The organism is Aeromonas sp. BIGb0405 (genome assembly GCF_024807335.1).
Classification (GTDB): domain Bacteria; phylum Pseudomonadota; class Gammaproteobacteria; order Enterobacterales; family Aeromonadaceae; genus Aeromonas; species Aeromonas rivuli.
On record NZ_JANUEP010000001.1, the window covers coordinates 112191 to 169861 of the forward strand.

General features: G+C 61.3%; 49 protein-coding genes, 1 tRNA gene and 1 pseudogene (2 of these 51 cut by a window edge). 20 read left to right on the plus strand and 31 right to left on the minus strand.

Annotated features, from left to right (window positions below; translation table 11 throughout):
• A pseudogene (locus M2366_RS00595) lies at nucleotides 1-834 on the minus strand (LysR family transcriptional regulator) (it extends 69 nt beyond the left edge of the window).
• Between the two features lie 101 nt (nucleotides 835-935).
• Here M2366_RS00595 and M2366_RS00600 point away from each other — a divergent pair.
• Nucleotides 936-1574 carry an NAD(P)-dependent oxidoreductase gene (locus M2366_RS00600; RefSeq protein WP_259268702.1) on the plus strand — a complete coding sequence of 213 codons (639 nt, stop codon included), beginning with the start codon at nucleotides 936-938 and terminating at the stop codon, nucleotides 1572-1574.
• 85 nt (nucleotides 1575-1659) lie between these two features.
• Here M2366_RS00600 and M2366_RS00605 read toward each other — a convergent pair whose 3' ends face one another.
• Nucleotides 1660-3048 carry a sensor domain-containing diguanylate cyclase gene (locus tag M2366_RS00605; RefSeq protein ID WP_259236650.1) on the minus strand — a complete coding sequence of 463 codons (1389 nt, stop codon included), beginning with the start codon at nucleotides 3046-3048 and terminating at the stop codon, nucleotides 1660-1662.
• 250 nt (nucleotides 3049-3298) lie between these two features.
• Between M2366_RS00605 and M2366_RS00610 the strand changes: the two genes are divergently transcribed.
• Nucleotides 3299-4423 carry an isopenicillin N synthase family oxygenase gene (locus M2366_RS00610; RefSeq protein WP_259268703.1) on the plus strand — a complete coding sequence of 375 codons (1125 nt, stop codon included), beginning with the start codon at nucleotides 3299-3301 and terminating at the stop codon, nucleotides 4421-4423.
• Between the two features lie 116 nt (nucleotides 4424-4539).
• Entirely contained in the window at nucleotides 4540-5703 is a 1164-nt protein-coding gene (locus M2366_RS00615; protein WP_259268704.1) for a PLP-dependent aspartate aminotransferase family protein, read from the plus strand.
• Nucleotides 5704-5833: 130 nt separating this feature from the next.
• Here the strand turns inward: M2366_RS00615 and asd are convergent, their stop codons facing one another.
• Nucleotides 5834-6949, minus strand: coding sequence for an aspartate-semialdehyde dehydrogenase (gene asd / locus M2366_RS00620; RefSeq protein ID WP_259268705.1), 1116 nt, complete (start codon nucleotides 6947-6949; stop codon nucleotides 5834-5836).
• Between the two features lie 357 nt (nucleotides 6950-7306).
• On the opposite strand from asd, the gene sugE reads away from it, so the two are divergent.
• On the plus strand, nucleotides 7307-7621 hold the full coding sequence (gene sugE / locus M2366_RS00625; protein ID WP_042042865.1) for a quaternary ammonium compound efflux SMR transporter SugE: 315 nt from the start codon (nucleotides 7307-7309) through the stop codon (nucleotides 7619-7621).
• On the opposite strand, the gene M2366_RS00630 is transcribed toward sugE, so the two are convergent.
• Nucleotides 7618-8331, minus strand: a complete 714-nt coding sequence (locus M2366_RS00630) for a B3/4 domain-containing protein (protein ID WP_259268706.1) — start codon at nucleotides 8329-8331, stop codon at nucleotides 7618-7620. The genes sugE and M2366_RS00630 overlap by 4 nt on opposite strands.
• Before the next feature lie 355 nt (nucleotides 8332-8686).
• On the opposite strand from M2366_RS00630, the gene ycaO reads away from it, so the two are divergent.
• On the plus strand, nucleotides 8687-10447 hold the full coding sequence (ycaO, locus tag M2366_RS00635) for a 30S ribosomal protein S12 methylthiotransferase accessory factor YcaO (protein WP_042042867.1): 1761 nt from the start codon (nucleotides 8687-8689) through the stop codon (nucleotides 10445-10447).
• Between the two features lie 117 nt (nucleotides 10448-10564).
• On the opposite strand, the gene M2366_RS00640 is transcribed toward ycaO, so the two are convergent.
• The 3 genes from M2366_RS00640 to uvrB form a co-directional block, all read right to left on the minus strand.
• Nucleotides 10565-11206 carry a DedA family protein gene (locus M2366_RS00640; RefSeq protein ID WP_224432753.1) on the minus strand — a complete coding sequence of 214 codons (642 nt, stop codon included), beginning with the start codon at nucleotides 11204-11206 and terminating at the stop codon, nucleotides 10565-10567.
• 124 nt (nucleotides 11207-11330) lie between these two features.
• Nucleotides 11331-11627 (minus strand): YkvA family protein, encoded by a 297-nt coding sequence (locus M2366_RS00645; protein ID WP_259268707.1) that lies wholly within the window; start codon nucleotides 11625-11627, stop codon nucleotides 11331-11333.
• Nucleotides 11624-13636 carry an excinuclease ABC subunit UvrB gene (gene uvrB, locus M2366_RS00650; protein WP_041994126.1) on the minus strand — a complete coding sequence of 671 codons (2013 nt, stop codon included), beginning with the start codon at nucleotides 13634-13636 and terminating at the stop codon, nucleotides 11624-11626. The genes M2366_RS00645 and uvrB overlap by 4 nt, the downstream gene beginning before the upstream one ends.
• 445 nt (nucleotides 13637-14081) lie before the next feature.
• Between uvrB and M2366_RS00655 the strand changes: the two genes are divergently transcribed.
• From M2366_RS00655 to M2366_RS00670, 4 genes are all read left to right on the plus strand, one after another.
• A tRNA-Asn gene (locus M2366_RS00655) sits at nucleotides 14082-14157 on the plus strand.
• Between the two features lie 770 nt (nucleotides 14158-14927).
• Nucleotides 14928-16613: an aspartate:alanine antiporter gene (locus M2366_RS00660; protein ID WP_042042870.1), complete on the plus strand. Its 1686-nt coding sequence runs from the start codon at nucleotides 14928-14930 to the stop codon at nucleotides 16611-16613.
• Nucleotides 16614-16889: 276 nt separating this feature from the next.
• Complete coding sequence (locus tag M2366_RS00665) at nucleotides 16890-18032, plus strand: efflux RND transporter periplasmic adaptor subunit (protein WP_259268708.1); 1143 nt, start codon at nucleotides 16890-16892, stop codon at nucleotides 18030-18032.
• A 3-nt stretch (nucleotides 18033-18035) separates the two neighbouring features.
• The gene (locus tag M2366_RS00670) at nucleotides 18036-21137 is read left to right on the plus strand and encodes an efflux RND transporter permease subunit (protein WP_259268709.1); all 3102 of its coding nucleotides are present in this window, start codon (nucleotides 18036-18038) and stop codon (nucleotides 21135-21137) included.
• A gap of 84 nt (nucleotides 21138-21221) precedes the next feature.
• On the opposite strand, the gene M2366_RS00675 is transcribed toward M2366_RS00670, so the two are convergent.
• The 3 genes from M2366_RS00675 to M2366_RS00685 all read right to left on the minus strand — a co-directional run bounded on the left by M2366_RS00675 (nucleotide 21222) and on the right by M2366_RS00685 (nucleotide 24481).
• Entirely contained in the window at nucleotides 21222-22886 is a 1665-nt protein-coding gene (locus M2366_RS00675) for an AMP-binding protein (RefSeq protein ID WP_042042873.1), read from the minus strand.
• 98 nt (nucleotides 22887-22984) lie between these two features.
• Nucleotides 22985-23263 (minus strand): YfcL family protein, encoded by a 279-nt coding sequence (locus tag M2366_RS00680; protein ID WP_259268710.1) that lies wholly within the window; start codon nucleotides 23261-23263, stop codon nucleotides 22985-22987.
• Between the two features lie 102 nt (nucleotides 23264-23365).
• Nucleotides 23366-24481 (minus strand): ATP-NAD kinase family protein, encoded by a 1116-nt coding sequence (locus tag M2366_RS00685; protein WP_224432750.1) that lies wholly within the window; start codon nucleotides 24479-24481, stop codon nucleotides 23366-23368.
• Nucleotides 24482-24593: 112 nt separating this feature from the next.
• On the opposite strand from M2366_RS00685, the gene M2366_RS00690 reads away from it, so the two are divergent.
• Complete coding sequence (locus M2366_RS00690; protein ID WP_224432749.1) at nucleotides 24594-25316, plus strand: TerC family protein; 723 nt, start codon at nucleotides 24594-24596, stop codon at nucleotides 25314-25316.
• A 64-nt stretch (nucleotides 25317-25380) separates the two neighbouring features.
• On the opposite strand, the gene M2366_RS00695 is transcribed toward M2366_RS00690, so the two are convergent.
• The 11 genes from M2366_RS00695 to pspA all read right to left on the minus strand — a co-directional run bounded on the left by M2366_RS00695 (nucleotide 25381) and on the right by pspA (nucleotide 34971).
• On the minus strand, nucleotides 25381-25860 hold the full coding sequence (locus M2366_RS00695; RefSeq protein ID WP_224432748.1) for an OmpA family protein: 480 nt from the start codon (nucleotides 25858-25860) through the stop codon (nucleotides 25381-25383).
• Entirely contained in the window at nucleotides 25860-27128 is a 1269-nt protein-coding gene (locus M2366_RS00700) for a diguanylate cyclase domain-containing protein (protein ID WP_259268711.1), read from the minus strand. The genes M2366_RS00695 and M2366_RS00700 overlap by 1 nt, the downstream gene beginning before the upstream one ends.
• The gene (locus M2366_RS00705) at nucleotides 27125-27682 is read right to left on the minus strand and encodes a YfiR family protein (RefSeq protein ID WP_259268712.1); all 558 of its coding nucleotides are present in this window, start codon (nucleotides 27680-27682) and stop codon (nucleotides 27125-27127) included. Before M2366_RS00705 ends, M2366_RS00700 begins: the two co-directional genes overlap by 4 nt.
• A 227-nt stretch (nucleotides 27683-27909) precedes the next feature.
• Complete coding sequence (gene tyrR / locus M2366_RS00710) at nucleotides 27910-29457, minus strand: transcriptional regulator TyrR (RefSeq protein ID WP_042042879.1); 1548 nt, start codon at nucleotides 29455-29457, stop codon at nucleotides 27910-27912.
• 161 nt (nucleotides 29458-29618) lie between these two features.
• A complete protein-coding gene (locus tag M2366_RS00715; RefSeq protein WP_042042880.1) occupies nucleotides 29619-29957 on the minus strand; it encodes a 4a-hydroxytetrahydrobiopterin dehydratase in 339 nt (112 codons plus the stop codon).
• 58 nt (nucleotides 29958-30015) lie between these two features.
• Nucleotides 30016-30810, minus strand: a complete 795-nt coding sequence (gene phhA / locus M2366_RS00720; protein WP_259268713.1) for a phenylalanine 4-monooxygenase — start codon at nucleotides 30808-30810, stop codon at nucleotides 30016-30018.
• 214 nt (nucleotides 30811-31024) lie between these two features.
• Nucleotides 31025-32050 (minus strand): YcjF family protein, encoded by a 1026-nt coding sequence (locus M2366_RS00725; protein ID WP_042042882.1) that lies wholly within the window; start codon nucleotides 32048-32050, stop codon nucleotides 31025-31027.
• Between the two features lie 187 nt (nucleotides 32051-32237).
• Nucleotides 32238-33653 carry a YcjX family protein gene (locus M2366_RS00730; RefSeq protein WP_042042883.1) on the minus strand — a complete coding sequence of 472 codons (1416 nt, stop codon included), beginning with the start codon at nucleotides 33651-33653 and terminating at the stop codon, nucleotides 32238-32240.
• On the minus strand, nucleotides 33650-34057 hold the full coding sequence (pspC, locus tag M2366_RS00735; protein ID WP_224432743.1) for an envelope stress response membrane protein PspC: 408 nt from the start codon (nucleotides 34055-34057) through the stop codon (nucleotides 33650-33652). The genes M2366_RS00730 and pspC overlap by 4 nt, the downstream gene beginning before the upstream one ends.
• Nucleotides 34054-34290, minus strand: a complete 237-nt coding sequence (pspB, locus tag M2366_RS00740) for an envelope stress response membrane protein PspB (RefSeq protein WP_005907556.1) — start codon at nucleotides 34288-34290, stop codon at nucleotides 34054-34056. Before pspB ends, pspC begins: the two co-directional genes overlap by 4 nt.
• A gap of 3 nt (nucleotides 34291-34293) precedes the next feature.
• Nucleotides 34294-34971 carry a phage shock protein PspA gene (gene pspA / locus M2366_RS00745; RefSeq protein ID WP_042042885.1) on the minus strand — a complete coding sequence of 226 codons (678 nt, stop codon included), beginning with the start codon at nucleotides 34969-34971 and terminating at the stop codon, nucleotides 34294-34296.
• A 195-nt stretch (nucleotides 34972-35166) separates the two neighbouring features.
• Between pspA and pspF the strand changes: the two genes are divergently transcribed.
• The 6 genes from pspF to M2366_RS00775 all read left to right on the plus strand — a co-directional run bounded on the left by pspF (nucleotide 35167) and on the right by M2366_RS00775 (nucleotide 41828).
• Nucleotides 35167-36234 carry a phage shock protein operon transcriptional activator gene (pspF, locus tag M2366_RS00750; RefSeq protein WP_259268714.1) on the plus strand — a complete coding sequence of 356 codons (1068 nt, stop codon included), beginning with the start codon at nucleotides 35167-35169 and terminating at the stop codon, nucleotides 36232-36234.
• Nucleotides 36235-36317: 83 nt separating this feature from the next.
• Nucleotides 36318-37913, plus strand: coding sequence for an ABC transporter substrate-binding protein SapA (gene sapA, locus M2366_RS00755; RefSeq protein ID WP_259269097.1), 1596 nt, complete (start codon nucleotides 36318-36320; stop codon nucleotides 37911-37913).
• A 120-nt stretch (nucleotides 37914-38033) separates the two neighbouring features.
• The gene (locus M2366_RS00760) at nucleotides 38034-38993 is read left to right on the plus strand and encodes an ABC transporter permease subunit (protein ID WP_042042888.1); all 960 of its coding nucleotides are present in this window, start codon (nucleotides 38034-38036) and stop codon (nucleotides 38991-38993) included.
• The gene (locus tag M2366_RS00765; protein WP_042042889.1) at nucleotides 38977-39870 is read left to right on the plus strand and encodes an ABC transporter permease subunit; all 894 of its coding nucleotides are present in this window, start codon (nucleotides 38977-38979) and stop codon (nucleotides 39868-39870) included. Before M2366_RS00760 ends, M2366_RS00765 begins: the two co-directional genes overlap by 17 nt.
• A gap of 61 nt (nucleotides 39871-39931) precedes the next feature.
• A complete protein-coding gene (locus M2366_RS00770) occupies nucleotides 39932-40930 on the plus strand; it encodes an oligopeptide/dipeptide ABC transporter ATP-binding protein (RefSeq protein WP_224432740.1) in 999 nt (332 codons plus the stop codon).
• A gap of 97 nt (nucleotides 40931-41027) precedes the next feature.
• Complete coding sequence (locus tag M2366_RS00775; protein ID WP_224432739.1) at nucleotides 41028-41828, plus strand: ATP-binding cassette domain-containing protein; 801 nt, start codon at nucleotides 41028-41030, stop codon at nucleotides 41826-41828.
• Nucleotides 41829-41987: 159 nt separating this feature from the next.
• Here the strand turns inward: M2366_RS00775 and M2366_RS00780 are convergent, their stop codons facing one another.
• A complete protein-coding gene (locus M2366_RS00780) occupies nucleotides 41988-42755 on the minus strand; it encodes a tRNA isopentenyl-2-thiomethyl-A-37 hydroxylase MiaE (protein ID WP_042042892.1) in 768 nt (255 codons plus the stop codon).
• A 151-nt stretch (nucleotides 42756-42906) separates the two neighbouring features.
• Here M2366_RS00780 and M2366_RS00785 point away from each other — a divergent pair, with 151 nt between their 5' ends.
• Nucleotides 42907-43506: a Yip1 family protein gene (locus M2366_RS00785; RefSeq protein ID WP_042042893.1), complete on the plus strand. Its 600-nt coding sequence runs from the start codon at nucleotides 42907-42909 to the stop codon at nucleotides 43504-43506.
• Nucleotides 43507-43590: 84 nt separating this feature from the next.
• Here the strand turns inward: M2366_RS00785 and purF are convergent, their stop codons facing one another.
• The 8 genes from purF to lrp form a co-directional block, all read right to left on the minus strand.
• Entirely contained in the window at nucleotides 43591-45111 is a 1521-nt protein-coding gene (gene purF, locus M2366_RS00790) for an amidophosphoribosyltransferase (protein WP_042042894.1), read from the minus strand.
• Between the two features lie 18 nt (nucleotides 45112-45129).
• A complete protein-coding gene (locus M2366_RS00795; RefSeq protein WP_259268715.1) occupies nucleotides 45130-45621 on the minus strand; it encodes a CvpA family protein in 492 nt (163 codons plus the stop codon).
• Between the two features lie 123 nt (nucleotides 45622-45744).
• Nucleotides 45745-47334: an AbgT family transporter gene (locus M2366_RS00800; RefSeq protein ID WP_224432736.1), complete on the minus strand. Its 1590-nt coding sequence runs from the start codon at nucleotides 47332-47334 to the stop codon at nucleotides 45745-45747.
• Nucleotides 47335-47568: 234 nt separating this feature from the next.
• On the minus strand, nucleotides 47569-48864 hold the full coding sequence (gene serS / locus M2366_RS00805) for a serine--tRNA ligase (RefSeq protein ID WP_259236666.1): 1296 nt from the start codon (nucleotides 48862-48864) through the stop codon (nucleotides 47569-47571).
• A gap of 302 nt (nucleotides 48865-49166) precedes the next feature.
• On the minus strand, nucleotides 49167-50504 hold the full coding sequence (locus M2366_RS00810; protein ID WP_042042899.1) for a replication-associated recombination protein A: 1338 nt from the start codon (nucleotides 50502-50504) through the stop codon (nucleotides 49167-49169).
• A complete protein-coding gene (gene lolA / locus M2366_RS00815; protein WP_042042900.1) occupies nucleotides 50504-51112 on the minus strand; it encodes an outer membrane lipoprotein chaperone LolA in 609 nt (202 codons plus the stop codon). The genes M2366_RS00810 and lolA overlap by 1 nt, the downstream gene beginning before the upstream one ends.
• Before the next feature lie 57 nt (nucleotides 51113-51169).
• A complete protein-coding gene (locus M2366_RS00820) occupies nucleotides 51170-53671 on the minus strand; it encodes a DNA translocase FtsK (protein WP_259236667.1) in 2502 nt (833 codons plus the stop codon).
• Nucleotides 53672-53862: 191 nt separating this feature from the next.
• Nucleotides 53863-54354, minus strand: coding sequence for a leucine-responsive transcriptional regulator Lrp (lrp, locus tag M2366_RS00825; protein ID WP_005300047.1), 492 nt, complete (start codon nucleotides 54352-54354; stop codon nucleotides 53863-53865).
• Between the two features lie 150 nt (nucleotides 54355-54504).
• Between lrp and ald the strand changes: the two genes are divergently transcribed.
• On the plus strand, nucleotides 54505-55620 hold the full coding sequence (gene ald / locus M2366_RS00830; RefSeq protein WP_259236668.1) for an alanine dehydrogenase: 1116 nt from the start codon (nucleotides 54505-54507) through the stop codon (nucleotides 55618-55620).
• Nucleotides 55621-55788: 168 nt separating this feature from the next.
• Entirely contained in the window at nucleotides 55789-56739 is a 951-nt protein-coding gene (gene trxB / locus M2366_RS00835) for a thioredoxin-disulfide reductase (RefSeq protein WP_042042903.1), read from the plus strand.
• 191 nt (nucleotides 56740-56930) lie between these two features.
• On the opposite strand, the gene M2366_RS00840 is transcribed toward trxB, so the two are convergent.
• Entirely contained in the window at nucleotides 56931-57401 is a 471-nt protein-coding gene (locus tag M2366_RS00840; protein ID WP_042042904.1) for a glycine zipper 2TM domain-containing protein, read from the minus strand.
• Nucleotides 57402-57421: 20 nt separating this feature from the next.
• Between M2366_RS00840 and aat the strand changes: the two genes are divergently transcribed.
• On the plus strand, nucleotides 57422-57671 hold the start of the coding sequence (gene aat, locus M2366_RS00845) for a leucyl/phenylalanyl-tRNA--protein transferase (protein ID WP_042042928.1). It continues 458 nt past the right edge of the window; the window shows 250 of its 708 coding nt (coding positions 1-250); the start codon lies at nucleotides 57422-57424; the stop codon falls past the right edge of the window.

Here is a 57671-nt window from a genome sequence, read left to right on the forward strand (position 1 = left end):
CTTGTGAGACACCTCTCGTTCAGGCGTGATGGCATGCAACGCCATGGTCGCCATCCGGTGATCGGGAAGCACCTCCTGCAGGCGTCCTTGCGCCAGATCGTCAACCACCTCGGTCTCGGGCAACAAGGCAATGCCCTGCCCCGCCAGGGCGAACTGGCGCAGGGGCAGCACGTTGTTGCACAGCACCCTGGGAGCGAGCCGCAGCGGCTACGGCACCCCCTGTTCATCCGGCAGGGTCAAACCAGCCCCGGGCAGATCGGTCAATAGCCAGTCATGACTCGTCAACTCCGCGAGGCGAGTCGGCACCCCACGCCGGGCCAGGTAGGCCGGTGATGCACACAGCAGCATGCGCGTCTCGCCGAGGCGACGGGCCACCAGACTCGAATCGGCCAGGGTACCGACTCGCAGTGCCACATCGATGCGCTCTTTGAGCAGATCACGCTTCTCGTCATCGGCGATGATGATGAGGCGCAAACCGGGATGCGCCTGCAACAGGGGGGAGAGCGCCTGGGCCAGGGGCAGGCCCGCCATGCCCACGGGGGCCGTTATCCTCACCTCCCCCATCAGACTGTCGCGCACCTCCCCAAGCCGCAGTTCGGTCTGAGCCAGGGTCTGGCGCAGGGACTGACAACCTTGCCACACCACCTCTCCCGCCTCGGTCAGATCGAGACGGCGCGTGGATCTGTGCAACAGGGTGAGGCCAAGCAGGGTCTCGAGCTGGCTGATATGCTGGCTGACCGCCGAGGGCGTCATGCCCAGGGCCTTGGCTGCCCCCGTCATGGTCCCCGCCTCCACCACGGCGGCGAAGATGGCATAGCGTTTAAGCTGCTCCATTGTTAAGCCCTGCTTATGAGTGAGTGAATATTTTACCCGATTATTAAATCATACCGGGAGGCGTAGGCTAGCCCTATCTTAATAGCGCAGGAGAGTTTCCCATGAAGATTGCCCTGATAGGCGCCACTGGTTTTGTCGGCCATGCCATCCTCGAGCAAGCCATTGCCCGTGGTCACAGCGTCACCGCCATCGTCCGTGACACCAGCAAGATTGCTCCCCATTCGCAGATCCAGGTGATGGGGGTGGATGCGCAGGATCCCCAGGCATTGGGGTTGGCGATCGCAGGCCACGATCGGGTGATCAGTGCCTATAACCCGGGCTGGGCCACCCCGGACATCTATGAACAATACCTCACAGGGGCGGCCGCCATCGTGCAGGCGACCAAGGCGGTAACAGGCTGGCTGCTGGTGGTCGGCGGTGCCGGCAGTCTGGAAGTGGCCCCCGGGGTCCAGCTGGTCGATACCCCCGAGTTTCCGGCCGAATGGCGCCAGGGGGCCCTGGCGGCTCGCGATGGGCTAGTCGCACTGCGCAGCGAGTCTGAGCTCGACTGGCGCTTCGTCTCCCCGGCCGTCATGCTGGTGCCGGGGGAGCGCACTGGTCAATATCGGTTGGGGGGCGATCAGGTGTTGTTCCTGGAGGATAAACCGGCCGAGATCTCTGTCGGCGATCTGGCCGATGCCATCCTCAATGAGGCCGAGCACCCAGTCCACCTGCGCCAGCGCTTCACCCTGGGCTACTGAACCCGCCCATGGAGCGCGATATGCGCTCAATAAAAGAGTAGGGAGGCCATGGCCTCCCTACTCTTTTTGCATCAGACAAGCTGGCTCATGTCGCCCGACACCAGCGGTTGCGTCCCGTCTGTTTGGCCCGATAGAGCGCCAGATCGGCGTCGGCCAGCAGCTCACTCAGGCTCTCCCCTGGAGAGGCCTGGCGCAAGCCGCCGCTGATGGTGACCCGCATTGCCTGCACCAGGGGACGATCTGCGACCCCCTGGATCAGGCGATCGGCCTGCTCCGCCAGCTCGCTCTCCCCTCCCGGCGGGAGCAAGACGGCAAACTCCTCGCCGCCCATGCGCCCGAGCAGGGCCCGGGGTGGCAGTAATCCCTCGAGTCGTTGGCAAAGCTGCACCAACACGGTATCCCCCGTGGGATGACCGTGTTCATCATTGATCTTCTTGAAGAAATCAACATCGAGCAGCAACAGGGCTCCACCTTCACGTTCCAGACGTTGCTCGGTCGCCTCGCTGAAGGCGCCGCGATTGAGCACCCCGGTCAGATGATCATGACTCGCCACTTGCTGCAGGCGGGCGAACAGCTGATCCCGCTCGGCCACGGCGCAGGCCGTGGTGATGGCACTCAGGGCCAGTATGGAGATACCGGTACGAAAGGAGTAGACGGTGGCCGCGTCCTTGCTCCACTGATGCAGCAGCTGGTCATCGAGCACGGTGAACATATAGAGGGAGGCGGCGCAGGTGGCCAGACAGGTAAAGAAGCGGTTGCCAGAGAGGGCCAGCCAGATGAGGGCGGGCACCGGCAACACCAGCAGACCGGGGCCCCCCAGATGCTTGTCGAGCAGCAGGATCAACAGCAAGAAGAGCAATGCCGGAACAAGATAGCGGCGGTCGCGCCACATCTCCTGGCGACATTGCCGCCAGGAGCCCGGCAGCGTCAACAGGCTGGGTAATAACACCGAGAAGTTAATCAGCTCGGCCAAATACCACATGATGGTGCTCTTCCAGCCGGTCGAACTGCCCAGCCAGACCACGGCGGCGCCGCCACACAGAGCCCCGGCCAGGATGGCAGGTTGGCAATGGAGCATCAGTCTGGGGATCGCCGTGGCGCTGATCAGGCCTTCGGGACCCCACCCCTGACGACGCAGGCTGAGCCAGGCGATGGCGACGGTGAGAATATTGGCGCCGTTGAGCAGCAGACTCTTGCGCAAGGGGGTGCCATAACAGGCATCGACCAGCAGGAGGCCAAGCAGCGCCACCAGCAGATGCACCAGCCCAGCCCTGGGATAGTAACGCAGCAAGATGCCAACCAGAGCGGCATTGGCGGGCCAGAGCAGGGAGAAGCTGCTGCCACCTCGCGCGGCCACCCCGATCCAGGTGAGCAGGGCACTGATCAGCAGCAGGCACATCAGGGCAGCAAACTCGCGACCTAGTCGTGATCCAGACTGGAGTGAGGGGCTGGCCGGCCCGGGATCAATAGACAAGAGGATCTCCCTGTGTGGCAAATGAGCCTCGATACTAAGGGAGCGAGCGCCCGACGCCAAGCCAAGAGTGGTTTGGTGTTGCAATAGAACAGTATTAATACCGCCAAACCGAACTCTATTTCGATTTTTGTCTATAACTAAGAATTATTTGTTGTTTTGCCATCTCAATCCGAAGGGATAGCATCCTTCCAACCCAAATGGCGCCGCGCTCTGCGACGCTGTCATCCCAGGATCCCAGTTGGAGGTGCTCATGGTATTGCTTTCCCCCCTGTGTGACTCACGTCATGCTTCCAACGCAGTACTCTCCCCTGCGGCCCGGCCAGTCAATGACTCATCTGCGCCCATTGCGCCAACCAGCAGTCTGCCCACCTTGGATTACGGCCAGTTGTTGCCGGGATCCCCGCACCGGAACCAGGCCCTCATGGCGCTGCGCCGGGCGGCGCGCGACCCCGGCTTCTTCTATCTGGAGAACACCGGGCTGGATCTGGGCCAGCAGACCGAGCTACTGGCCCTGGCAGCCCGGCTCTTTGCCCTGAGCGATGCCCAGAAGCAAGAGGTGCAGATGGTGCACTCCCCCCACTTTCGCGGCTACAACCGGGTGGGGGTCGAGCTGACCCGGGCCCGCCCGGACTGGCGTGAGCAGTTCGACATCATGGCCGAAGAGCCCTGCCTGCCCGATGCCCTGTTGCACCACCCCTGGCAAGGATTACAGGGCCCCAACCTGTGGCCCTCCGCCCTGCCCGAACTCAGGGGGGCCCTGCTGGGCTGGCAGGCGCAGTTGACCCTGATTGGATTGACCCTGATCCGCGCCTTCGCAGAAGCCCTGGCGCAACCGGCCGATGCCTTCGATGAGAGCTTGAGCCCGCTCCCCTATCGCCATACCAAGCTCATCCACTACCCGGGACGGGACGAGGATGACGGTCAGGGGGTGGGTGCCCACAAGGATCCCGGCTACCTCACGCTCCTGCTGCAAGATAGTCACGGCGGACTCGAGGTCCTGACCGAACAGGGGTGGACACCGGCGCCCCCCCGAGCGGGAGCCTTGCTGGTCAATATCGGTGAACTGCTGGAACTCGCCTCGAACGGTTACCTCAAGGCCACCCTGCATCGAGTGGTCAGCCCACCCCCGGGGGTGTCGCGCCTCTCCTGCGCCTTCTTCATGGCGGCCCGGCTCGATGCCACTGTGCCCTTGCTGACGCTGCCCCCCTCCCTCGCGGCCGAGGCGACAGGGCTCCAGAGCGATCCGGACAACCCGCTCTTTTATCAGGTGGGGGAGAACGTGCTCAAGGGACGACTGCGTTCCCACCCGGATGTGGCGGCCCGCCACTATGCCACCCCACCGGCCCGGGAGCCCCGGCGGCGAACGCTCGCATAACCTGCCACCCTTATCCCCTTATGGCGATCGGTCGCCACAAGGACACCCCATTCACCCGGGGCGCAGCCGCGCCCAGGGCTATAAGAGGCCAGTCCACTGGCCATGACGGAGAGATGATGAAATTCAAGACCATGAGCGTACACAGCGGCCAACGGCTCGATCCCCAGACCGGCGCCCTGACGACCCCGCTCTATCAGAGCAGCACCTTCAGCTATTTCACGGCCCAGGCTGGCAAGGAGCGGTTCGCCGGGCAAGCGCCAGGCTACATCTACAGCCGCTTCGCCAACCCCACCACCGCCGAGCTGGAGGTGAAACTCGCCGCCCTTGAGGGTGCTGACGAAGCATTGGTGGTCGCGAGCGGCATGGCGGCGGTGAGCGCCATTCTCTATGCTCTGGCCGACAGCGGGGACGAAGTGGCCTATGTCGGCCCCCTCTATGGTGGCACCGAGGCCTTCCTCAAGCAGACCTTCAGCCGCGCGGGTATCCGCATCACCGGCTATGACAGCGACCGGGATCTGCTGGCCAATATCCACCCGGGCACCAAGTTGGTACTGTTTGAAACCCTGACTAATCCCACCCTCAAGCTGGTGGATCCCCGCATTGTGGTCGACGCCGCGCGCAGGGTCGGTGCCCTCACCGTCTGCGACAACACCTTCCTCACCCCCTATCTGCTGCGCCCCCTTGAGCTTGGGGTCGACATCGTCATGCACAGCGGCACCAAGTATCTCGGCGGCCACGGCGACATCATCGCCGGGGTGGTGGCCGCGCGCCACGAACTGATGGCACGCATCCGCACCGTGGCACTCAAGCACCTGGGCTCCCCCATTGGCCCCCAGGAGGCTTACTTGCTGCAACGGGGGGTCAAGACCCTGCCCCTGCGCCTGGATGCGCACCTGCACAACGCCCAGCGGGTGGCCCAGTTCCTGGCCGCGCACCCTGGCGTCAAGAAGGTGATCTATCCGGGACTCGCCGATCATCCCGGCCATGGGGTGCTGGGAGAGATCGCCACAGGTTACGGCGCCATGATCAGCATAGAGCTGGAGGGGGGCTTCCCCCGCTGTGCCCGCCTGCTCGATCAGTTGCAGCTCTTCGTGCAGGCGGTGAGTCTGGGGGATCTGGAGAGCCTGGCCTGTCACCCGGCCAGCACGACTCATGCCGCCATGGATGAGGCCAGCCGAGTGGCCGCCGGGGTCAACGATGACCTGATCCGGCTGAGCATTGGGGTCGAGGATGCCGATGACCTGATTGCCGACCTGGCCGCGGCCCTGGCCCACACGTGAGCTTGAGCTTGGCGTCATGATGGCCAGCCACAGAGAGCAGAAGGGAAGGCAGATGCCTTCCCTTCTTGTTTCGAGCACGCTAGCTCAACGGCTCTCGCGTTTCATCCAGAGAGCCGGTGGCTGCCATCCCTTAGCCACGGGCCAGCAGGATGCGCAACATGCGGCGCAGCGGCTCGGCAGCGCCCCACAGCAGCTGATCACCGACCGTGAAGGCGGCCAGGTATTCCGGGCCCATGTTGAGCTTGCGCAGGCGGCCAACCGGTATGTTGAGGGTGCCGGTCACCGCGGCCGGGGTCAGCTCGCGGGCGCTGATGTCGCGCTCGTTGGAGATGACCTTGACCCAGTCGTTGTGGCTGGCCAACAGGGCTTCAATCTCGGCCAGCGGCACATCTTTCTTGAGCTTGATGGTGAAGGCCTGGCTGTGGCAGCGCAGGGCGCCAATGCGCACGCACAGACCGTCGACAGGCACCGGGGCCGCCTCGATGCCGAGGATCTTGTTGGTCTCGGCCTGACCCTTCCACTCTTCCCGGCTCTGGCCGTTGTCGAGTCTGGTGTCTATCCAGGGGATCAGGCTGCCAGCCAGGGGCACACCGAAGTTGTCCACCGGCAAGTCGCCGGAGCGGGTCTTCTCGGTGACCTTGCGCTCGATATCCAGAATGGCGGAAGCGGGATCCGCCAGCTCGACCGCCACTTCATCACGCAACATCCCCATCTGGGTGATCAACTCACGCATGTGACGGGCGCCGCCACCAGAGGCCGCCTGGTAGGTCGCCACGCTCACCCACTCCACCAGATCGGCCTTGAACAGACCGCCCAGGGCCAGCAGCATCAGGCTGACGGTGCAGTTGCCACCGACGAAGGTCTTGGTGCCGGCATCCAGTGCCTGGGCTATCACATCGCCATTGACCGGATCCAGGATGATGACGGCCTCTTCTTCCATGCGCAAAGAGGACGCGGCATCAATCCAGTAACCCTGCCAGCCGGCGGCTTTCAGGCGCGGATAGACATCCTTGGTGTAGTCGCCGCCCTGGGCCGTGATGATGATCTCCTGCTCAGCCAGCGCCGCTATGTTGAAGGCATCCTGGAGCTGACCGGCATCGACGCCGAAGTTGGGGGCGGCCTCACCGGCCTGGGAGGTGGTGAAGAAGGTGGGTTGAATGTGCGCAAAATCCTGCTCTTCCTGCATCCGGCTCATCAGGACAGAGCCCACCATGCCACGCCAACCGACCAAACCTACTTTTTTCATAATGTCCTACCCTGGATAACGACTTGATAGTGCGGAGCCTCTATCGTTCCGACCCGGGAGGCATATGCCTCCTGACACCACAGTGGCGCCATGTAGATCCTGAACAGATAAAATTCTGCTGCGAAAAATGTGTCTATCCACATTACGGATTGTGGCGAGGGACGCAAGTCGATTTGCGCAATATTCCCTGCCGTTTGCTGCAATATCAAGCGATGAGGCCCGGGGAGGCGCCTCTCCTTGGCAAGCGCGATCCGGCTCTGGCAATATGAGTCCCAACGGCCATCGCGCCCGGCGGGGACGACCCCGCTGCCTGACCGCTGGCAGGGACGACCCTGCCCCCTGATGGATACCCCTTTTATGCCCTGGATATTGCTGCTCATCGCCGGTCTGTTCGAGGTCGCCTGGGCCATTGGTCTCAAATACACCGACGGCTTCAGCCGCCCCCTTCCTACCTTGCTGACCCTCGCCGCCATGGGGGTGAGCGTCTTGTTGCTGGCCCTGGCGGTCAGGCATCTGCCCCTTGGCACCGCCTACGCCGTCTGGACCGGCATAGGCGCAGTCGGCACAGTGCTGATGGGGATCTGGCTGTTTGGCGAGCCCGCCACGGCGGCGCGACTGTTCTGCCTGGCGCTCATCATCGGCGGCATACTGGGTCTCAAGGCCATCGGCTAACTGGCCCTCTTCTCTGTCCCGGATTGGCAACCAATCAGCGCTTTCTCTATCCGGGCCCCTGGCATCATCTCCAGCAAGCCGGCGATCAGCCGATCGCCGGCCTCCTGCAAGGCAGCCAGCGGCATCTCCGGCAGACTCTCCAGAATGAACCACATCTGCTCAGACTCCACGCTGAGTCGGGTTCTGACACCCTGCCGCCAATTCCAGCGGCGACAGGTCACCCCCATGTCATCCCGCCAGACGACCTCTCCCGGCTCGGGCGTTTCCTGCGCAGGCAACCCCCCTTTCATGGTGTCAAACCGTTCGCTGCCATCGGCAATTACCAGGCGGGGCACCCCCTCATAGGCCACCAGATTTTCCCCTCCGACCGGAATGGCATACTCGATGCTAATGGCGTTGTAGAGATCGACGATAGGATCGATGCTCGGCAGTGCCCCCTCCCGCAGCACTCTCTTTCGCAGGGCTTCGGCCGAGCAAGGGGTGCGTTGTGGTTTGGCACCGAACCGCCTGAACACCTCGGCCCACGCCGACAGATGAGCGTGCGCCCAGGGCGCGCCTCCCGCCGCGACGGACTGGCAGGCCCGCTTTAATGCCTGGGCACCCACGCTCATATCGGTGATGGCGGCCGCATCGACCTGGATGCTGAGGGCTCTGAAGCCGGGCGCCAGTGTGGTGATGTCAGACTCCACTCGCGGTGTCATGGATGGCATAGGGACTCCCAATTCGTGATCAACGGCCGAGCCGATAGAGGAATAGTGAAGGCGAACAACTTGTCGCAGCAGCAATGGGCGCTATCACGCCGTGTTCACCCGGCAAAACGTGGCAGCATGATGCGCAACGGCCAGACATAATGAAATCTACTTTTCCTTAATATCATTAAGAATTTCTAATGATGGTCAGACAGGCTCGCACTTGCCGCTCGCCACAACAGGCGCAACAGCCTTGTCCACTCCCCTTTCAGACACTGAAAAGAGCGCGGACGGCGCCATTGTCTAGGCCGCATCTCTTGCGACTCATGCTATTATCTGCGACCAAACATGAGCCAATAAAAATCAGGATATCGTGATGACAGACCACACTTTTATTCCCGGCAAGGACGCGGCGCTGGAAGACTCCATCGAGCGCTTCCAGACCAAATTGCAGGCCCTGGGGTTTGATATTGAAGAGGCCTCCTGGCTCAACCCCGTGCCCAATGTCTGGTCCGTGCACATCCGGGACAAGGAGTGCGCTCTTTGCTTTACCAACGGTAAAGGGGCCAGCAAGAAGGCGGCCCTGGCCTCGGCGCTTGGCGAGTACTTCGAGCGTCTCTCCACCAACTACTTCTTCGCCGACTTCTATCTGGGCCAGCAAATCGCCGATGGCGACTTCGTGCACTACCCCAACGAGAAGTGGTTCCCCATCGAGGGCGATCACTTCCCGGCGGGTCTGCTCGACGACTTCACCCGTCACTTCTACAACCCGGAAGGGGAAGTGACCGCCGACATGCTGGTGGACCTGCAATCCAACAACGAGGAGCGCGGCATCGTCGCCCTGCCCTTCGAGCGCCAGTCCGATCATCAGACCGTTTACATTCCGATGAACATCATCGGCAACCTCTATGTCTCCAACGGCATGAGCGCCGGCAACACCAAGACCGAGGCCCGCACCCAGGGGCTGTCCGAGGTGTTCGAGCGTCACGTGAAAAACAAAATTATCGCCGAGGCCATCAGTCTGCCGGAGATCCCGGCGGAGGTGATCGCCCGTTACCCCGGCATTGCGGCCTCCATCGCCGCCCTTGAGGCCGAAGGCTACCCCATCTACAGCTTCGATGCCTCCCTGGGCGGTCGCTATCCGGTCATCTGCGTGGTGCTGCTCAACCCGCGTAACGGCACCAGCTTCGCCTCCTTCGGTGCCCACCCGCGCTTCGAAGTCGCGTTCGAGCGTACCGTCACCGAGCTGCTGCAAGGCCGTGGCCTGAAGGATCTGGATGTCTTCGTCGCCCCCTCCTTTGATAACGAGCAGGTGGCGGATCACCACAATCTGGAGACCCACTTCATCGACTCTTCCGGTCTCATCAACTGGGATCTGTTCAAAGAGGAGTCAGACTTCGAGTTCGCCGACTGGGATTTCCGGGGCACCTCCCAGCAGGAGTTCGATCACCTGATAGGCATCTTCCACGAGCTGGAGCAGCCGGTCTACATCGCCGACTACGAGCACCTGGACGTCTACGCCTGCCGCATCCTGGTACCCGGCATGTCCGACATCTACCCGGCCGAAGACTTGCTGCTGGCCAACAACAACATGGGCGCCAACCTGCGGGAAGTGATCCTGGCCCTGCCGTCCCTGACGTGGGACGCCGAGCAGTACATGGCTTTCTACGATCAGCTGGAAGAGGAAGGTCACGACGAGCGTACCCGGGTGCGCGAGCTGCTTGGCATCGCTGCCGCCAAGGGCACCGCCCTGCACACCCTGCGCATCGGTGAACTCAAGGCCATGCTGGCCCTGGCCGCAGGCGAATTGGAGACGGCGCTGGATCTCATCAACTGGACCATGGAGTACAACCAGTCGGTGTTCAGCCCTGAACGTGCCAACTACTACCGCGCCCTCAAGAGCTGCGTCGAGCTGTTCCTGGACCAGGAACGCGAGCCCGAGCAGTACAGAGCCGTGTTCACCCGCATGTATGGCGAACAGGCATTGGCACAGGCGTGGGCCCATGCCAGCGGCGAGGCTCGTTTCCACGGGTTGGAGCCAGCCGATGAGTCCCTCAGCCAGTTCCCGCTGCACCAAAAACTGCTGGCAGCCTATGAGAAGCTGCAAAAAGCCAAGCGCAACGCCAACTGGCAGTGAGTGCTGCGCCGCAGTCATCAAAAACCGGGCCCACGTGGCCCGGTTTTTTTATGTCATGAAGGGTCAAGTCACCCAGGCCGCAGCGGCCCTATCCTCACCCCTTGCTGACTGCACCGCTCACCCCTTGCCCAGCCTGGCGCGCAGGGCGGCGATCACCATGGGCAGCAGGGAGATGCCAATGATGACGAAGATGAGCAGGGTGAAGTTCTCCTTGACCAGGGGCAGGTTGCCGAAGAAGTGGCCCACATAGACGAAAGAGAGCACCCAGCACAGGCCACCCACGGCGTTAAAGGCCATGAAACGTGGATAACTCATCTTGCCCATGCCTGCCACGAAGGGGGCGAAGGTACGCACTATGGGGGCAAAGCGGGCGATGATGATGGCCTTGCCACCATGGCGGTCGAAGAAGGCGTGGGTCTGGTGCAGATAATCCTGACGGAACAGTCGTGAGTCGGGGCGGCTGAACAGCCGCTCCCCAAACAGCCGACCCAGGGTGTAGTTGGTGAGATCGCCGAGTATGGCGGCCAGCACCAGCAGGGCACTGAGCAGATGCACATCCAGGGCACTGTCTACCGTGAGGGCGCCTGCGGCGAACAGCAGGGAGTCACCGGGCAGGAAGGGCATCACCACCAGCCCCGTCTCGCAGAAGATGATGAGAAACAAAATGGCATAGATCCAGACGCCGTAATCGGCAAACAGTGCCTTGAGGTGGATGTCTATGTGCAAGATGAAGTCGACGAGGAACAAGATAAGATCCATGGATCGGGCTCGGTATTAAGGGATGGATGATGACAGAGGGGCCGAGTCTACCCCTTCCCCTCCCTTACCACAATTTCGCCGCAAACCATGGCCAACATCTGGGGCAGCGCAGGCTGGCGCCTGGCTACTCATCCCCCTCCTGTTTCCCCTTTTTCTCCCCCGCTTTTTCGGCAATGGCCTGACGCACCTCGGCGGGCAAGCAGGACTCCCAGCCCCAGATCAGCCAGATGAAGAGCGTGAGATCATCCACCCAACCGAGCACGGGAATGACATCCGGCACCAGATCGAGAGGGCTGAGGCCATAGACGAACACCAGCAGTGCCAACCCCTTGGCCCAGAGCGGGGTGGCCGGGTGGCGAAAGCCCAGATAGAGGCGACGTAACTTGGGCCCAATCCCGAACAGGGCGCGCAGCGGCCTCAACTTTCAATCAACTCGTGGCGCAGTCGCTGGATGCTGTCGCGCAGGGCGGCGGCCTGCTCGAACTCCAGATCCCGGGCATGCTGGAACATCTGCTCTTCCATGCGTTTGATCTCCTTGGTGATCTCGCTGGTGGTGCGGGCATGGTACTCCCCTTGCGGCTCGGCGGCCTTGCGACTCCCTTTGCCAGCCTTGCCCGAGATGCGGCTGCCCCCCATGTCCATCATGTCCCCCACCGCCTTGTTGAGGCCCTTGGGGGTGATGCCGTGCTCGAGGTTATGGGCATGCTGCAGGGCGCGGCGCCGCTCCGTCTCCTCGATGGCTACTTTCATGGAGTTGGTGATGCGATCCCCATAGAGGATGACCCTGCCGTTGAGGTTGCGAGCGGCCCGGCCAATGGTCTGGATCAGTGAACGGGTGGAGCGCAGGAAGCCCTCTTTATCGGCATCCAGTATGGCCACCAGGGAGACCTCCGGCATGTCGAGCCCTTCGCGCAGCAAGTTGATGCCCACCAGCACATCGAACTTGCCGAGCCGCAGATCGCGGATGATCTCGACCCGCTCGACCGTCTCGATGTCCGAATGCAAATAGCGCACCCGCACGTCGTGATCCGCCAGGTATTCGGTGAGATCCTCCGCCATCCGCTTGGTCAGGGTGGTGACCAGCACCCGCTCGTCCACCGCCACCCGCAGCCGGATCTCGGAGAGCAGGTCGTCCACCTGGGTGCCGACCGGACGCACTTCAATCACGGGATCGAGCAGGCCGGTGGGGCGCACCACCTGTTGCACCACATCACCACCGGATTTTTCCAGCTCATAGGGGCTGGGGGTGGCCGAGACAAACACCGTCTGTGGCATCAGGGCCTCAAATTCGTCGAACTTGAGCGGCCTGTTGTCCAGGGCAGAGGGCAAGCGGAAGCCGTACTCCACCAGGGTCTCCTTGCGGGATCTGTCCCCCTTGAACATGGCGCCTATCTGCGGCACGGTCACATGGGACTCATCGATGATGAGCAGACCATCCCCCGGCAGGTAGTCGAACAGGGTGGGCGGCGGCTCCCCCGGCGCGCGCCCCGACAGGTAGCGGCTGTAGTTCTCGATGCCCGAGCAGTAGCCCAGCTCCTGCATCATCTCGATGTCGAACTGGGTGCGCTGGCTGATGCGCTGCTCCTCCACCAGTTTGTTGAGGGAGATCAGCTGTTCGCGCCGTCCCTTGAGCTCCTCCTTGATGTGATCGATGGCACCGAGGATGGTTTCGCGGGGGGTGGCGTAGTGGGTCTTGGGATAGATGGTATGACGCACCACCGTCTGCTCGATGGCGCCGGTCAGGGGGTCAAACAGGGAGAGTCGCTCTATCTCTTCGTCAAACAGCTCGACCCGCAGCGCCAGCTTGTCCGATTCCGCCGGATAGATGTCGATCACCTCCCCCCGCACCCGGAAGGTGCCGCGCTGGAAGGCCAGGTCGTTGCGGCTGTATTGCAGCTCGGCGAGGCGACGCAGTATGTCTCGCTGGTTGATGATGTCGCCGAGTTTGAGGTGCAGCATCATGCTCAGGTAAGCCTGGGGGTCCCCCAGGCCATAGATGGCTGACACCGAAGCGACGATGATCACGTCCCGCCGCTCCAGCAGTGCCTTGGTGGCCGACAGCCGCATCTGCTCGATGTGATCGTTGATGGAGGCATCCTTCTCGATGAAGGTGTCCGTGGTCGGCACATAGGCTTCCGGCTGGTAGTAGTCGTAGTAGGAGACGAAGTACTCCACCGAGTTCTCGGGGAAGAACTCCTTCATCTCCCCATAGAGCTGGGCGGCCAGGGTCTTGTTGGGCGCCAGTATCATGGTGGGTCTGTTCAGGGTCGCTATCACGTTCGCCATGGTGAAGGTCTTGCCCGAGCCGGTCACCCCAAGCAGGGTCTGGTGGGCGAGTCCGGATTCTATCCCCTCAAGCAGTTGGCTGATGGCGGCCGGCTGATCCCCCGCAGGGGAGAACTGGCTGACGAGTTGAAACGACTTGCTCATGAAGACTCCGGACAAGAAACGGCAAAGGGCAAGTGTACCTCGACTTGTACCACTGCGGGTATAGCCTCCCCCCCATGTACCCCGACCCATACCACTGGGGGATCACCCTCCTCCCCCATCATGTAGTACCTCGACTTGCACCACTGGGGGTATAACCTCCCCCCATGTCCCCCGACCCATACCACTGTGGGGATCACCCTCCTCCCCCATCATGTAGTACCTCGGCTTGTACCACTGCGGGTATAGCCTCCCCCCATGTACCTCGACCCATACCACTGGGAGGATCACCCTCCTCCCCCATCATGTAGTACCTCGACTTGTACCACTGCGGGTATAGCCCCCCCATGTACCTCGACTTGCACCACACCGGGTATCGCTCTCCTCCCTCAGTCGGCGGTTGACCCCGTCCGGCGACCTCTGTATAGTGCTCCTCCTTGCCTGATGTTCCCTCGTAGTTCAGTCGGTAGAACGGCGGACTGTTAATCCGTATGTCACTGGTTCAAGTCCAGTCGAGGGAGCCAATTCCTCACCATCTCGGTGCAAGTTATCCACTTTAGTGCCCCTCGCTACCAAATTTAATGCACAAGCTGCCACGGCTTGACAGCACTCCCCCTTATTCGCCCTAACTCCCCCTTCAGCACTTTGTGCTGTTGCAGCTAACTATTTGATTTTTATGCAAACAATTATTTGCCGGTATTTTTTGAACAGGCCTTGCAACCCAGTATTGGCAAGGCCTGGCGGCCTGTTTTCAATTTTCACACACAGGGTTATCCACAGAATCTGTGGGTAAGTCGCGCCAGCCCAGACCCAGCCTGGGTTTGGCTCATTCAGCCCCCATTTATCTTGGCCCCCCAGGGCAAACCCGATTTTATGCTGTTTTGCCTCGTCTCCTTGAACCGGATTTTTTTGGCGTCTGAAGGATCTTTTTTAATACAGGATTCCCCACCCCAGATGCAGTGGGTCAGCGGTGCATTTGACACCAGACCAGGATCCTGAGGTTGGGAAGCGCCGTGCCAAACCGGCAGCAGCTTGCTCTGTAATCACCCCCATTTTTTACGGGGCACAGGATTCTATAAATGCCGAGGGGCATCCGCTTGTCTGCTGGGACAGACAGCATGAATCACTAATTGACAGCGGTTCGCGCAGACAGAAAAACCCATCCTTTCCCCCCAGCGCGATGGGTCGCCTGGGCGTGGCCGCCCAATATGCAGCTTTGTCCCAACCGGCGCTTCTTTATTGGCGGGGGATGCGGCACAATATCGGCCCCACTTTTTTCTCGGTTTGTCCGGGCATGACCATAGATTTCGTGACACTGCTACACCAAAGCGACTCCCTGCTGCTGTTCGTGGTACTGGCCTTCGGCCTGCTACTTGGCAAGGTGCGGGTCGGCAACTTCCAGATTGGCAACACCATAGGGGTGCTGTTCACCGCCCTGCTGTTCGGTCAGATGGGGTTTCAATTCTCCGCCACCACGGAAAACGTCGGCTTCATGCTGTTCATCTTCTGTGTCGGCATAGAGGCGGGACCGCATTTTTTCAGCGTCTTCCTGCGCGATGGCATCCACTACATCACCCTCACCCTGGTGATATTGCTCACGGCGCTGCTGTTGACGGTGGGCCTGGCCAAGTTCTTCAACCTGGGGCCCGGCATGGCGGCGGGCATACTGGCAGGCTCGCTCACCTCGACCCCGGCCCTGGTCGGTGCCCAGGATGCCCTGCGCAGCGGCCTGCTCAACCTGCCCCATGGCACCGACATGCAGCCCGTGCTCGACAACATGGGTATCGGCTATGCGCTCACCTATCTGGTGGGGCTGGTCGGCTTGATGCTGGTGGTGCGTTATCTGCCCGCCCTGGCCCGCCTCGATCTCAGCACAGAGGCCCAGAAGATAGCCCGCGAACGGGGCCTGTCTGACAATGAGAACCGCAAGACCTATCTGCCCATCATCCGCGCCTACCGGGTCGGCCCGGAGCTGGCCGCCTGGATAGGGGGCCGCACCCTGCGTGAGACCGGCATCTATCCCCACACCGGCTGCTATGTGGAGCGGATCCGCCGCAACGGCATACTGGCAAGCCCCGATGGTGACGCCGTCATTCAGGAAGGGGACGAGATCGCCCTGGTCGGGTATCCCGAGAGCCACGAGAAGCTGGATGTCAACTATCGCAACGGCAAGGAGGTATTCGACAGGAACCTGCTTGACCTGCAGATCGTCACCGAAGAGATAGTGGTCAAGAATGATTCCGTGGTGGGCCGTCATCTGGTGGAGCTCAATCTCACCGAAAAAGGCTGCTTCTTGAACCGGGTGGTACGCTCCCAGATAGAGATGCCGTTCGATCGCAACATCATGCTGCAAAAGGGTGATGTGCTGCAGATCAGCGGCGAGAAGATCAGGGTCAAGCATCTTGCCAACAAGATTGGCTTCATCAGCATTCACAGTCAGACCACGGATCTGGTGGCCTTCACCACCTTCTTCGTGCTCGGCTTGCTGATAGGCTCCGTCTCCCTGGTATTCGGTCAGCTCGAATTTGGCCTGGGCAACGCCGTCGGTCTGCTGCTGGCGGGGATCCTGATGGGTTACCTGCGCGCCAACCACCCGACGGTCGGCTATGTGCCGCCGGGTGCCCTGCGTCTGGCCAAGGATCTGGGCCTGGCCGTCTTCATGGTGAGCACGGGCCTCAAGGCCGGTGGCGGCATTCTGGATCATCTCAGCGAGGTGGGGGTGGTGGTGCTCTTCTCCGGCATGCTGGTCACCACCTTGCCGGTGCTGGTGGGCTACCTGTTCGGGGTCTGGGTGCTCAAGATGAACCCGGCCCTGCTGCTCGGCGCCATCACCGGGGCCCGGACCTGCGCCCCCGCCATGGACGTGGTCAACGAGGCGGCCAACAGCTCGATCCCGGCGCTCGGCTATGCGGGCACCTACGCGGTGGCCAACGTCATGCTCACCCTGGCCGGATCCTTTATCATCGGCTTCTGGTTCTAAGCCGCGTTTGAACAGGGGGCATCATCTGCCCCCTGTTCAATCCCCTCGGCCAGGGTGCAGCCTCTGCCCCCACTTTCTGACTTGCCTTTCTTGCGCTCTTCTCCCCGCCCCTCTGTCCGGCCCCTCGGCGCTCTTTTCGGGATATTTCCCTCGTAGCTGAACCCAGGCTGTCTGATCCCGGCAACTGCCATTGACAGTCATACCCATCTCCACAAAGCTGGCCCGCGCTTTAATGTGACGCAATTCTCATTCTCTTTTTCTCAGCCGGAGGCCACCATGCTCCCTCACTCCTATTCTCGTCTCGCGATCGCCCTGACCCTCGGTATCCTGCTCGGCGGCTGTGGCCAAGCGGGGTCCGACGCCAAGACCATCGCCTCCCCCATATCAGTGCAGACCCTTACCCTGACTCCCCAGCCCCTGAGTCAGGATATCAGCCTGCCGGGTCGCACCTCGGCCTCCCGGATCGCCGAGGTCCGCCCCCAGGTGTCCGGCATCATCCTCCACCGTCTGTTTGAAGAGGGGGCCAACGTCAAGGCAGGGGATCCCCTCTACCAGATAGATCCCGCCAGCTATCAAGCCGCCTTCAACAGTGCCAGCGCCCAGCTGGCCAAGAGCAAGGCCGATGCCGAGGTGGGCTACAAGACCTATGTTCGCTACCAGGCGCTCGTCAAGCGCGGCCTCATCAGCCGTGAACAGTTCGATCAGGCCGAAGCGACCTGGCAGCAGGCCAAGGCGCAGACAGGTATCGACCAGGCCAGCCTGGAACAGGCGAAGATCCAACTCGGCTATACCCAGGTACGAGCCCCCATCTCGGGGCGGATCGGCATCTCTCAAGTCACCGAGGGGGCGCTGGTCACCACCAATCAGACCAACAGCCTGGCCACCATACAGCAGCTGGATCCCATCTATCTGGACATGACCCAGGCGGTGAACACCCTGGGAGACGTGAGCGACAGCTTGCGCCCGGGGGCGGCGCCGAAAAAAGTCAGCCTGCAGACCCAGACCGGGAAATCCTATCCCCAGAGCGGCAGCCTCGCGTTTGCCGATGTGAGCGTCAATGAGTCCACCGGCAGCCTGACCCTGCGCGCCATCATCCCCAATCCCCAGCAGACCCTGCTGCCGGGCATGTTCCTGCGTGCCACCATTGCCGATGACAAGCCCGGCACCGGACTGCTGCTGCCCCAGACCAGCGTGACCCAGTTGCCTGGTGGCAAGGGCGCCGTGCTGCTGGTCAATGCCAACAACCAGGTAGAGCCGCGTCAGGTCAGTCTGGGCGCGAGTCGGGGGGATCAGTGGGTGATTGCAGATGGCCTCAAGGCGGGGGAGAGGGTCATCGTCTCCGGCCAGGTCAAACTGCGTCCGGGCATGGCGGTCAAGGCCACGGCCGCCATCCCAGTTTCCACTCAGGCGGCGGGGTAAGTCATGTCACGTTTCTTCATCGATAGACCCGTCTTCGCCTGGGTGCTCGCCATCCTCGTCATGTTGGGCGGGGTACTTGCCATCATGGGCCTGCCCATCGCCCAATACCCGACCATAGCCCCCCCCGCCATCCAGGTGAACGCCGTCTACCCCGGGGCCTCGGCCTCGACCGTGGAAAACAGCGTGACCCAGATCCTCGAACAGAACATGAAAGGGCTCGACCACCTGCTCTATATGTCCGCCACCAGCGACTCTGCCGGCAACGTCTCCGTCACCCTCACCTTCCAGGCGGGTACGGATCCGGATATCGCCCAGGTCCAGGTGCAAAACCGCTTGCAGCAGGCCAATAGCCAGTTGCCCGCCGAGGTGCAGCAGCAGGGGATCAGCGTGCGCAAGAGCTCCTCGAGCTTTATGAGCCTCATCGCCTTCAAGTCCGATGATGGCAGCATGAACTCCCAGGACATCGCCGACTATGTCGGCTCCCACCTGCTCGATCCCATCAGCCGCCTGGAAGGGGTCGGTGACGTCACCCAGTTCGGTACCCAATACGCCATGCGCGTCTGGCTCGATCCCAGCAAGCTGACCAGCTACCAGCTCACCCCCCTGGACATCTCCAACGCCATCAAGGCCCAGAACAGCGAAGTGACCGTGGGGCAGATTGGCGGCACCCCGGCCATCCAGGGCCAGATGATCAATGCCACCATCACCGCCCGCAACCGCCTCGAAAGCCTGGCGCAGTTTCGCAACATCTTGCTCAAGGTCAACCAGGATGGCTCCCAGGTTCGCTTGAGCGATGTGGCGCGCCTCGAACTTGGCGGTGAAAGCTATGACAAGATCGCCCGCCTCGATGGGGACAACGCCTCGGCCATGGGCATCAAGCTGGCCACCGGCGCCAATGCCCTGGATACCCAGAAGGCGGTCGATGCCAAGCTGGCCACGCTCTCGCAAAGCTTCCCGCCTGGCCTCAAGATGGTGAAGGCGATGGAGACGGTGCCTTTCATCAAGATCTCCATCGAGGAGGTGATCAAGACCCTGCTCGAGGCCATAGTGCTGGTCTTCCTGGTGATGTACCTCTTCTTGCAGAACCTGCGGGCGACCCTGATCCCCACCATCGCCGTGCCCGTGGTACTGCTGGGTACCTTCGGCATCATGTCGGCCCTGGGGTTCACCATCAATACCCTGACCATGTTCGGCCTGGTGCTCGCCATCGGTCTGTTGGTCGATGACGCCATCGTGGTGGTGGAGAACGTCGAGCGCATCATGCAAGAGGAGGGGCTGAGCCCCCTGGAGGCGACGCGCAAGTCCATGACCCAGATCAGCGGCGCCCTGATTGGCGTCGCCCTGGTGCTCTCGGCGGTGTTCGTGCCCATGGCCTTCATGCAAGGGTCAACCGGCGCCATTTATCGCCAGTTCTCCCTGACCATCGTCTCGGCCATGGCGCTCTCTGTGCTGACCGCGATGATTCTGACCCCGGCCCTGTGCGCCACCCTGCTCAAGGGGGATCACCAGCCTCACCAGCACGGCTTATTCGCCTGGTTCAACCGCCGCTTCGAGTGGCTCGCCCATCGCTATGAAGGGGGCGTCAGCCGGATATTGCAGCGCTCGGGCCGCAGCCTGATCCTCTATGTGGCACTGCTGATCACCCTGGGCTGGATGTTCCATCTGCTCCCCTCCTCCTTCCTGCCGGAAGAGGATCAGGGCAACTTCATGGTGATGGTGCAGCTCCCCGCCGGCGCCAGTCAGCAGCGTACCGAGGCGGCGGTGGCCAAGGTGCAGCACTATTTCGCCACCCATGAGCAAGCGACGGTGCAAACGGTGCTCGGCATCACCGGCTTTAGCTATTCGGGCAACGCCCAGAATGCGGGCATGGCTTTTGTCTCTCTCAAACCCTGGGATCAACGCCAACAACCGGGGCAGGATGTCAACGCCATCATAGGCCGCGCCATGAAGACCTTCAGCAAGATTGACGATGCCATGGTGTTCGCCGTCAACCCGCCCTCCATCCGTGAGCTGGGCCACGCCACCGGCTTTGATTTCTATCTCGAAGACAATGGCGGTCTGGGGCATGAGCGGCTGATCGCCGCCCGCAACCAGCTGCTCAAGGCCGCGAGTCAGGATCCTGCTCTGCAGAAGGTGCGACCCAGCGGCCTCAATGACAACGCCCAGTTCTTCATCGACATCGACTACGAGAAAGCGATGGCCCTGGGGCTGAACGTCGATGAGATCAACCGCACCCTCTCCATCGCCTGGGGCTCCTCCTACGTCAACCAGTTCGTCGACCATGGTCGCACCAAGAAGGTCTATCTGCAGGCGGATGCCCCCGATCGGATGTCAGCCCAGGATCTCGACAAGTGGTTCGTGCGCAACACCAAGGGGGACATGGTGCCTTTCAACGCCTTCAGCAGCACCCATTGGGGTTATGGGGCGCCGCAGCTGGCGCGCTATAACGGCAACCCTGCCGTTGAGATAGTCGGTGAAGCGGCCCCGGGGCACAGCACGGGGGAAGCCATGGCCGCCATCGAGCGGATGGCCAGCACCCTGCCCCACGGGGTCAGCATCAGCTGGACCGGCATGTCCTACCAGGAGCGCCAGGCTGGCAACCAGGCGCCCATGCTCTATGGCATCTCCATCCTGATCGTCTTCCTCTGCCTGGCGGCGCTCTATGAGAGCTGGAGCGTGCCGCTCTCGGTGATCCTGGCCGTGCCGCTCGGGGTGCTGGGCGCCGTGCTGGCCACCAGTCTGCGGGGCCTGGAGAACGACGTCTACTTCCAGGTGGGCCTGCTCACCACCATGGGGCTCACCGCCAAGAATGCCATCCTTATCGTCGAGTTCGCCAAGGAGCTGCACGAACGAGGCATGGACTTGCTCGAGGCGACCATGACCGCCTGCCGCCAGCGGCTCAGGCCCATCATCATGACCTCCCTCGCCTTCATGCTCGGGGTCTTGCCCCTAGTGCTCAGCAGTGGCGCCGGGGCCAATGCCCGTCACGCCATCGGCACCTCGGTGCTGGGCGGCATGCTCAGCGCCACCCTGCTGGCGATCTTCTTCATTCCGCTGTTCTTCTTGCTGGTGTTCAAGCTCAGCCATCGCAAGTCAACACTCTGACGCCGGGACAGCCATCACCACAAGGGGGAGCCTCAGCTCCCCCTTGTGCTCTTCATGATGTGAACGGCCAATCACCCACTGGCCTCAACTCTCGCGCACTATGTTGCGATCCTTGGGCCATTGATCCCCGAGCTCGGCATATTTTTGCTCGAGCAGATGACGACGGATCTTCATGGTCGGGGTCAGCACGCCGTTCTCGATATTCCAGGGGGCCTTGACCACCAAGATGCCCCGCAGCCTGGCATGGGATTCGAGCTTGTCGTTGACCCGCTGACGGGCGGCCTCCAGCTCGGCATCTATCTGGGCACTGTTCCCCTTCATGGCCTGCTCCGAGAGCTGCACCAGGGCGATGGGCTGCGGCATGCCATAACCGATCACGCACAGCTGCTCGATGATGGACTCCTGACCGAGCAGCCCCTCGATGGGCACAGGGGCCACATACTTGCCCTTGGCGGTCTTGAACACATCCTTCATCCGCCCCGTGATGGTGAGATAGCCTTCGCTGTCGAGCTTGCCCATGTCTCCGGTGCGCAGCCAGCCTTCGGTATCGATGGCTTCGCTGCTGTGTTCCGGATCCTTGTAGTAGCCCAGCATCATGCCCTCGCAGCGGCAGAGGATCTCCCCCTCCGGCGAGATCTGGATGCGCACCCCGGGCCCCGCCTTGCCGACCGTGCCTATCTTGTCGGCCCGGAAGGGGTAGTTGAGGGTGGCGTAAGCATGGTTCTCCGTCATGCCCCAGGCCTCGGTGATATTGAGGCCGATGCTGTGATACCAGGCGAGCAGCGCCGGAGCCACCGGGGCTGAGCCGCAGCCCAGCACCCGTGCCTGATCCAGCCCCAGACCCTGTTGCAGCTTGCGTTTGATAAGCGTGCTGACAAAGGGGATCTTGAGCAGCAGGGCCAGCTTCTTCTGGGGCAGTTTTTCGTGGATCTTGATGCGGAACATGGCCCAGAGCCGGGGCACAGAGATAAATACGGTAGGACGGCAGCGTTTGACGTCCTCGATAAAGGTATCCAGGGATTCGGGGAAGCTTATCTCGGCGCCGCTAAACAGGCTGCCACCATAGATGTAGACCCGCTCGGTGATGTGGGCGAGCGGCAGGTAGGAGAAGCCGCGATCGGCCTCCCGCAGCCCCACGGCCTCGACCAGCTTCTCGCAAGACCAGGCGTAACGCTCGACGCTGAGCATGGCTCCCTTCGGCTTGCCGGTGCTGCCGGAGGTGTAGACCAGGCTGAGCAGATCCTCGCCCCGTTGCGGGGCCAGATCCCGGGCCGGTTCGTGGCTGGCCAGCAGGGCATCCCACTGGTGCTGGGCCGGCATGGTGTCATAGGGCATGGCGATGCGGGGCAGCTCCGCGGGCAGACCCGCTTCCTGGCTATGCCAGTCATCGAGTTTGCCGACGAATACCGCCTTGGCCTCGCTGTGGCGCAGCACATACTCAATGGTGTCTATGTTGGCGGTGGGATAGATGGGGACGCTCACATATTGCCCCATCTGCAGCGCCAGATCGGCGATGAACCACTGGGCGCAGTTCTTGGAGAGCAGGGCTATCTTGTCCCCGGGCTCGAACCCCAGGGCGCGCAGGGCTGTCACCAGACGGCGCGCCTCGTCGGCGACCCTGGCCCAGCTGAAATCTTGATACTGACGGTTGATGGTCTGACGAAGATAGACTCGATCCGGGCACTGTTGTTCCCACTGATAGAGCATCTCAAGCGGCAGCCGTTGGGCTATGGTAGAGGCGCTGGTCATGGTGCTTTCCCTGAAACAAATGAGGTAGTTTATTATTAACCTTTTGTTAACCTTCGGGAAAGCACAACCTTAAACTTGTGTTTGAAATGTGTCTGGGATCAAGCTTCTGCCTGCAGTTGCAGTCGCTTCCACATGGCCTGTACCAGGGTCTCATCCTGCTCCGACAACTCCCCCTGCAAGATGGCGTCGTTGAGGCTGCGCAGCACGTAGCTCTTCACATCCCGGATCAGCGTCTTGCCCTCCAGCTCGGCCCTGGCCACCGCCAGGGAGATATGGCCCCGCAGATAACCCCCGGCAAACAGCTCATCTTCGGTCGCCGTGGCCACCATGCTGTCTATCAGTGCCAACAATTTGTGTTCAAATTCATGAATCGTCATTTAACGCAGCCTCATTCGCCGGGATTGCCGGCAAGATAACTTGGGGTTGGAACCCTGATCCGGTTGATCGGGCTCCACAGGGCATGCCGCATCCTTGCAGTGCTATTGTGGGTTGGCCACCGGATAGATGACCTGATCCCTATATCCTGTCGTGATCCTTTGATAACCGCACAGCGCGCGATCCAGCGCCTCGTCACCGGTATCCACCAGCAGAGGGCGCCCTTCCAACGCCGCCAGTTTGCGCTTGCTCGCCACCACCAGGATGTTGTCCAGACCGACCGCCCGGATCACCTCCGGGCTGAGCTGCTGGTTGCCGCGACCAAACAGGTGCCCCTGTCCGCCTATCAGGGTAATGATCAGTCGGCAGTGGCGGCCACGAGTCCGGGTCAGGATCTCGTGAGCGCCCAGATCCTGCCCGATCAGCTGACCATTTTCCACCAGATCCACACCGAGCAGACTATTTTCCAGACCCAGCCGGTCCATGCAGGCCGCAACGGTCCCCCCTGAACCCATCAGGTAGAGGGTATCGGGCTCCATCTGCTCCATCACTTCGGCCGCTATCTCGTCGAGCACCAGCTCTTCACTCTCCCGGCCCCCCTGTTTGACCGACTGCACGTAGCGCAGATCGTTCGGAACCTTGAGCTGACCATAATGGCGGGCTCGCACCCGCCCCTCGCGAAAGGCGACCTCGTCGATGTCCATCACCTCCCCCTCCATCAGGCTGAGCAGCTCACCTGCGATCATCCGGGCCACAACCCGGCCGCTCGCCTGAGGGGTCACGCCATAGACCCCAGAGTGAATTTTGCAGCCAGCCGGGATACCGAGCACGTGCAGCTGCTCTCCCACCTCGGCGCAGATATCCCGGGCCGTGCCATCACCGCCAGCAAACAGCAGCAGATCGACGCCAGCGTGCATCATCAAACGTGCCGCGGCTCTGGTGTCTTCCGGTGTCGTCTGGAGCGAAACGGGGTCATAGATCACCCTATGGGGCAGGCCAAGCTCATCCGCCAGGCGCCCTCCCATCTCACCGGCCACCGTCACTATCTCAAAAGAGTGAGCCAACCCAATCAACGGTTGCAGCGCCTGGCGGGTACGCTCATTGGCCCTGGGCACGGCACCCCGGGCCAGTGCCTCGCCCAGCATGCCGTCACTGCCCTTGAGGGCGACCTGACCACCTATGCCGGCCACGGGATTCACTATCAGACCTAACCGAAACATGTTCTTCCTCTCAGGGCCAAGGGTTGGGATCACGCGATGGCACCATGGTACAACGTGATAAGCACTGTTAGAATGCACCGCTTTTTTATTCACTCACAAGGCTAGTTACATCATGTTTGAATGGATGCTTGACCCCACCGCCTGGGTTGCCCTTGCGACCCTGACACTGCTCGAGATCGTACTGGGCATAGATAACATCATTTTCATCTCTATCCTGGTCGGACGTCTGCCTGAAGCGCAGCGTCAGCGCGCCCGAGTGATTGGCCTTGGCCTCGCCATGGGTACCCGCATCCTGCTGCTGCTCTCTCTCGCCTGGGTGATGCGCCTGACCGATCCGATGTTCAGCATCTTGGACGAGGCGATCTCCGGCCGTGATCTGATCCTGCTCATTGGTGGCCTCTTCCTCATTGCCAAGAGCGTGCATGAGATCCATGTCTCCCTGGAGGGGGCGGCCGAAGCAAGTACCGCCCAGACAGTGGGGGCCAGCTTCGTCAGCATACTGATACAGATCGCTATCCTGGACATCGTCTTCAGTCTGGATTCTGTCATTACCGCCGTCGGCATGGCCGACCATGTTCCCGTCATGGTCTTGGCCATCATGATCGCAGTCGGGGTCATGATGTTTGCAGCAAAATCCATCGGTGACTTCGTCGATGAGCATCCAACCATCAAGATGCTGGCCCTTGCCTTCCTGATCCTGGTCGGGGTCGCCCTGATGGCAGAAGGTCTGGATCTGCATATTCCCAAGGGTTACATCTACTTTGCCATGGCCTTCTCCCTCGTCGTGGAGATGATCAATATCCGTCTGCGCAGCCACAACTCCAGGCCGGATTGAGAGCCATTCGTCCAACAAATGAGGGCGCTGTGGCGCCCTTTTTATTGTCTGCCAAAACGTCCTGTTATTGGTTGGGCACTATGATGGATACCCGACGATTCTGGGCCCTGCCTTCACGGGTCTTGTTGTCGGCGATGGGTTCAACCTCGCCTCGCCCCTGAATGATCAGGTTGGCCGGAACCATGCCGGCCAGGACCATGACATCGGCCACCGACTGGGCACGGGTCAGAGAGAGCCGCTGGTTATAATCGGCCGGGCCGTTGGTGTCGGTATGACCTTCGATCCGCACCCGGTTCAAACCGACCAGTTGCAAATTGTCGGCCAATGTACGCACAGCCCCTTGCGTCTGCTCGCTGAGTCGGCCCACATCGTTGGCAAACAATACCCGATTGGAGAGATCCAGGGTCCAGCCCTCTTCGGTCAATCGAAACCCCTGCTCCTTGAGCATGGCGAGCTGTTCGGCGCTCAGGCCCGTCTGGGTTGCGCAGCCACCAAGCAGCGTCAGCAGCAGCCCGGTCAGGGCGACACGAATAACCATCTTCATTACCTACTTTCCTCTTTGGGTGTGTGAACCTTTGACTCCCTGGCCCGCTGCGCCTTGTCTTGTCGCTTGGCAAGATACATGGCGTGATCGGCGTGCTGCAACAGGGCCTCGGCGCTGTCGCCATCGGTGGGGAAATGGGCCGCCCCTATGCTGAGGGTGCAATCGAGCCGACTGCCATCGGCCAGGGCAATGGGTTCGGCCATGGCCTTGCCGATGCGATTGATGATATCGACCACATCCCGATCGGCCGAGATGGGGCTGAGCAGCACCACGAATTCATCGCCCCCCAGGCGCGCCACCAAGTCCTGTGGCCTGAGCTGATGCTGGACACGCCGAGCGATGGCCACCAGCACCTCATCCCCGGTGCCATGGCCCAGGTTGTCGTTGATCTGCTTGAAGTTGTCACAATCGAGGTAGAGCAGGGAGAAACGCTCGGCGCGGGCCCGGCCATTGTTCACCGCCTGTTGCAGGCGAGCTTCAAACAGCGCCCGATTGGGCAATTCGGTGAGGTTGTCGTGGGTGGCCAGGTGCAACAGGCTGGCATTTTCGCGCTCTTGATGGGCCTGCCAGGCCTCGAGTTCATCGAGCAGCGAATTGAAATCCTGGCCCAAGGTATTGAGTTCGGTGATGCTCGCTTCGGGCACCCGCAGTTTCAGGGAACGCTCGCGGCTGACCCCATGGGCCACCTGTGCCAGGGATCTCAGCGGTGTGGTGATGGATCGTTGCATCAGGCGAGCAATATAGAGCGCCCCCAGGGTACTGAGCAGCATGCAGACCAGCATGGCCGCCAGCACCTGTACCAGGAAGCTGAGCAGATACTGGCCATGACCAACCAGCTTGATACGGGCAACCTCGTGGCCATTGTGGATCATGGGCAGTTCGATGGGCCCGGGCAGCACCAATTCGGCCAACTGCCGCTCCAGGGCGAACCAGGGCAAGGAGGCGGGTCTGGACCAATAGGCCAGCAACTTCCCCGAGGCGAGCACTATGCTCACCTCGGCCACATCCTCATGGGAGGCAATATTTTGCAGCGCCTCCCGGGCCGCCTCCCCATCCTGAAACACCACAGCGGCCTCCGTGGTATAGCCGATGGCGCGCGCCACCAGGTCAAGATTGTGATCCGTGTAAAAACGCAGCGAGAGCATGGCCATGGCGGTGAGCAAGCCCCCCACCAGGCAGACCGCCGTCAGGGAGACCATCAGGTGGGTGCGATCCAGGCTCTGCCGCAGGGTCAGCCGTTTTTTGCCAAGGCGGATGAAGGAGATCATGGTCGCGCCTCGTCAGCCCGGCCCAGCTTGAGCACGGCGGGATGCACCTTGACCCCGCTCAGGGCCAGGGCATCGAGATTGACGTTGAAGCGCACCCGCTCATCCCCCACCTGCAGGCAGAAGACACTGCTGGTGCTGCAAGGGCCATCCTTCTCACTGATGCTGAGTACGGCATGGCCTTGCAAATGGGCAAACAGCGCCAGCCGTTCGGCCTCGGTGACATCCCCCAGATAGATCACATCGCAATGCCCCGGGATCAGGGGATCGCCAACACTGTAGCGGCTGACCGTGACCCGGCGGCCATTGGCTTGCTGGCGGAGATGAAAGAGGCTATCGGCATACTCGGTCGGCCCCAGCACACAGAGTCGCAATGCCGGGGGTTCCACAGGCCAGCGGGTATAACTGAGAATATCGAGCACCGTCTGGCGCACGTGTTCCACGCGCAGCTCGGCCTGGGTGCCAGGACGGCCAGGGGTCTGGATATCGGCCAGAGCCAGGGAGCTTGCCAGCAGGAAGAGACCGGCAAACAGATGAAGCAGATACGATAAGTGCATAGGTTTGATCATAGAGATAGCCGAACAGATCCTAACATGTCCCTGAACCACAGGGTTAGCCCGACAGTGCCGTGCCACGGCGCTTCCTGTCAACCGCCAGCGCCAGCATGACGCCGTTATCCACAGCGCTGGCCTCCAAGGCCATGATAGATCAAGACAGGTTCTGGCCTCTTTCCATAGAAAAAGAGGCCAAACGGCCCCTTTGCATTGGCTGAAGAGCGGGTCTGTTACTTCTTGCCGATGCCATATTCCCGCAGCTTGTTGGCGATGGCGGTGTGGGAGACCCCGAGGCGCTTGGCGAGCTGGCGGGTCGAGGGGAAGGCCGGGTAGAGACGCGCCAGCAAGCGGCTCTCGAAGCGCTTGACCGCCTCGTCCAGTGCCCCTTCGAACCACTCGTCAATGAGTGGCATGGCATCGGGGGCGACCGGCAGGTCTATCTGTTCGGGGCCAATCTCGTCCCCTTCCAGCAGCGTCATGGCGCGGTAGAGGCAGTTGCGCAGCTGACGCACGTTGCCCGGCCAGCGGTAGGCGGTCAGGTATTCGGCCATGTTACGGGTGAAGCGCGGGCGCGGGCGCTGCAACTCGCTGGCGAAACGGGCGACGAACTGCTGGGCCAGGGCCATGATATCCGCCTTGCGCTCCCGCAGGGGGGGCAGCGCCAGACTCAGCACGTTGAGACGGTAGTAGAGATCTTCGCGAAACTTGCCCTCGGCCACCAGATCCAGCAACTGCTTCTGGGTGGTGCAGATGAAGCGCACATTGACCTTCACCTCCTGCTCGTCGCCGACCCGGCGAAACACCCCGTCTTGCAGCACGCGCAGGAACTTGGTCTGCAGGTGCGCGGACATGTCCCCTATCTCATCGAGCATCAGGGTGCCGCCGCTGGCAAGCTCGAGTACACCGCGCTTGCCCTCGGTGTTATTGCCAAAGGCGCCGGGGGCATAGCCAAACAGCTCGCTCTCGGCCACGTTGTCGGGCATGGCGGCGCAGTTGAGGGCCATAAAGGGGTGGCTGGAGCGCAGGCTGGCCCCATGACAGGCGCGGGCCAGCAGTTCCTTGCCGGTGCCGGTTTCGCCGACGATGAGCAAGGGAGCATCCTGCATCGCCAGCTTGCTGGCCTCGGTCAGAACCTGTCTCATCTTGGGGCTCTCTGCCTGCAGATGCTCGAAACCGCCCACCTCGATGGCATGCAGGGCGCTGAAATGCAGACCGACCCGGCGGGCAGACTTGAGCACCACCACGGCGCCAGCCAGGGCTTGCTTGCCCTTCTCTTCGGCCACGAACAGCGGCATCAGATCCGCCAGGTACTCCTCACCGCCCAGGCTCAGCTTGCAGGTCTGCGGCTTGATGTCGCTCGACTCGAGCCAACGGGTGAAGGCGAAGCCCTTGATCAGGGAGCCAAGGGCTACCCCCTTGACCTCCTCCTGTGGCAGGTTGAGGGTGGTCAGGGCCGACTGGTTGACCTGGGTGATGCGACCGCGACTGTCGAGGGAGAACACCAGATCCGGCAGCGCCTTGAGCAGGGCGCGGATCTCGTGATGCTCCCGCTCGGAGGGCAGGTAGGGGATGGTCTTGACGTCATGTACCCCGGGGATGCGGCGGATCTCGGGCATCAGGTGCTGGAAGTCGCGAAACTCCAGCTCGGGGAAATTGAGGTAGATGATGCCTGTGGTATCGATTTCGATGCCGCGCAGATCGATATTGTGCTCCACCAGACGATCGAGCAATTCCCGGGTCAGACCCAGGCGGTCTTCACAGCTGACTTCAAGACGCATTCGAGGCAGGCTTCCTGGCTAACTTCATGATGGGCGTGATAATAACGTCTCCCCCCCGCCAGTGCGAGACTTGCCCGGTAAAAATGAGGGCCCGCCCCGGTTTGCACCGGGCAGGCCCACGACGCCGTCACTGCCGTCCCCCTTGAGAGGGCTGGCGTGCACTATTTGAACAAGCTGTCGGTGCGCGCCGCCATGATGAAGTCATTTCGGTGCAGGCCGTGGATCTTGTGGGTCCACCAGGTCACCGTCACCTTGCCCCACTCGGTCAGGATCCCCGGGTGATGAAACTCCGCCTCGGCCAGTTCGCCGAGCCGGTTGGTGAAGGCGAGCGCCTCCTTGAAGTTGCGAAAGGTGAATTCACGGCGCAGTTGCAGTGCACCCTGTTCACTCACCGGCTGCCAGTCGGGAAGGGCGCGCATCAGCTCGGCCAATTCATGCTCGCTCACCCTGGGGGCATCGGCCCGGCAGGCCTCACAACGCTGGGTTGCCAGTTCAGACATGTTTTTCTCCTTCTCTAACGACAGCGGGATGTCAGGCACCATGCCTGGATGATCGGGTTCAACGTGCGGCCTGGATCTGCCTGGGGGGATAGAGGGGCTCGAACAGACCCAGCTCCCTGGCCCTGGTCAATTGCGCCAGTATCTCCTCCCGGGTCAGGGTATAGAGGCTGTCCAGGCTCGGCAGCACATAATAGAGGGGCTGCATGATGTCGATGCGATAGGGGGTGCGCAACACATCTTGCAGCACGAAAGGGGCGCGGCGCGGCGTGCCGGACAGGGCATAGGCGGTCTCGCCGATGGAGGAGAGGATGCCGCCGCCATAGATACGCAACCCCTGCTCGGTTTGCAGCAAACCAAACTCCACGGTGAACCAGTAGAGCCGGGCCAGGAAGACTCTCTCCTCCTTGCTGGCACTGAGCCCCAGCTGGCCATAGGTGTGGGTGAAATCGGCGAAGGCCGGATTGGTCAACATGGCGCAGTGGCCGAAGATCTCGTGGAAGATGTCCGGCTCTTGCAGATAATCGAGCTCATCACGGCGGCGGATGAAGGTGGCCACCGGGAACTGGCGATGGGCGAGCAATTCGAAGAAACGGTCGAAGGAGATGAGCGCCGGCACCGCCACCACCGACCAGCCGGTGCAGGGCGCGAGCACGGCATTGATCTCCCCCAGCTGAGGAATGCGATCCCGGGGCAGCTCGAGCAGATCCAGCCCGGCCTGATACTCGGCGCAGGCCCGCCCGGCCAGACAAGGCAACTGACGCTCGATCAATATCTGCCAGGTAGCATGTTCATCGTCGCTGTAGTCGATGAATCCCTGGCTATCGGCTTGGCGGGCACTGTAGTGATTTCCCATGCTGGCATCCTGCGACATCGGTGGCGATAGCGAGTCGGTCGCCATGTCCGTGAGCCACTCCCATTGGCTCAGAAGAGGTTATCTTGCCCCACCACTGACAGCAGGGCCTGATGGGATCACTGTAACGATTTCTCCCCTAAAAAAGCAGCCGACCCAGGGTCGGCTGCTCATTGATGAATGTAAAGAAAATGTGACAAGCGGGCTCATCCCCCGACTACCCCTTGCTCAGGTAGCCCGCTATCTTGCGCACCAGCCCCTTGCGCATCTCGGAGAGTCTGGGCTTCTCGTCCGCGCACCAGGGCAGCGGGCGGCACGCCTCTATGGTGCGCAGGCCAAGCCGGGCAGTGAGCAGACCGGCCCCCACCCCTTGCGCCGCCCGGGCCGAGAGCTTGGCGGTCAATTCCGCCCCCAGCAGATCCATGCCCACCTCGGTCACCAGCTCGGTCGCGCCGGCATAGAGCATGTTGCGAAATACCTGACGGATCAGGTGAATGCGGCTCCAGTAGCCGAGCTCAATGGCATAGACATCGGCGATATCTTCAATCATGCGCAGGTTGCGCCACAGCATCAGCATCATGTCAACGGCGGCGAGGGGGCTCAGGGCCACCAGCACGGCCGCCTCCCCCGACCACTTGGCCACCCGGGCCTGGGCTAGCTTGTCGCGCTCGGTCAGCACCAGCTGGCTGTAGAGCGTCAGCACCTCGCGATCGCTGTGGCTCTCGTCGAGCTGGGCGAGCCAGTGCTGATAGCCCTCCCGCCCCTTGTCGCCACTTTTTACCGCCAGCCCTTCGCAAAAGGCTTGCCCCTGCCCCACCCCCTGATGGGCCAGCAGATCCTCGGCCTTGGAGCGTACATCCTGGCGCCGCTTGAGTTTGCGCAGCCGCAGCCACTCGCGCCCGACCACGGTCGCGGTGCCGACCAGCACCAGGCCGGAGGCGACAAGCCAGGCTCCGCCCCAGAATGGCGAGGCGAGGAAGCTCTCATAGAGAAAGCCGACAAACTGCCCCAGGGAGAGCAGACCGACCGCCCCCAGGCCCCAGGCCAGCAATCGGTGCCGGCGTCGGGGGCGCACCGTCAAGGCGGGTTCAACCTCGGTCAGTTCATCCAGGGCTTCCAGGCGCTCGAAGCTCTCATCCTCCAGCACCTGAGCCTTGGCAAGGGGGGCGGGCTCCGGGGGAGTGAGCGGCTCTTCCAGCACGACTCTGCCCTGCAACCTGGGCTCCTGTTTTAGCTCATTCATGCCGCTCTCCTCTCTCCCAACCTCTGAGCTGGGAGCTATTCAATGGATCCCTAGACCCGGGATCACAACACTGTGTGTCCCGAACCGGGCCAATTTATTCCAACCGCTCCCCAGCAGACATGCCGGGGAGCATAGAGACGTATCATGCAAGGCCATGGCGTTCTGCCCTGATGGACCCCAGTGGCCGCTATTCCAGCTTGTCGCCCAGCAAGAACTCCAGGGCGGCATCGAGGCGAATATGGGGCATCGCCTGATGGGGGCTCATGGGCAGAGGACGGAAGGCCTGGAAGTCGAATTGCTGACCCTGCCACCAGGCGGCAGACGGGATCTGGGCCGGCACTTCCCCCGGAAAGATGAGCAGTGGCTCACCGGCGAGACTGGTGCCCTTGATGGCAGGAAACTCGCGCCCGCCCGCCATGCCCTTGCCCGCATCGGTCGCCTTGATGGAGGCCAGCGCCAGACACTCGGTCGCGATGCCTTCGAAGCGCGCCTGGCCCCGTCCGCTCTGCACCAGATGCTGCAGCAAGGAGACCAGGGGAGCATGTTGATCCGGGGTGACGTGATCGGCCTTGCTCGCCACAAACAACAGCTTGTCGATGCGCGGCGCAAACAAGCGGCGCCACCAGCTGCTCTTGCCATAGGCAAAGCTCTCCATGATGCGGGCGATGGATTGCTGCATGTCGCCGAAGCTCTCGGCCCCGGCGTTGAGGGGTTGCAGACAATCCACCAGCACTATCTGGCGATCGAAACCGGCGAAATGTTGCTCGTAGAAGCCTTGCACCAGATGCTGCTTGTACTGCTCGAAGCGTCGCTTGAGGGTGAGATACAGGCTCTCTTCCCCCAGAGTTCCTGCGGGGCTCTCCCAGACCCAGGGCACGAACTGCAACATGGGGGCCCCCTGATATTCCCCCGGCAGCACGAAACGACCGGGTTGAATGAGGTGCAGCCCCAGCTCGCGCTTGCAGGCATGCAGATAGTCGGTGTAACGCTCGGCGAGACGCGCCACCTCCCCCTCATCAAATGCTTGTTCCGCTCGCCAAGGCTGACCCTGCTCGGTCAGCTGCCAGGACGCGGCCAGGGCTTGCAAGGCGGGGCGTTTGAGCTGCTCGCGCACCTGCTCGCTCCACTGCTCGTAGCTCAGCTCAAGCAGCGGCAGGTCCAGCAACCACTCCCCCGGGTAATCCACCAAGTCCAGATAGAGGGTCGATACCTCCCCCAAGTGGCGACGCAGAGGGTGGCGGGTGCGATAACGCAGCTCGAGGCGAACCTCGGCCACGCCACGGGTCGCCTCGGGCCAGGCGGGGGGATCGGCGAAGAGGCTGCCCAGCCCCCGCTCATAGGGAAAGGTGGGAATATGCAGATTCTGCTGAGGCACGCGGCGCGCGCCCAGCAGACGCCCCTGACGGGCGGCATCCCAGAGGGGCAGGCGGCCATCGATGGCGGCATGCTCGAGCTGATGGACCAGGGCGGTGATGAAGGCGGTCTTGCCGCTGCGCGACAAGCCAGTCACCGCCAGACGCAGGTGCCTGTCACGCACCCGATTCACCGCGTCCTCGGCCTTGTGCTGCAAGGCCGAGAGCTTTCTCTCTAGAGTGCGTATCAAAGTTTGTTGAATTCTCGCTGCAGGGTGAACTCCTTGGAGGTCACCAGTTTCTCGATCTGCTGCACCCTGGGCTCCAGGGCGGCCAGCTCGCGGCTCACCTTGTCCAGGGCCTGCAGCGGCGTCATGCCCGCCTGCCAGCTATGGGCCTTCATCCGGCTCTCCGCAGGAGTCGGCGAGTCGGGCGTCAGCAACACCGGCTTCTTGTCGAGCAGGAACCAGGCCGCGATATAGGCGGTGAAGGTGATGAAACCGGCGAAGATGAGGCCACTGATGGCCAGCAATCGCACTATCCAGGTCTCGACCCCAAAGTACTCGGCGAGACCGGCACAGATACCGGCGATACGCCCCTTCTGGGGATCGCGGTAGAGATTGCGGCGGCTCTCTTGTCCAAAGGATTCACTCATACCTTGTTCCTCCAGCCAGGTACCTCGGCGTCCAGAATGGACTCAAGGGCCCCGACCCGCTCCTGCATCTTGTCGGCTTTTTGCAAGAGGCCCTGCAACTGATCCCGTTCGTTATCGGCCAGTCCGACCCCGATCCGCCCCTTGGCCCTGTAGTGCAGCACCAGCCAGATGGGGGCGACCACCACCATGAAGACCATGATGGGTGCCACGAATATGCCAAGAATGTCTTCCATGCATTACTCTCCCTGTTTGCCGTCGCTGGCCTGACCCATCTTCTGGCGCAGGGCATCCAGCTCGCGGCTGATCTGATCGTCGACTTCCAGCTCGGCAAACTGGCTCGCCAGGGTCTTGTCGGACTGCCCAAGATCGGCGCGGGCCTCCATCTCGTCAATACGGCGCTCCATGCGTTCAAACTTGTCGACCACCCCTTGACTGCCGCCACGGGCGACCTGGCTCTGCACATTCAAGCGGCTGCTGGCCGCCTCGGTGCGGATGACCATGGCCTTCTGACGGGCGCGAGCATCTTCGAGCTTGGCTTCGAGCTGGCGGATCTCGTCACCCAGCTTGTCGATGCCGGCGTCCACGGCCTGGCGCTCACGCGCCAGGTTATCGCCAAGCTCAGCCTGCTTCTTCTTCTCGATGAGGGCGGCGCGCGCCAAATCTTCACGCCCCTTGGAGAGGGCCAGCTCGGCCTTGCTCTGCCACTCGTCGACCCGCTCCTGATGGCGGGCGACCTGGCGACCAATCTCTTTCTGATCGGCCAGGAAGCGAGCCAGGTTGGAGCGCTCCTTGACCAACTCATCTTCCATCTCCTGAATGATCAGGCGCACCATTTTTTGCGGATCTTCCGCCTTGTCCAGCAGCGCCGTCAGGTTGGAGTTGATGATGTCGGCTAACCGGGAAAAAATGCTCATGATGAGACTCCTTTGATTGCATGAGTGATTTACCATTCGAGTATTGCAACCATCATGCCAAATATTTAAATATCGCTAACCCAATGATTTATCTAGGAACACCATGCCACATGACTCGAATGAAGAACAGCAGGGTGATAAAAATAACCAACTCTTGGTAAGATTGACCAGCTTTTACCAACCACAGGGAACATCATGGCCACGGAAAGCCTGCTTGGCGTGTCGAACGCCTTCCTCGAGATAGTTGAACAGACCTCACGGCTGGCGCCATTGCGCAAACCCGTGCTCATCATCGGCGAGCGGGGCACCGGCAAGGAGCTGATCGCCCATCGCCTACATTATCTCTCGCCGCGTTGGGATCAAAGCTTTGTCACCATCAACTGCGCCACCTTGAGTGAGAGCCTGCTGGAAACCGAGCTGTTCGGCCACGAGGCGGGATCCTTCACCGGCGCCGCCAAGCGCCATCAGGGCCGTTTCGAGCGCGCCGATGGGGGCACCCTCTTCCTCGACGAGCTGGCCACCACCAGCGCCCGGGTTCAGGAGAAGCTGCTGCGGGTCATCGAATACGGTGAGTTCGAACGGGTTGGCGGTGCCAAGGCGCTCAGCGTGGATGTGCGGCTGGTGTGCGCCACCAATGAAGACTTGCCTGCCCTGGCCGAACGTGGCGGCTTTCGCCATGACCTGCTCGACAGGCTGGCCTTCGATGTCATCACCCTGCCCCCCCTGCGTGAGCGGCGCGACGACATCCTGTTGCTGGCGGAGCATTTTGCCCACGGCATGACCCGAGAGCTGGGTTACGATCTGTTTGCCGGTTTCTCCCGGGAGGCGAAGGCGCTGTTGCACGACTACGACTGGCCCGGTAATGTGCGCGAACTCAAGAACGTGATTGAACGCAGCATCTATCGTCAGGCCAATCCCAGGCTGGCCCTCGGCGAACTGGTGATAAACCCCTTCGACTCTCCCTGGCGTCCCGGGGCCCGGCGCACCGCGTCCACCACCGGCATCGAGCCGGTCCGAGGATCCACGGGGCAAGAGGCGGATACAGCTGATACAAATGAGGCTTTTTCATTCTCTTTGCCGACCCTGCCTTGCGATCTGAAAACCCAGGTGGCGAGCGTCGAGATAGATTTACTCAAGCAAGCGATGCGACAATCCCAGTATAATCAGCGCAAAGCCGCCCAACTGCTGACCCTGAGTTACCACCAGTTTCGCGGGATGTTACGCAAATATCAGCTGCTGGACGGGGACAATGACCCCGTCTGAAAGGTGGAGCGTCCTGTGACAGGTCGCCGCCGTGGGGGCCATCGGCTTCGCCAACTTGCTAACGACATGGTTTCATAATGAGAATGCTCACACCACTGCTGCTCGCCAGTCTCGTACTGCTTGGCGGCTGTCAGAAACAGACGGAAGCCTCCAAAACGGGGCTCATCTACTGCAGCGAAGGGGCGCCCCAGACCTTCAATCCCCAGTTGGCCAATTCGGGGGCAACCCTGGATGCCAGCGCCCGCCCTCTCTACGATCGCCTGCTGGAATCGGATCCCTATACCCTGGCGCTGCACGGCAGTCTGGCCCGCGACTGGCAGGTGAGCGAGGATGGGCTCATCTACACCCTGAACCTGCGTCAGGATGTGTTGTTCCATCACACCGCCTGGTTCTCCCCCAGTCGCCCCCTCAACGCCGACGATGTGCTGTTCACCTGGCAGCGGCTGCTCGACAGCGCGAACCCCTATCACCATGTTTCTGGCGGCCACTACCCCTATTTCACCAGCCTGGGGCTGGATAATCTGCTGCACAGTGTGCGCAAGACGGGCCCCTATCAGGTGGTATTCGAGCTCAATCGCCCCGATGCCTCCTTCCTCGCCACCCTGGCGAGTGACTATGCGGTGGTGCTCTCTGCCGAGTATGGCCAGGCCATGCTGGCCGCCGGTACCCCCGCCCTGCTCGACAGCCGCCCCATAGGGACTGGCCCTTTTCGCTTCAAGGAGTATCGCCACAACGAGTTCATCCGCTTCGAGCGCCATCCCGGTTACTGGCGCGGCCCGGCCCCCCTCGAACAGCTGGTCTATGACATCACCCCCAAATCCTCCAAGCGGCTCGCCAAGCTGCTCACCGGTGAATGTGACGTGATGAGCTACCCCTCCGCCAGTCAGCTGTCGGTGATCCAGCAGCATGATGATCTCACCCTGGCGGTGCAGCCCGGCATGAACGTGGCCTTCCTCGCCCTCAATACCCGCAAAGCGCCCTTCAACAAGGTGCAGGTACGCCAGGCCATCGCCAGTGCCATCAATGTGCCCAATCTGTTGCAAGCGGTCTATTTCGGGACTGGCCAGAGTGCCAACAGCCTGCTGCCGCCGCGCTCCTGGGGTTATGATCCCAGCTCGCCGAGTCGCAAGCAGGATCTCGACCGGGCGCGGGCGCAGCTCAAGGAGGCGGGACTGCCCCAAGGTTTCGAGATGCAGGTGCTGGTGCCGCCGGGTTCGCACCCCTACAACCCGGACGCCTTGAAGACGGCTCAGCTCATCCGCAACGATCTCGCCGAGGTGGGCATACGGCTGCGCATCGTGCAGCAGGAGGCTCCCGTCATAGAGCAGCGTCTGAGCAAGGGGAATTACGACAGCCTGTTATCGGGCTGGATGGCCGACAACGCCGATCCGGACAACTTCTTCCGCCAGTTGCTGAGCTGCAACGCCGTGGCCCAGGGCAACAACGACAGCCGCTGGTGCAACCCGGCCTTCGATCAGTTGCTCGACGATGCGGTGGGCAGCGGCAAGCTCTCGTTCCGGCTGCGCAACTACTATTATGCCCAGCGCATGCTCAACGAGCAGCTGCCCCTGATCCCCCTGGCGCATGCCCTGCGTATCCAGGCCAGTCGCAAGGATGTGCTGGGGCTGGAGTTGATGCCCTTCGGTGGCACCTCCTTCAATCAGGTCCACCGCAAATGAGCATGCCAATCCGGACATCATCCCTGCCATGGCTAGCCTCCGACCAGCCTGCTGACAGCGCTGGCCTGCTCATTCGTCCCCAGGGGGACGCCCTCTTCATCCCGTCGCAGAGGCACTAGCATGCTGTTTTACATATTGCGTCGTATCAATCTGCTGCTCATCACCCTGCTGGCATTGACGGTGGTCGCTTATCTGCTCGATTACCGTCTGCTCGGCCAGCAACCGAGCTTCTGGAGCGGCTACCCCGATTTCCTGCGCCATATCTTCGAGGGAGACCTGGGGGTCTCCAGCGTCTCGGGGCGCCCCGTACTCGATGAGATCCGCCACTACTTCCCGGCCACCTTGAGCCTGTGCGTCGCCGCCTTTGCCATCTCCTTGTGTATCGGCATTCCGCTAGGCACCCTGGCGGCCCTCTATCAGGGCCGTGGCCTGGATATGGGCATCATGACCGCCGGCCTCATCGGCTACGCGGTGCCCGTGTTCTGGCTGGCGCTGCTGGTGGTGATGTTCTTCTCCCTGGATCTCGGCTGGCTGCCCGCCTCCGGCCAGCTCAGTCTGCTCTATGACGTGCCATCGATCACCGGGGTCGCCCTGGTCGATGTGCTGCTGAGCGAGGAGCCCTGGCGTGATGCCGCGCTGCACGATGCCCTGCGCCACATGATACTGCCCTCTCTGGTCCTTGCCGTGGTGCCCACCACAGAGGTGATCCGCCATGTGCGCAGTTCCCTCATCGACGTGATGAAGCAGAACTACATCAAGGCTGCCGCCAGTCGCGGCCTCTCCCGCCGCCAGATTGTCTGGCGCCATGGCCTGAAGAATGCCCTGCCCCCGGTGCTGCCCCTGCTCGGCCTGCAGCTCGGCAGTGTACTCACCTCCGCCATGATCACCGAAGTGGTGTTCGAGTGGCATGGCATAGGACGCTGGCTCATCAACAGCATCGCCCTGCAGGACTATGCCGCCATCCGTGGCGCCACCCTGGTGGTCGCCGGTTTCGTCATCTTCATCAGTGTCAGTACCGACCTGCTGACCACGCTCATCTATCCGGCGCGGCGCAAGGAGTTGTATGCAAGACAAGGATAATCTCTACCCCGAGCTGCGGATCCTCTCCCCCCTGGAGCAGACCTGGGCGGCCTACCGGCGTAATCCACTGGCCATGGCCGGGCTCTGGTGCTTTGTTGCCCTGCTGCTGCTGACCCTGGTTGGCCCGTTGCTGGTCCCTTATGGCATAGATGAGCAGCACAGCGAGCATCTGCTGCTGGCTCCCTCCTGGGCCAACAGCGGCAATATCGACTACTTCCTCGGCACCGATGATCTGGGCCGCGACATGCTGTCGCGACTGGTGGTCGGCGCCCGGCTCACCTTCGGCTATGCCCTGGGGGTGGTGGCGATCGCCATGGTGATCGGCACCCTGATCGGCATGCTGGCCGGCATGAGCCGAGGGCTGAAATCGAGCGTACTGCACCATCTGCTCGATACCCTGCTCTCCATTCCGTCCTTGTTGATGGTCATCATCATGGTCGCCATCCTGGGCCCCGGTCTTGGCAATACCCTGATCGCCATCACCCTCGCGCTGATCCCGCCCTTCATCCGCGCCACCTATAACGCCGTCCATACCGAGATGCAGAAGGAGTACATCATCGCCAGCCGCCTCGACGGCTCGCCCCCCTGGCGCATCATGCGCCTGGCCGTGCTGCCCAACATCGTCGAGACCCTGGTGGCCCAGACCACCCGCACCCTGTCGGCTGCCATACTGGATATATCGGCGGTGGGCTTCCTCGGCCTCGGTGCCCAGTCCCCCCAACCTGAGTGGGGAACCATGCTGGCCGACTCGAGCGACCTCATCTATCTGGCGCCCTGGACAGTCACTCTGCCAGGGATGGCCATCCTGTTTAGCGTGCTGGTCACCAACCTGGTCGGTGAAGGAATAAGAGAAGCACTCAAAGAGGGAAATGACTGATGCGGGTGAACCATGATATTCGCAGCCCGGGCATCTCCACCCTCACAAGAGGGATCGCCTGATGCCGCTGCTTGATATACGCAACCTCACCATCGAAATCGACACGCCCCAGGGCAAGGTCAAGGCCGTCGACAAGGTGAGCCTGACCCTGAGCGAGGGGGAGATCCGCGGTCTGGTGGGGGAATCCGGCTCGGGCAAGAGTCTGGTGGCCAAGGTGATTGTCGGTATCCAGAAGGATAACTGGACGGTGCGGGCCGATCGGATGCGCTTCAATGACATGGACTTGCTCACCATGGAGCCCAGGGAGCGACGCCGCATCATGGGCCGGGAGATCGCCATGATCTTCCAGGATCCCACCAGCTGCCTGGATCCCTCGGAGGTGATAGGCACCCAGCTGGAGGCTGCCATCCCCACCACCGCCTTCAAGGGCAAGCTCTGGCAGAGTTTCCAATGGCGCAAGAAGCAGGCCATCGCCCTGCTGCACAGAGTCGGCGTGAAAGATCACCGCAAGGTGATGCGGGCCTATCCCCATGAGCTGTCGGACGGCATGTGTCAGAAGGTGATGATCGCCATGGCCATTGCCAACCAGCCGCGATTGCTGGTGGCGGACGAGCCCACCAGCGCCATGGAGTCCACCACCCACTCCCAGATATTGCGTCTGCTCGACAAGATGAACAAGCTGGGCAACACCACCATCCTCATCATCAGCAACGACATCGCCGCCATCGCCAACCTGACCGACAACATCAATGTCATGTACTGCGGCCAGATGGTGGAAGTGGGCACGCGGGAGCAGATCCTGGGATCGCCCCATCACCCCTATACCCATGCCCTGCTCCAGTCGATCCCGGATTTTGACAAGCTGGTGCGTCACAAGTCCAGACTCGAGACCCTGCCCGGGGTGATCCCCCCCCTGCAGCACTTGCCGATCGGCTGTCGACTCGGGCCCCGTTGCCCCCACGCCCAGAAGCTCTGCGTGCAGACCCCCTTGATGAGCAAGATCAAGGGCCATCAGTTCAGCTGTCACTTCCCCCTGAACATGGAGGAGCCCAAGAAATGATGGCCAGCCTCCCGTTGCGTACCGCAATGCCTGAACGCCTTCACCCCAGGGCGCGGATCCCTGTTCCCGTCGTTATGCTGATCCCGGAGTCATACCTGTGTTGAACGAGCCCACGTTTTCCCCCTCCCTGCTCCAGGTCCGGTCGCTCAGCAAGACCTATCAGAACCGTACCGGCCTGTTTCGATCCCGCGCCGTACAGGCCGTCAAGCCGCTCTCCTTCGATCTCGAGGTGGGCCAGACCCTGGCGATTGTTGGCGAGGCGGGTTCCGGCAAGAGCACCCTCGCGCGGATCCTGGCGGGCATGATTGAACCGTCCAGCGGCGAGATCCACATCGAGGGGCAGTTGATGCGCCATGGGGATTATCAGGCCCGCTGCAAGCTGCTGCGAATGATCTTCCAGGACCCCAACTCCTCCCTCAATCGCAAGATCCGGGTGGGCCAGATCCTGGAGACACCACTGCGCCTCAATACCGAGTTGAGTGAAGAGGAGCGGGAGGAGAAGGTGATGCAGACCCTGCGCATGGTGGGCATGCTCGCGGATCACGCCTTCTTCTACCCCCAGATGCTGTCGGCGGGCCAGCAACAGCGGGTTGCCCTGGCCCGGGCACTGATCCTCAATCCCAAGATAGTGGTCGCCGACGAGGCCCTGTCGACCCTGGATATCTCGGTACGCTCCCAGATCATCAACCTGCTGCTGGAGATGCAGGAGACCATGGGGCTCAGCTACGTGCTGGTGGCCAACGATCTGGGGGTGGTGAGCCACATCAGCGACGAGGTGCTGGTGATGCATGATGGCCAGGTGGTCGAGCGTGGCAAGACCCTCAAGGTCTTTGCCGATCCCCAGCATGGGGTGACCAAGAAACTTATCCAGAACTACAACAACGAATATCGCCGCTAAGCTTGCCGCCGCCAGCCGCCCGTCTCGGCTGGCGGCATAGCCGCTCTTCCCTCCCCCTTATTTTCCCCATAAAAAAACCCGGCACTGTGGCCGGGAATTGCGCTCAAACATGACACTTGCGTCGCTTGTGTTCAGGAACCCTTGCAAGGATAGGTGCCCCTACTGGGTGCAGCCACTGTCAGATCTGACAGGGGGACCGCTGTGGAAGCGGAACTGTTCATCGGGCGTGAGGATGAGACTCGCCTCCAGGGCGCCGAAGAAGGCGACACGCTCGCTGATATCCTCACCGGCATACTGCTCGGCCAGCGCCAGATAATCCTGATAGTGACGGGCCTCGGAGCGCAGCAAAGAGGTATAGAAACGACTCAGCTCCTCATCCAGATGCGGTGCCAACTTGGCGAAGCGCTCACAGGAGCGCGCCTCGATATAAGCGCCGATGATCATCTTGTCGACGACGGCGGCAGGCTCATAGGTGCGCACATGTTGCAGCAGGCTGCGCGCGTAGCGGGAAGCGTTCACGGCGCCGTAATGAATGCCGCGCGCCGCCATCAGTTCAAGTACCTGTTCGAAATGGTGCAACTCCTCCTGGATGAGACGCACCATCTTTACCAGCAGTTCGTTGCGCTCCAGCTCGTCAAAGACCGTCCTGGCCTCCTCCCCCATGGTGCGTTTGCCCAGGATCTGCGCCTTCTCAGGCAAGGCATCCAGCTCCCGGTAAAAATCGAGCTTGGGCAATAGGTGGCGCTTGCCCTTGGGCAGACAGTAACGACGCACCAGACTGTGAGCGGTGAGCGCGGCCTTGTTCTCGCAGTTGGCATGGTCGATGAGCAGTGTGGGCAGATTGGCAGGATCCCGCGCAACCTCAATCCATTCATCCGGGGTGTCACAGTGCAGAAATTGGCGAACTGGCGCGAGCAAGGCGTCCATCGAATGACCTCGATACGGGATGGGGGCGCCATGTTACCGGATCTTGGCGGGGAACTCGAGTCCAGCCCCCGCCTTGACGACCAGGAGATCATTAACAATAACTAATGGCAGGGCAAACCAGCCGAGGTTCGCCATATTTAGGGGTAATATCATGATCCTGAACCATATATGGGGGCTTTACGCCCACCCGAAAGATGAGTGGCACGACATAGACGACCACCAGGAAACCGTCGGCCACAGCCTCACCCATGTCGCGCTGATGGCGCTGATCCCCGCCGTCTGCTGTTACTTCTCCGCCGTGCACATTGGCTGGCAAGTGGGTCGCGGCGATCCCATCATGCTGACCATGAGTAGCGGCGTCTGGATGGCGAGCGCCATGTATCTGGCGCTCATGGTCGCCGTCGTCCTGTTGGCAGTACTGGCACTCTGGATGGCCCGCACCTTCGGCGCCAACCCCAATATGTCCCAGACCCTCGAGTTGGCCGCCTACACGGCAACCCCGCTGTTCATGACCGGCTTTGCCGCCCTCTATCCCGTGATGTGGTTCATCATGCTGGTGGGCCTGGTGGGGCTGGCCTGGTCCATCTACCTGCTCTACACCGGCATCCCCATCTTGATGCATATCCCCGAGGAGCAAGGCTTCATCTATGCCAGCTCCATGGTGACCTGCGGCCTGGTGTTGCTGGTCTGCCTGATGGCGGGGACTGTGCTCGTCTGGGATTGGGGGTTGGGGCCCGTCTTTACCAGCTAGCCGGAATGCGGCTAATGCCCATGAAAAACGGAGGCCATTGGCCTCCGTTGTCTTGCATGCTGTCTCACACAACCTGGAAAACGTTTAACTGCCTTCGTTAAAAATTTCCAGATTGTTGGTCTCTTCCTGCCACTCACGCACCGCCTTGTTGTCGTCGTTGCGCAGGGAGTTGAGGTGATCCAGATAAGCCTGATCCACATCCGCAGTCACGTAGTTACCGTTGAACACCGAGGTCTCGAAGTGACGCAGTTCCGGGTTCAGCTCACGCACCGCCTCTTCCAGATCTTCCAGATCCTGGAATATCAGCCCGTCGGCACCGATAAGCGCACACACCTCTTCCACTTCACGACCATGGGCGATCAGCTCGTTGGCGGTTGGCATGTCGATGCCATAGACGTTGGGGAAGCGGATCTCGGGGGCGGCCGAGGCGAAGTAGACCTTGGCGGCGCCGGCTTCCCGGGCCATCTGGATGATCTGCTCCGAGGTGGTACCACGGACGATGGAGTCATCCACCAACAACACCTTCTTGCCCTTGAACTCGGAGCCGATGGCATTGAGCTTGCGGCGCACCGATTTCTTGCGCTGGGTCTGGCCCGGCATGATGAAGGTCCGGCCTATGTAGCGGTTCTTCACGAAGCCCTGGCGGTAAGGCAGCCCCAGGGTGTGGGCGATTTCCAGCGCCACATCACAGGAGGTTTCCGGGATGGGGATGACCACATCCACGTCCAGATCGTCCCAGTCACGGGCGATCTTCTTGCCCAGCTTGCGACCCATGTTGAGGCGCGCGGCATAGACGGAGACCTTGTCGATGCACGAGTCCGGGCGGGCGAAGTAGACGTATTCGAAGATGCAGGGGTTTATCTGCGGCGCATCGCTGCACTGCTCGGAGAAGAGCTGGCCCTGCTCGGTGATGTAGATGGCCTCGCCCGGGGCGACATCCCGTACCGTCTCGAACCCGATGGCATCGAGTGCCACGCTCTCGGAGGCGAGCATGTATTCGAGCTGGCCCTGCTCATCGATACGGCGACCCAGGATCAGCGGGCGTATGCCGTTGGGATCACGGAAGCCGATAAGGCCATGGCCTATCACCAGGGAGACCACGGCGTAAGCACCACGGATCTGCTGATGGGTCTTGCGCACGGCCTGGAAGATATCTTCCGGACGCAGCGCCATCTTGTCGCACAGATCCAGCTCGTGAGCCAGCACGTTCAGCAGCACTTCGGAGTCCGAGGTGGTGTTGATGTGGCGGCGAGCGACCTTGAACTGCTGCTCTTTCAGATCTTTGGCGTTGGTGAGGTTGCCGTTATGGGCCAGCACCATGCCATAGGGGGAGTTGACGTAAAAAGGCTGGGCTTCCGCGGCGCTGGAGCTGCCGGCGGTGGGATATCTGACATGTCCAATGCCGATATGCCCTTTCAGTCGCTGCATGTGACGCACTTCAAACACGTCCTTCACCAGGCCGTTGGCCTTGCGTTGCCGGAAGTTTCCACTATCAATGGTCACGATCCCGGCGGCGTCCTGGCCCCTGTGCTGCAACACCGTCAAGGCGTCGTAGAGGGCCTGATTGACGGGGGTGGTGCCAACTATACCGACAATACCACACATGTCCTTGCTACCTCGAAGTCACTGTACCTGTTTAAGAAAACTCGATGAGTTCTGCATGAAATCAAAGAACCACTGGATGACCAGCCCGAATTCGGGGATCAACCGGGATCCCTGCCACCAATCCGCCTGAGGCAGGCTGGTGAAGGTATCCATAAAAAACAGCAGGGCGCTGACGATGAGCGCACCACGCAGGGCACCGAAGCAGATGCCGAGTACCCGATCCGTACCCGATAGCCCCGTCTTGTTGACCAGCTCCCCCACCACATAGTTGACGATGGCGCCAAGGATCAGGGTTGCGACGAAGAGGGCCGCGATGGCCAAGCCATTGCGCAGCAGCTGATCGGTGATGGAGGTGAAGAAGATGGCGAGATCGGGGTAGAAGTTACTGGCGATAAAGAAGGCGACAAACCAGGTAACGAGGGACATGGCTTCCTTGACGAAACCACGCACCAGGCTTATCAGGGCTGAGAGGGCAACGATGCCCAAAATTGTGTAATCAATCCAAACCATGAGTCGTTCGTGTGTCTTGCAAAATTGCGGCGAATTCTAACAAAAACGATTGCGGATTGCTTGGGAAAGTTCTTCCCTTCCCCGCCAAAAATGAAGGGGCGCCCAGTTGGCGCCCCTGATGACTTAGCCCTGTGCCGGATAGAAAGTGGCTGCGCCCGGGCCGACCGGCAGCCCCAGCACGAACACCCAGACATAGAACAGCAGGCTCCAGCCCAGCAGGAATACCAGGGTATAGGGCAGCATGGTCGCAATGAGCGTGCCTATTCCTAAGGATTTCTGGTAACGCACCGCCACCGCCAGGATCAAGCCGAAGTAGCTCATCATAGGGGTGATGATGTTGGTCACTGAATCCCCGATCCGGTATGCCGCCTGGATGACCTCAGGGGAGTAACCAATCAGCATCAGCATGGGCACGAAGATGGGCGCCGTGACCGCCCACTGGGCCGATGCCGAACCAATCATCAGGTTGATGACGGCGCACATCAGTATGAAGCCAAAGAAGAGACCGGGACCGGTCAGGCCCAGAGCCTGCAGGGCCCCTGCCCCCTTGACCGCAAACACTGTCCCGAAGTTGGTCCAGGAGAAGTAGGCAACGAACTGGGCCGCGAAGAACACCAGGACGATGTACATACCCATGGTACTCATGCTGGTGGACATCGCCTTGATCACGTCCTTGTCGCTCTTCATGGTGCCCACGACCTTGCCGTAGACAAAACCTGGCACGGCGAAGAAGACGAAGATGAAGGCGACAATGCCGTGCAGGAAGGGAGAGCCCGCAATGGCCCCCGTCTCAGGATGGCGCAATATGCCATCCGCTGGTACCACGGTCAGCGCCAGCAGGCCACTGACCACCAGCACGGCCACCAGGGCCGACCAGAGGCCACGCTTCTCCCGGGCAGTCAGGGACTCTGCCTGTTGATCCAGAGAGACACTCGCCTCGCTCGGGTCATATTTACCGAGCTTGGGTTCGACTATCTTCTCGGTCACCCAGGCGCCCAGGCCGGTGATGAGGAAGGTACTGACGAACATGAAGTACCAGTTCACCTCGGGGCCGACCACATAACCGGGATCGATGATGCGGGCCGCTATCTGGGTGATGCCTGCGAGCAGGGGATCCACGGTGCCAAGCAGCAGATTGGCAGAGTAGCCACCGGAGACACCGGCAAAGGCCGCCGCCAGACCCGCCAGAGGATGGCGACCCAGGGAGTGGAAGATCATGGCCGCCAGGGGGATCAGCACCACGTAGCCAAGCTCGGCCGCCGTGTTGGACATGATCCCGGCAAAGACGATGGTCAGCGTGACCATGCGGCGGGAGGCGCTCATCACCATGCCCCGCATGGCGGCGCTGAGCAGGCCGGAGTGTTCGGCAATGCCCACCCCGAGCAACGCCACCAGCACAGTGCCCAGCGGTGCGAAGCCGGTGAAGTTGGTCACCAGGTTGGAGACGATGCGTTGCAAGCCTTCGGCACTGAGCAGGCTGACCACGGTGATCATGCCGTCGACGCTGCGGCCGGGCGCCCCTTCCGGGCGCGGATCCACCACGCTGACGCCCAGCCAGGCGGCGATGCCGGAGGCCACAATCAGAGTGAGGGAGAAGAGGGCAAATAGTGTGATGGGATGTGGTAGCAGATTACCAAGCCATTCGACCCCGTTCAAAAAGCGGTTGAACAGGCCGGGGCGCGCGGGCGCCAATGGTGTCGTCCTCGACGTCATCAATTACTCCTTATTCATTTGAAACATGCAATCGGCCGGTGCAGCCGATACGCCTGCGTTTCTAGTGAACCTGAGCAAGGACGAAGTGCGCACCCTGATCACCGAGCCGAATCAATCCGCGATGAATTGACCGCGAGCCTTTTACCCCCGGTGCACTGAATAGAAGATGAATAAGGGATTCAAAAACAAAAAAGCCATGGAAATCCATGGCTTATGACATTCAAATGGGGCTGGTTAACCGATGTGGGTCAGGCCGCCCATGTAGGACTGCAAGGCCGCCGGAATAGCGATACGGCCATCTTCCTGCTGGTAGTTCTCGATCACCGCCACCAGGGTACGACCCACCGCCAGGCCGGAGCCGTTGAGGGTATGGATCAGCTGGGGTCTGCCATCGATGCGCACCCGCGCCTGCATGCGGCGCGCCTGGAAATCGCCACAGTTGGAGACGGACGAGATCTCGCGGTAGGTGTCCTGGGCTGGCAGCCACACTTCCAGATCGTAGGTCTTGGCGGCGGCGAAGCCCATGTCACCGGTGCACAACGCCATCACTCGATACGGCAGCTCCAGCAGTTGCAACACCTTCTCCGCATGACCGACCATCTCTTCCAGCGCATCCCAGGATTGCTCCGGGTGTACCAGCTGGACCATCTCGACCTTGTCGAACTGGTGCATGCGGATCAGGCCCTTGGTATCGCGACCGTAGGAGCCGGCCTCGGAGCGGAAGCAGGGGCTGTGCGCCGTCATCTTGATGGGCAGCTCCTGCTCATCGAAGATCTCGTCACGGGCCATGTTGGTGAGCGGCACCTCCGAGGTCGGGATCAGGGAGAGCTTGCGCTCCTTGCTGCCCTCTTCGGCGTCGGAGACGATACCGGTGTTGAACAGATCTTCGGAGAACTTCGGCAGCTGGGTGGTGCCATAGAGGCTGTCCGGATTGACCAGATAGGGCACGTAGCACTCGGTGTAGCCATGCTGCTGGGTATGCAAGTCCAGCATGAACTGCGCCAGGGCGCGGTGCAGGCGGGCAATCTGCCCCTTCATCACCACGAAGCGCGAACCCGACAGCTTGACGCCGTTCTTGAAGTCCAGCCCCTTGAGGCCCTCGCCCACTTCCACATGATCCCGCGGCTGGAAATCAAATGCACGGACGGTACCCCAACGGCGTACTTCGACGTTGTCATTCTCGTCGCGACCGACCGGGGTGCTGTCGCTTGGCAGGTTCGGCATGCCATCGGCGATGGCTTTGATATCGCGCAGCAGGGCCTCGAGTTCGACCTTGCTGGTTTCCAGCTCGTCGTTGATCTGGGTCACGATGGCCTTGAGCGGCGCCACATCTTCACCACGGCGAGCCGCCTCACCGATGGACTTGGAGCGGGCGTTGCGCTCGGCCTGCAGCTCCTGGGTGCGGGACTGCAGATCCTTGCGTTTCTCTTCCAGAGCATTGACCGCCGCTACGTCCAGAACGTAGCCACGTGTCGCCAGACGCGTGGCAGCATCGATGATATCGCTGCGCAGATATTTGGGATCCAGCATGGTTTACCTACTTTTTCAGATGGGATCTGGGCCTGGGTTATCAAACCTGGCGAGAGAACAGATCCGGAAGTTAACATCGGTTGGCGCACCCCGGGTCTTCAGAGTCGAGCCTGCAAAATCAGGCGTTCGACATCAAGAAGATGGCGCAAGGCCGAGACAAACGGGGTCAGAGGGGCAGTGTAGCAGACCGCCCCCCTGCCCGAACAGGGACTATTGCTGTCGTTTTTGCCAAGTTTGAGGGCACAAGGCGGCCAATATTCGCCGATCCTGTCGATTGGCGTGCCAATCTCCAGACCGGTCCCCTACTTCTCTCTTCGGCGGGGACTCTGCCCATCCAGCTCACGCAGATAATCGAGTTTCTGGGCTATCTGTTTCTCAAGCCCGCGATCCGTCGGCTGGTAATATTGCGTGCCGGCCAGTTCAGGCGGGAAGTAGCTCTCGCCGGCGGCATAGGCACCGGGTTCGTCATGGGCATAGCGATATTCGGCGCCATAACCCAGATCGCTCATCAGCTTGGTCGGGGCGTTGCGCAGGTGCGGTGGCACCTCGAAGTCCGCTTGCTCCTTGGCATCTCGCAGCGCCGCCTTCCAGGCGGTGTAGACCGCATTGCTCTTGGGGGCGCAGGCGAGATAGACGATGGCCTGGGCGATGGCCCGCTCCCCTTCTGCCGGGCCGATGCGGTGGAAGCAATCCCAGGCCGACAGCGCCACCTGCATGGCACGGGGATCGGCGTTGCCGACATCTTCCGAGGCGATGGCCAGCAGACGACGAGCGATGTAGAGCGGGTCGCAGCCCGCGCTCACCATGCGGGCATACCAGTAGAGCGCCGCATCGGGGGCCGAGCCGCGAATGGACTTGTGCACCGCCGAGATGAGGTCATAGAAGTGATCGCCCCCCTTGTCGAAGCGCGCCACGTGCTCCCCCGCGACGGCGGCGAGCAGGGCGCTGTCGATCACTCTCTCCCCCTCCCCGTTCGCCTCGGCCATGTCCCCCAGCAGCTCCAGATAGTTGAGGGACTTGCGCCCGTCCCCATCCACCGCCTTGGCCAGCGCCTCCTTCACCCCGGGGGCGAAGGTGAGGGTCGGATCATTGAGGCCCCGTGGGTCGGTCAGGGCCTGACTGATCATGGCGAGGATATCTTGCTCTTCCAGCCGTTTGAGCAGATAGACCCGGGCCCGGGAGAGCAGTGCGTTGTTGAGTTCGAACGAGGGGTTTTCGGTGGTGGCGCCGATGAAGGTGATGGTGCCATCTTCGATGTGGGGCAGGAACACATCCTGCTGACTCTTGTTGAAGCGGTGCACCTCATCCACGAACAGTATGGTACGCACTCCGCGCCAGCTGTTCTCCTTGGCCTTGTCGATGGCGGCGCGGATCTCCTTGATGCCGGAAGTGACCGCGGAGAGCCGCTCCACCTCGGCCTGGCAGTAGTGGGCAACGAGTTCGGCGAGGGTGGTCTTGCCGGTGCCGGGGGGGCCCCACAGGATCATGGAGTGGCAGTGCCCCGCCAGGATGGCTTTGCGCAGGGGCTTGTCCGGTCCCAGGATATGCTGTTGGCCTATGTACTGGTCAAGAGTCTGCGGCCGCATCCGTGCGGCCAGTGGACGAAAGTCCGATGAGAAGTCCAAAGAGAGATTGCTCATCAGCGTTGGTCGTCCAGCGCGACCCCCTTGGGCGTCTTGAACACGAACTCGTTGCCCTTGAGCGCCGGCTTGCGATTGAAACCGCTCAGGGTGAACTCGCTCCACTGACCCTGGGCCTCTTTCACGTCGAAGCGGCTGATGTTCTCCTGCCGATCGAAGGTAATTCTGAAGGAGGCGATCAGTTCGTCCTGATTGCGGCTGGTGACGGTGAACACATCATCCTGCTCGGTCACGTCGTAGTTTTTCCAGTACTTGTCATCGCTGCTGGCGATCAGGATGAAAGGGGTATTGACCACGGCATCTTGCAACTTGAGGGCGGTGACCTGTTCGACGAAGGGATCGTAGATCCAGACATCCTTGCCATCGGCCACGATCAGGCTCTCGTCCGGTGAGGTGGTGTGCCAGTTGAAGCGATTAGGGCGCGACACCAGCAGATCGCCGCTCGCTTTTTGCAGCTCTTTGCCCTTGCTGTCAAAGACGGTCTGCTGGAACTGGGCGGAGAAGAGGTTGACGGCTGCCAGCTTCTGCTTGAGATCACTGGCCGCATCGGCCCACACCTGGCTGCTGGCGATGAGCAGCACGGTTCCCATCAATAACTGTTTTTTCATAAGGTCTCTCGCTAAAAGGCCACACCCGCTAAGGGCATGGCCAGGACACACACGCTATCAATCACGTACCGGAGGCGGTGCCAGCACATCCCGTTGGCCGTTGCCACCGGGGCTGCTGACGATGCCCTGGTTCTCCATCTGTTCGATGAGGCGGGCCGCTCTGTTGTAGCCAATCTTGAATTTGCGCTGCACGCTGGAGGTTGAACCACGACGGGATTCCACCACGAAGGCCACCGCCTCGTCGAACAGCGGGTCCAGCTCTTCATCACCACTGCTGCCATAATCACCGCTGCCGCCCTCCTCCGACTCACCAGAGAGGATCTCCTGGATGTAGTTGGGCTCACCGCGCAGCTTCCAGTCCGCCACCACCTTGTGCACCTCGTGGTCATCGACGAAGGCGCCGTGCACCCGGGTCGGGTTGGAGGTGCCGGCCGGCATGTAGAGCATGTCCCCCATGCCGAGCAGGGATTCGGCGCCGCCCTGATCCAGGATGGTGCGGGAATCTATCTTGCTCGACACCTGGAAGGAGATCCGGGTCGGGATGTTGGCCTTGATGAGGCCCGTTATCACATCCACCGAGGGACGCTGGGTCGCCAAGATCAGGTGAATACCGGCGGCCCGCGCCTTCTGGGCGATACGGGCGATCAGCTCTTCCACCTTCTTGCCGACGATCATCATCATGTCGGCAAACTCGTCCACCACCACCACGATGTGCGGCAGCTTCTCGAGCTCGGGGGCCATCTGATCCATGGAGTCCCCCGGGCGCCACAGCGGATCGCGCATGGGGTTGCCCGCATCAGATGCCATCTGCACCTTGGTGTTATAGCCCTTGAGGTTGCGCACCCCGACCGCCGACATCAGCTTGTAGCGACGCTCCATCTCGCCCACGCACCAGCGCAGGGCATTGGCGGCGTCCTTCATGTCGGTCACCACCTCGGTAAGCAGATGCGGTATCCCCTCGTAGACCGAGAGTTCCAGCATCTTGGGATCGATCATGATGAAGCGCAGATCGTCCGGGCTCGCCTTGTAGAGCATGGAGACGATCATGGTGTTCACCCCGACCGACTTGCCCGAGCCGGTGGTACCGGCCACCAGCAGGTGCGGCATCTTGGCGAGGTTCACCACCACTGGCTCACCGGCGATATCCTGGCCGAGCACCATGGTCAGAGGGCTCTCACTGTTGTGGAAATCTTCGCAATCCACCACTTCGCGCATGTAGACCGTCTGGCGAACCCGGTTGGGCAGTTCGATGCCGATGAAGGTCTTGCCGGGGATCACCTCCACCACCCGCACGCTGCTGGCAGAGAGCGAGCGTGCCAGATCCCGCGACAGGTTGGTTATCTTGCTCGCCTTCATGCCTGGGGCAAGGTCGAGCTCGAAGCGGGTGATGACAGGGCCCGGGTAGACGCCGACCACCTTGGCCTGCACGTTATAGTCGGCAAGCTTGGCCTCCACCAGACGCGCCATGCGCTCCAGCTCCTCCGGGCTCATCGACTGAGTCTTGGCCGGGGGGCGGTCGAGCAAGTCCAGGCTCGGCAGCGGCGCCATGTTGGCCATGGCGGTGCGTTTGGAGACAGGAGGGCGGGCCGCCGCAGGGCTTGGTGCATCGTCACCATTGTCAGCCCAAGGCAGGTCCATCTCCTCTTCGCTGGCCTTTACCACCGGCTGACGGGGACGCTGGCCACGTTTGACCGGGGCCGGAGCGGGCGCATCGTCCTCATCATCGAAATCCGGATCGAACTGGAAGGTATCTTCGTCCAGCTCAGGCAACCACTCCTCGGATTTGACCGCCCTCTTCCCCTTGCCGCCTTGGGGCCCCTTGGCACCGCGCAGCCAGCCACTGTGAGGCTCATCGTCCTCATCATCCAGGGCCAGGGTACCGGCACTGCCTTCCAGCAGCGGATCCGGCCCGTCATAACGGGGTTGACGCCAACCGCCACTGAGCCAGTGTCCCAGGGTCGTGGGCAGGTGGTAGATAGCAGACACCGACCCCGTGCAGGCGCTGCCGATCCGCTCGACGATGGTGAGCCAGGACCAGCCGGTGAACAGCGTGATGCCTGTTGCCACGAAACAGAGCAGCATCAGGTTGGCACCGACGCCACCAAACAGCGGGATCACGGCCGAGGCAATCACATCGCCGACCAGACCACCGGCCGAGAAGTTCTGCATGTCGTTGAAGTTCATGCTGGCGATGGCCGACATGCCAAGCACCGTCAGGATGAAGCCTACGATGCGCACCGACAGGGTCAGGTAATCGACTTCCAGCAAGCGGCTCGGTCGCCAGAACAGACTCCAGCCCAGCAGTACCAACAAGGGCGGCACCAAGTAGGAGAAGGCCCCGAAGGTGAACATGGTAATATCGGCTATCCAGGCACCGGCGCTCCCCGCCAGATTCTTCACATCCCCTTCCCAGGATGTCTGGGACCAGCCGGGATCGGCGGGGTGGTATGTGAGCAGGGCAAGCAAGAGGTAGGCAGCCAACAGTGTGATGGCGATCAAGACGGCTTCGAAGATCCGTTGGGTGCCTGATAAAGGAGTAAACAGCTTTTTCTCGGCCAAACTCCGGCTCCTTTCTGAAAACAAAATAACGCGTGGGACAAGGGGGCCCAGTATCCCTGAAAAACCTATCGTTTGTCAGCCTGTCTGCCCATTGACGCGACAGACTCGACAAGCAGAAACGAGCGGACTGGCCGCTCGTTTCTCATTTTTATGATGCATCAATTGCGTGACACATCACAGAACAAAATACTCTATCGGGTACTAATTACCAGTCGACTACTCTGTTTTACTTCTTCCATCACCACATAGGTGCGCGTGTCGTTGACGCCGGGCAGTCGCAACAGGGTTTCCCCAAGCAGGCGGCGGTAGGCAGACATGTCGCTGACGCGGGTCTTGAGCAGGTAATCGAAATCACCGGAGACCAGATGACATTCCTGGATCTCTTCGAGTACTTGAACGGCTTTGTTGAACTGTTCAAACACGTCCGGGGCGCCCCGGTTCAAGGTGATTTCCACAAACACCAGCAGAGAAGCATCCAGATAATGAGGGTTCAGAATAGCGGCATATCCTTCGATATAGCCTTGTCGCTCCAGGCGACGAACCCGTTCCAGACAGGGTGTGGGACTCAGGCCAACTCGTTTGGACAACTCAACATTCGAAATCCTGCCATCCTTTTGCAGTTCATTAAGAATGTTGCGATCAATCCTGTCCAAATCCTTTAGCCGACTCTTAGCTTCCATCATTTTATTCCATCCTTTGGCTATTTTTTGGTAAGAATCACCAGTCATTTTATAATTATGGTCACAAATCCTGTCAATACCTGAATATACTAGGCGCAAATGTCGCTTAACAATATGGCAACATAAAACACCAATCTATAGACGAGGGATAGCATGATTATCGGTGTACCTAAAGAAATAAAAAACCATGAATATCGCGTAGGCATGGTTCCAGCCAGTGTACGTGAACTGACAGCACGAAACCATACTGTTTTCGTCCAAAGCGGGGCGGGAACTGGCATCGGCTTCACCGACGCAGATTATCAAGCTGCTGGCGCCGAAATGTTGGCCTCTGCTGCCGATGTTTTTGCAAAGTCACAGATGATAGTCAAGGTCAAAGAACCCCAGGCCGCCGAGCGTGCCATGCTGCGCCCCGACCAGGTGTTGTTTACCTATCTGCACCTGGCGCCAGACCTGCCCCAGACCCAAGAGTTGATCGGCAGCGGCGCCATCTGCATCGCCTATGAAACCGTCACCGATGACCGTGGCGGCTTGCCCCTGCTGGCCCCCATGTCCGAAGTTGCCGGTCGCATGTCTATTCAAGCCGGCGCCCAGGCGCTGGAGAAATCCCGTGGCGGCAGCGGTATGTTGCTCGGCGGCGTACCCGGGGTCGAGCCGGCCAAGGTGGTGATACTGGGTGGCGGAGTGGTCGGTTCCAATGCAGCCCGCATGGCCGTTGGCATGCGGGCCGATGTCACCATCCTGGATCGCAGTGTTGATGCCCTGCGTCGCCTCGACAGCGAGTTTCAGGGCGCCGCCAAGGTGATCTACTCCACCAGCGAAGCCATAGAGCGCCACGTGTTAAGCGCCGATCTGGTGATTGGTGGTGTGCTGATCCCAGGCGCCGCTGCGCCGAAACTTGTCACCCGTGACCATATTGCCCGCATGAAGCCAGGTTCGGCCATTGTCGATGTCGCCATCGATCAGGGTGGCTGCGTCGAGACATCTCATGCCACCACACACCAGGATCCCACTTATATCGTCGATGAGGTGGTGCACTACTGCGTGGCCAACATGCCCGGGGCCGTGGCGCGTACCTCCACCTTCGCCCTCAACAATGCCACCCTGCCCTTCATCATCCGTCTGGCAGATCAAGGCTACAAAGCCGCTCTGCTTGCCGACAAGCACCTGCTGAACGGCCTCAACGTGATGGCGGGAAAATTGACCTGTGCCGAGGTCGCCGAGGCCCATGGCCTTGCCTTCACCGACCCCCTGACCCTGTTGAACTGATCTCCCTTGCCAACAAGTCGAGATGAGTGAAAATCCGCCCGCGATGGGCGGTTTTTTTATGGCTGATATTCAGGGCGGGCGATTAACACAATCGACGCACTGCCCTTTGACCCCGGATCACGAATTCCCTACAATCGCGCAAACTCATTACGTCTCGGAAATCACACCATGAGCGAAGTCATTCACAGCAAGCTGCTGATCCTGGGCTCAGGCCCGGCAGGCTACACGGCCGCCGTCTACGCCGCCCGTGCCAACCTCAATCCCCTGCTGGTCACCGGCATGCAGCAAGGTGGCCAGTTGACCACCACCACGGAAGTGGAGAACTGGCCCGGTGATGCAGAAGGGCTGACCGGTCCGGCGCTGATGGAGCGAATGAAGGAACATGCGGAGAAGTTCGATACCCGCATCCTGTTCGATCACATCAACGAAGTGTCCCTGAACCAGCGTCCGTTCCGCCTCAAGGGTGACAGCGGTGAGTACAGCTGTGATGCCCTGATCATCGCTACCGGCGCCTCTGCCAAGTATCTGGGTCTGCCATCTGAAGAGGCCTTCAAGGGTCGCGGCGTCTCCGCCTGTGCCACCTGTGATGGCTTCTTCTATCGCAACCAGGAAGTGGCCGTGGTCGGCGGCGGCAACACCGCCGTGGAAGAGGCACTCTACCTGGCGAACATCGCCAAGAAGGTGCACCTGGTTCATCGTCGCGACGAGTTCAGGGCCGAAAAAATCCTGATCAAGCGCCTGCACGACAAGGTCGCCAGTGGCAACATAGTGCTGCACACCTACCAGACCCTGGACGAGGTGCTGGGCGACGAAATGGGCGTGACCGGCATCCGCCTGCGCAGCACCAAGGATGACAGCACCTCTGAGCTGCCGCTGATGGGGGTCTTTATCGCCATCGGTCACCAGCCGAACACCCAGATCTTCGAAGGCCAGCTGGCCATGGAGAATGGCTATCTGCTGGTCCGCGGCGGTCTGCAAGGCTTCGCCACCCAGACCAGCATTGAAGGCGTGTTCGCCGCCGGCGACGTGGCCGACCACAACTACCGTCAGGCCATCACCTCGGCCGGTACTGGTTGCATGGCCGCCCTGGATGCCGAGCGTTTCCTCGACGCGCAATAAGCGCCTCTCGCCCTGTGCAGGGCCAGATGCTGTCAATGACAAAGGCATGCCTCGGCATGCCTTTGTTGTATCCAGACCCCGCATCACGTCTTTGGTCTGTTCTCGATTTGTGGCCAATACCGCCTCTTCTCTGCCACTCGGGTCAGCGACAGAGGCTGACGACACGGGTGAGTCCTTGTGCTAGCCATGACTCAATATGTCTTGTCGACCCGCACCCCATCATCAAAATAGAGGATCCGCACCTTGTCGCCCTGGGCGAAGACCATGGCCGGATCGAAGTCCTGGATCACATTGACCAGCGCGTCCTGATCGTTGCGAATGAGCAGCTCCACCAACTTGTTCTCCACCACCTCAGTGCCGGACTGGTAATACTGCGCCGCACCGGCGCCCGCCAAGGCCCCCACTGCGGTGGCTATCTCCCGGCCATGGCCGCCGCCAAACTGGTTGCCGATCAGCCCCCCGATAAGGGCGCCACCCAACGTCTTCCAGCCAGATTGCTGCGACTCAATCACCTGACGCTGGGTAATGTTGCGCATCGTCTCGACCTGACCAAACACCACCTGGTTGACCGGGCGCGCCGTATTGCGTTGATAGACCTCGGCACTGGCCTGCATCGTGACAAAGCACAGCAGGCTGGATACTATCAGGATAATGGCCTTCATCTATGAAACCTCTCGATGCTATGTCTTGCTACCTGACCCAACTGGATGATGAGCCGACCCGGTTCCCCCACCCCAAACACGCGCTGGATGAGCCCAATGGCCTGCTTGCGATTGGAGGCGATCTCTCCCCTCCTCGTCTGCTCGCAGCTTACCACAACGGGATCTTTCCATGGAATGAACCCCACCAGGCCCTGCTATGGTGGTCACCGGATCCCCGTGGGGTAATAGTCCCCTCCCGCCTGCATGTGGGGCGCAGCCTGAAAAAGTTTT

Excerpts from the sequence above, each read along its gene's own strand:
- M2366_RS00725 (WP_042042882.1), bottom strand. The coding sequence starts at position 32,050 with ATGAATGAGCTAAAACAGGAGCCCAGGTTGCAGGGCAGAGTCGTGCTG.
- M2366_RS00685 (WP_224432750.1), bottom strand. The coding sequence starts at position 24,481 with ATGTTTCGGTTAGGTCTGATAGTGAATCCCGTGGCCGGCATAGGTGGT.
- M2366_RS00600 (WP_259268702.1), top strand. The coding sequence starts at position 936 with ATGAAGATTGCCCTGATAGGCGCCACTGGTTTTGTCGGCCATGCCATC.
- M2366_RS00770 (WP_224432740.1), top strand. The coding sequence starts at position 39,932 with ATGCCGCTGCTTGATATACGCAACCTCACCATCGAAATCGACACGCCC.
- sapA (WP_259269097.1), top strand. The coding sequence starts at position 36,318 with ATGCTCACACCACTGCTGCTCGCCAGTCTCGTACTGCTTGGCGGCTGT.
- M2366_RS00840 (WP_042042904.1), bottom strand. The coding sequence starts at position 57,401 with ATGAAGGCCATTATCCTGATAGTATCCAGCCTGCTGTGCTTTGTCACG.
- serS (WP_259236666.1), bottom strand. The coding sequence starts at position 48,864 with ATGCTGGATCCCAAATATCTGCGCAGCGATATCATCGATGCTGCCACG.
- ald (WP_259236668.1), top strand. The coding sequence starts at position 54,505 with ATGATTATCGGTGTACCTAAAGAAATAAAAAACCATGAATATCGCGTA.
- M2366_RS00665 (WP_259268708.1), top strand. The coding sequence starts at position 16,890 with ATGCTCCCTCACTCCTATTCTCGTCTCGCGATCGCCCTGACCCTCGGT.
- M2366_RS00780 (WP_042042892.1), bottom strand. The coding sequence starts at position 42,755 with ATGGACGCCTTGCTCGCGCCAGTTCGCCAATTTCTGCACTGTGACACC.
- lrp (WP_005300047.1), bottom strand. The coding sequence starts at position 54,354 with ATGATGGAAGCTAAGAGTCGGCTAAAGGATTTGGACAGGATTGATCGC.
- pspB (WP_005907556.1), bottom strand. The coding sequence starts at position 34,290 with ATGGAAGACATTCTTGGCATATTCGTGGCACCCATCATGGTCTTCATG.
- M2366_RS00810 (WP_042042899.1), bottom strand. The coding sequence starts at position 50,504 with ATGAGCAATCTCTCTTTGGACTTCTCATCGGACTTTCGTCCACTGGCC.
- asd (WP_259268705.1), bottom strand. The coding sequence starts at position 6,949 with ATGAAAAAAGTAGGTTTGGTCGGTTGGCGTGGCATGGTGGGCTCTGTC.
- M2366_RS00680 (WP_259268710.1), bottom strand. The coding sequence starts at position 23,263 with ATGACGATTCATGAATTTGAACACAAATTGTTGGCACTGATAGACAGC.
- M2366_RS00700 (WP_259268711.1), bottom strand. The coding sequence starts at position 27,128 with ATGATCTCCTTCATCCGCCTTGGCAAAAAACGGCTGACCCTGCGGCAG.
- M2366_RS00675 (WP_042042873.1), bottom strand. The coding sequence starts at position 22,886 with ATGACCAGCGCCTCTACCATAGCCCAACGGCTGCCGCTTGAGATGCTC.
- M2366_RS00795 (WP_259268715.1), bottom strand. The coding sequence starts at position 45,621 with ATGGTTTGGATTGATTACACAATTTTGGGCATCGTTGCCCTCTCAGCC.
- uvrB (WP_041994126.1), bottom strand. The coding sequence starts at position 13,636 with ATGAGCAAGTCGTTTCAACTCGTCAGCCAGTTCTCCCCTGCGGGGGAT.
- M2366_RS00695 (WP_224432748.1), bottom strand. The coding sequence starts at position 25,860 with ATGAAGATGGTTATTCGTGTCGCCCTGACCGGGCTGCTGCTGACGCTG.
- sugE (WP_042042865.1), top strand. The coding sequence starts at position 7,307 with ATGCCCTGGATATTGCTGCTCATCGCCGGTCTGTTCGAGGTCGCCTGG.
- trxB (WP_042042903.1), top strand. The coding sequence starts at position 55,789 with ATGAGCGAAGTCATTCACAGCAAGCTGCTGATCCTGGGCTCAGGCCCG.
- M2366_RS00760 (WP_042042888.1), top strand. The coding sequence starts at position 38,034 with ATGCTGTTTTACATATTGCGTCGTATCAATCTGCTGCTCATCACCCTG.
- M2366_RS00615 (WP_259268704.1), top strand. The coding sequence starts at position 4,540 with ATGAAATTCAAGACCATGAGCGTACACAGCGGCCAACGGCTCGATCCC.
- M2366_RS00785 (WP_042042893.1), top strand. The coding sequence starts at position 42,907 with ATGATCCTGAACCATATATGGGGGCTTTACGCCCACCCGAAAGATGAG.
- pspF (WP_259268714.1), top strand. The coding sequence starts at position 35,167 with ATGGCCACGGAAAGCCTGCTTGGCGTGTCGAACGCCTTCCTCGAGATA.
- lolA (WP_042042900.1), bottom strand. The coding sequence starts at position 51,112 with ATGAAAAAACAGTTATTGATGGGAACCGTGCTGCTCATCGCCAGCAGC.
- M2366_RS00690 (WP_224432749.1), top strand. The coding sequence starts at position 24,594 with ATGTTTGAATGGATGCTTGACCCCACCGCCTGGGTTGCCCTTGCGACC.
- M2366_RS00670 (WP_259268709.1), top strand. The coding sequence starts at position 18,036 with ATGTCACGTTTCTTCATCGATAGACCCGTCTTCGCCTGGGTGCTCGCC.
- M2366_RS00640 (WP_224432753.1), bottom strand. The coding sequence starts at position 11,206 with ATGGATCTTATCTTGTTCCTCGTCGACTTCATCTTGCACATAGACATC.
- M2366_RS00705 (WP_259268712.1), bottom strand. The coding sequence starts at position 27,682 with ATGCACTTATCGTATCTGCTTCATCTGTTTGCCGGTCTCTTCCTGCTG.
- pspC (WP_224432743.1), bottom strand. The coding sequence starts at position 34,057 with ATGAGTGAATCCTTTGGACAAGAGAGCCGCCGCAATCTCTACCGCGAT.
- M2366_RS00660 (WP_042042870.1), top strand. The coding sequence starts at position 14,928 with ATGACCATAGATTTCGTGACACTGCTACACCAAAGCGACTCCCTGCTG.
- purF (WP_042042894.1), bottom strand. The coding sequence starts at position 45,111 with ATGTGTGGTATTGTCGGTATAGTTGGCACCACCCCCGTCAATCAGGCC.
- phhA (WP_259268713.1), bottom strand. The coding sequence starts at position 30,810 with ATGGGAAATCACTACAGTGCCCGCCAAGCCGATAGCCAGGGATTCATC.
- M2366_RS00765 (WP_042042889.1), top strand. The coding sequence starts at position 38,977 with ATGCAAGACAAGGATAATCTCTACCCCGAGCTGCGGATCCTCTCCCCC.
- M2366_RS00630 (WP_259268706.1), bottom strand. The coding sequence starts at position 8,331 with ATGCCATCCATGACACCGCGAGTGGAGTCTGACATCACCACACTGGCG.
- M2366_RS00715 (WP_042042880.1), bottom strand. The coding sequence starts at position 29,957 with ATGTCTGAACTGGCAACCCAGCGTTGTGAGGCCTGCCGGGCCGATGCC.
- pspA (WP_042042885.1), bottom strand. The coding sequence starts at position 34,971 with ATGAGCATTTTTTCCCGGTTAGCCGACATCATCAACTCCAACCTGACG.
- M2366_RS00610 (WP_259268703.1), top strand. The coding sequence starts at position 3,299 with ATGGTATTGCTTTCCCCCCTGTGTGACTCACGTCATGCTTCCAACGCA.
- ycaO (WP_042042867.1), top strand. The coding sequence starts at position 8,687 with ATGACAGACCACACTTTTATTCCCGGCAAGGACGCGGCGCTGGAAGAC.
- tyrR (WP_042042879.1), bottom strand. The coding sequence starts at position 29,457 with ATGCGTCTTGAAGTCAGCTGTGAAGACCGCCTGGGTCTGACCCGGGAA.
- M2366_RS00800 (WP_224432736.1), bottom strand. The coding sequence starts at position 47,334 with ATGACGTCGAGGACGACACCATTGGCGCCCGCGCGCCCCGGCCTGTTC.